General features: G+C 71.5%; 41 protein-coding genes and 1 pseudogene. 29 read left to right on the plus strand and 13 right to left on the minus strand.

The annotated features are described in order from the left end of the window. The 7 genes from QM638_RS08475 to QM638_RS08505 form a co-directional block, all read left to right on the plus strand. Positions 1-801 (plus strand): ABC transporter permease (locus QM638_RS08475; protein WP_415141521.1); only part of this gene is annotated, 801 nt, incomplete at its 5' end. After that, positions 777-1,571: an ABC transporter ATP-binding protein gene (locus QM638_RS08480; protein ID WP_415141522.1), complete on the plus strand. Its 795-nt coding sequence runs from the start codon at positions 777-779 to the stop codon at positions 1,569-1,571. The genes QM638_RS08475 and QM638_RS08480, both read left to right, overlap by 25 nt. A gap of 48 nt (positions 1,572-1,619) precedes the next feature. Then, complete coding sequence (locus QM638_RS08485; protein ID WP_415141523.1) at positions 1,620-2,990, plus strand: LLM class flavin-dependent oxidoreductase; 1,371 nt, start codon at positions 1,620-1,622, stop codon at positions 2,988-2,990. Between the two features lie 58 nt (positions 2,991-3,048). After that, positions 3,049-4,074: an aldo/keto reductase gene (locus QM638_RS08490; protein ID WP_415141561.1), complete on the plus strand. Its 1,026-nt coding sequence runs from the start codon at positions 3,049-3,051 to the stop codon at positions 4,072-4,074. A 323-nt stretch (positions 4,075-4,397) separates the two neighbouring features. Then, positions 4,398-5,669 (plus strand): DUF3500 domain-containing protein, encoded by a 1,272-nt coding sequence (locus QM638_RS08495; RefSeq protein WP_415141524.1) that lies wholly within the window; start codon positions 4,398-4,400, stop codon positions 5,667-5,669. Positions 5,670-5,730: 61 nt separating this feature from the next. Continuing rightward, on the plus strand, positions 5,731-6,186 hold the full coding sequence (locus tag QM638_RS08500) for a universal stress protein (protein ID WP_415141525.1): 456 nt from the start codon (positions 5,731-5,733) through the stop codon (positions 6,184-6,186). A gap of 222 nt (positions 6,187-6,408) precedes the next feature. Continuing rightward, positions 6,409-9,402, plus strand: a complete 2,994-nt coding sequence (locus tag QM638_RS08505; protein ID WP_415141526.1) for a glycosyl hydrolase — start codon at positions 6,409-6,411, stop codon at positions 9,400-9,402. Positions 9,403-9,460: 58 nt separating this feature from the next. On the opposite strand, the gene QM638_RS08510 is transcribed toward QM638_RS08505, so the two are convergent. Both QM638_RS08510 and QM638_RS08515 read right to left on the minus strand, forming a co-directional pair. Continuing rightward, the gene (locus QM638_RS08510) at positions 9,461-10,144 is read right to left on the minus strand and encodes a TetR/AcrR family transcriptional regulator (RefSeq protein ID WP_415141527.1); all 684 of its coding nucleotides are present in this window, start codon (positions 10,142-10,144) and stop codon (positions 9,461-9,463) included. 12 nt (positions 10,145-10,156) lie between these two features. Continuing rightward, entirely contained in the window at positions 10,157-11,350 is a 1,194-nt protein-coding gene (locus tag QM638_RS08515) for a helix-turn-helix domain-containing protein (protein ID WP_415141528.1), read from the minus strand. Positions 11,351-11,432: 82 nt separating this feature from the next. Here QM638_RS08515 and QM638_RS08520 point away from each other — a divergent pair, with 82 nt between their 5' ends. Further along, positions 11,433-12,371 carry a proline dehydrogenase family protein gene (locus QM638_RS08520; protein WP_415141529.1) on the plus strand — a complete coding sequence of 313 codons (939 nt, stop codon included), beginning with the start codon at positions 11,433-11,435 and terminating at the stop codon, positions 12,369-12,371. Positions 12,372-12,397: 26 nt separating this feature from the next. After that, a complete protein-coding gene (gene pruA / locus QM638_RS08525) occupies positions 12,398-14,041 on the plus strand; it encodes an L-glutamate gamma-semialdehyde dehydrogenase (protein ID WP_415141530.1) in 1,644 nt (547 codons plus the stop codon). 28 nt (positions 14,042-14,069) lie between these two features. Here pruA and QM638_RS08530 read toward each other — a convergent pair whose 3' ends face one another. Beyond that, positions 14,070-14,657, minus strand: a complete 588-nt coding sequence (locus QM638_RS08530) for a uracil-DNA glycosylase family protein (protein ID WP_415141531.1) — start codon at positions 14,655-14,657, stop codon at positions 14,070-14,072. A 65-nt stretch (positions 14,658-14,722) separates the two neighbouring features. On the opposite strand from QM638_RS08530, the gene manA reads away from it, so the two are divergent. Further along, on the plus strand, positions 14,723-15,883 hold the full coding sequence (gene manA / locus QM638_RS08535) for a mannose-6-phosphate isomerase, class I (RefSeq protein ID WP_415141532.1): 1,161 nt from the start codon (positions 14,723-14,725) through the stop codon (positions 15,881-15,883). On the opposite strand, the gene QM638_RS08540 is transcribed toward manA, so the two are convergent. Together QM638_RS08540 and QM638_RS08545 are read right to left on the minus strand one after the other, a co-directional pair. Then, positions 15,873-17,051 (minus strand): endonuclease/exonuclease/phosphatase family protein, encoded by a 1,179-nt coding sequence (locus tag QM638_RS08540; RefSeq protein WP_415141533.1) that lies wholly within the window; start codon positions 17,049-17,051, stop codon positions 15,873-15,875. The two genes, manA and QM638_RS08540, sit on opposite strands and share 11 nt — an antisense overlap. A 137-nt stretch (positions 17,052-17,188) precedes the next feature. After that, the gene (locus tag QM638_RS08545) at positions 17,189-19,690 is read right to left on the minus strand and encodes a copper resistance protein CopC (RefSeq protein WP_415141534.1); all 2,502 of its coding nucleotides are present in this window, start codon (positions 19,688-19,690) and stop codon (positions 17,189-17,191) included. Here QM638_RS08545 and QM638_RS08550 point away from each other — a divergent pair. Then, positions 19,598-20,263 carry a YcnI family protein gene (locus QM638_RS08550; RefSeq protein WP_415141535.1) on the plus strand — a complete coding sequence of 222 codons (666 nt, stop codon included), beginning with the start codon at positions 19,598-19,600 and terminating at the stop codon, positions 20,261-20,263. The two genes, QM638_RS08545 and QM638_RS08550, sit on opposite strands and share 93 nt — an antisense overlap. On the opposite strand, the gene QM638_RS08555 is transcribed toward QM638_RS08550, so the two are convergent. Beyond that, positions 20,264-20,785 carry a sigma-70 family RNA polymerase sigma factor gene (locus QM638_RS08555; RefSeq protein ID WP_415141536.1) on the minus strand — a complete coding sequence of 174 codons (522 nt, stop codon included), beginning with the start codon at positions 20,783-20,785 and terminating at the stop codon, positions 20,264-20,266. Between the two features lie 76 nt (positions 20,786-20,861). Next, the gene (locus QM638_RS08560) at positions 20,862-21,521 is read right to left on the minus strand and encodes a TetR/AcrR family transcriptional regulator (RefSeq protein ID WP_415141537.1); all 660 of its coding nucleotides are present in this window, start codon (positions 21,519-21,521) and stop codon (positions 20,862-20,864) included. Positions 21,522-21,641: 120 nt separating this feature from the next. Here QM638_RS08560 and QM638_RS08565 point away from each other — a divergent pair, with 120 nt between their 5' ends. After that, complete coding sequence (locus tag QM638_RS08565; protein ID WP_415141538.1) at positions 21,642-22,676, plus strand: agmatine deiminase family protein; 1,035 nt, start codon at positions 21,642-21,644, stop codon at positions 22,674-22,676. Next, the gene (locus QM638_RS08570; protein WP_415141539.1) at positions 22,673-24,397 is read left to right on the plus strand and encodes an amidase; all 1,725 of its coding nucleotides are present in this window, start codon (positions 22,673-22,675) and stop codon (positions 24,395-24,397) included. Before QM638_RS08565 ends, QM638_RS08570 begins: the two co-directional genes overlap by 4 nt. A 57-nt stretch (positions 24,398-24,454) precedes the next feature. Here the strand turns inward: QM638_RS08570 and QM638_RS08575 are convergent, their stop codons facing one another. After that, positions 24,455-24,979 carry a Dps family protein gene (locus QM638_RS08575; protein ID WP_415141540.1) on the minus strand — a complete coding sequence of 175 codons (525 nt, stop codon included), beginning with the start codon at positions 24,977-24,979 and terminating at the stop codon, positions 24,455-24,457. A gap of 226 nt (positions 24,980-25,205) precedes the next feature. On the opposite strand from QM638_RS08575, the gene QM638_RS08580 reads away from it, so the two are divergent. Continuing rightward, positions 25,206-26,105 carry a phosphatase PAP2 family protein gene (locus QM638_RS08580; protein ID WP_415141541.1) on the plus strand — a complete coding sequence of 300 codons (900 nt, stop codon included), beginning with the start codon at positions 25,206-25,208 and terminating at the stop codon, positions 26,103-26,105. Here the strand turns inward: QM638_RS08580 and QM638_RS08585 are convergent. Continuing rightward, complete coding sequence (locus tag QM638_RS08585; protein WP_415141542.1) at positions 26,059-27,402, minus strand: FAD-dependent oxidoreductase; 1,344 nt, start codon at positions 27,400-27,402, stop codon at positions 26,059-26,061. The two genes, QM638_RS08580 and QM638_RS08585, sit on opposite strands and share 47 nt — an antisense overlap. A gap of 180 nt (positions 27,403-27,582) precedes the next feature. Between QM638_RS08585 and QM638_RS08590 the strand changes: the two genes are divergently transcribed. After that, on the plus strand, positions 27,583-28,494 hold the full coding sequence (locus QM638_RS08590; protein WP_415141543.1) for a LysR substrate-binding domain-containing protein: 912 nt from the start codon (positions 27,583-27,585) through the stop codon (positions 28,492-28,494). 45 nt (positions 28,495-28,539) lie between these two features. On the opposite strand, the gene QM638_RS08595 is transcribed toward QM638_RS08590, so the two are convergent. Both QM638_RS08595 and QM638_RS08600 read right to left on the minus strand, forming a co-directional pair. After that, positions 28,540-28,767: a hypothetical protein gene (locus QM638_RS08595; protein WP_415141544.1), complete on the minus strand. Its 228-nt coding sequence runs from the start codon at positions 28,765-28,767 to the stop codon at positions 28,540-28,542. Between the two features lie 121 nt (positions 28,768-28,888). Next, entirely contained in the window at positions 28,889-29,755 is an 867-nt protein-coding gene (locus QM638_RS08600) for a sigma factor (RefSeq protein WP_415141545.1), read from the minus strand. A 186-nt stretch (positions 29,756-29,941) separates the two neighbouring features. Here QM638_RS08600 and QM638_RS08605 point away from each other — a divergent pair, with 186 nt between their 5' ends. From QM638_RS08605 to QM638_RS08630, 6 genes are all read left to right on the plus strand, one after another. Further along, on the plus strand, positions 29,942-32,053 hold the full coding sequence (locus QM638_RS08605) for a glycosyltransferase family 39 protein (RefSeq protein WP_415141546.1): 2,112 nt from the start codon (positions 29,942-29,944) through the stop codon (positions 32,051-32,053). Continuing rightward, complete coding sequence (locus tag QM638_RS08610; protein ID WP_415141547.1) at positions 32,050-33,303, plus strand: glycosyltransferase; 1,254 nt, start codon at positions 32,050-32,052, stop codon at positions 33,301-33,303. The genes QM638_RS08605 and QM638_RS08610 overlap by 4 nt, the downstream gene beginning before the upstream one ends. Before the next feature lie 207 nt (positions 33,304-33,510). Beyond that, positions 33,511-35,085: a Re/Si-specific NAD(P)(+) transhydrogenase subunit alpha gene (locus tag QM638_RS08615; RefSeq protein ID WP_415141548.1), complete on the plus strand. Its 1,575-nt coding sequence runs from the start codon at positions 33,511-33,513 to the stop codon at positions 35,083-35,085. 2 nt (positions 35,086-35,087) lie between these two features. Further along, entirely contained in the window at positions 35,088-36,509 is a 1,422-nt protein-coding gene (gene pntB / locus QM638_RS08620) for a Re/Si-specific NAD(P)(+) transhydrogenase subunit beta (protein WP_415141549.1), read from the plus strand. A 156-nt stretch (positions 36,510-36,665) separates the two neighbouring features. Further along, complete coding sequence (locus QM638_RS08625; RefSeq protein ID WP_415141550.1) at positions 36,666-37,283, plus strand: nitroreductase family protein; 618 nt, start codon at positions 36,666-36,668, stop codon at positions 37,281-37,283. A 93-nt stretch (positions 37,284-37,376) separates the two neighbouring features. Continuing rightward, positions 37,377-37,865, plus strand: coding sequence for a hypothetical protein (locus tag QM638_RS08630; protein WP_415141551.1), 489 nt, complete (start codon positions 37,377-37,379; stop codon positions 37,863-37,865). An 18-nt stretch (positions 37,866-37,883) separates the two neighbouring features. On the opposite strand, the gene ppgK is transcribed toward QM638_RS08630, so the two are convergent. Then, positions 37,884-38,651: a polyphosphate--glucose phosphotransferase gene (ppgK, locus tag QM638_RS08635; RefSeq protein ID WP_415141552.1), complete on the minus strand. Its 768-nt coding sequence runs from the start codon at positions 38,649-38,651 to the stop codon at positions 37,884-37,886. A gap of 113 nt (positions 38,652-38,764) precedes the next feature. On the opposite strand from ppgK, the gene QM638_RS08640 reads away from it, so the two are divergent. From QM638_RS08640 to QM638_RS08665, 6 genes are all read left to right on the plus strand, one after another. Beyond that, positions 38,765-39,544, plus strand: a complete 780-nt coding sequence (locus QM638_RS08640) for a maleylpyruvate isomerase N-terminal domain-containing protein (protein ID WP_415141553.1) — start codon at positions 38,765-38,767, stop codon at positions 39,542-39,544. Between the two features lie 214 nt (positions 39,545-39,758). Continuing rightward, positions 39,759-41,039, plus strand: a complete 1,281-nt coding sequence (locus tag QM638_RS08645) for a M15 family metallopeptidase (protein WP_415141554.1) — start codon at positions 39,759-39,761, stop codon at positions 41,037-41,039. A gap of 69 nt (positions 41,040-41,108) precedes the next feature. Further along, on the plus strand, positions 41,109-43,064 hold the full coding sequence (locus QM638_RS08650; protein ID WP_415141555.1) for a M13 family metallopeptidase: 1,956 nt from the start codon (positions 41,109-41,111) through the stop codon (positions 43,062-43,064). A gap of 5 nt (positions 43,065-43,069) precedes the next feature. Then, the gene (locus QM638_RS08655; protein WP_415141556.1) at positions 43,070-43,858 is read left to right on the plus strand and encodes a 2-phosphosulfolactate phosphatase; all 789 of its coding nucleotides are present in this window, start codon (positions 43,070-43,072) and stop codon (positions 43,856-43,858) included. 413 nt (positions 43,859-44,271) lie between these two features. Continuing rightward, positions 44,272-44,961, plus strand: a complete 690-nt coding sequence (locus QM638_RS08660; RefSeq protein WP_415141557.1) for an O-methyltransferase — start codon at positions 44,272-44,274, stop codon at positions 44,959-44,961. A gap of 140 nt (positions 44,962-45,101) precedes the next feature. Further along, complete coding sequence (locus QM638_RS08665; RefSeq protein WP_415141558.1) at positions 45,102-47,234, plus strand: RecQ family ATP-dependent DNA helicase; 2,133 nt, start codon at positions 45,102-45,104, stop codon at positions 47,232-47,234. Between the two features lie 164 nt (positions 47,235-47,398). Here the strand turns inward: QM638_RS08665 and QM638_RS08670 are convergent, their stop codons facing one another. After that, entirely contained in the window at positions 47,399-48,952 is a 1,554-nt protein-coding gene (locus QM638_RS08670) for a DHA2 family efflux MFS transporter permease subunit (RefSeq protein WP_415141559.1), read from the minus strand. Positions 48,953-49,145: 193 nt separating this feature from the next. Between QM638_RS08670 and QM638_RS08675 the strand changes: the two genes are divergently transcribed. Next, positions 49,146-49,556: a globin domain-containing protein gene (locus tag QM638_RS08675; RefSeq protein WP_415141560.1), complete on the plus strand. Its 411-nt coding sequence runs from the start codon at positions 49,146-49,148 to the stop codon at positions 49,554-49,556. 85 nt (positions 49,557-49,641) lie between these two features. Continuing rightward, positions 49,642-50,764: pseudogene (locus QM638_RS08680) on the plus strand (hypothetical protein); the annotation flags it as partial.

A 50,764-nucleotide genomic window follows, 5' to 3' on the forward strand; every position in this document is an offset into this window, starting at 1 on the left:
ACCACCGCGGACCGACGGCCGCTGCGGCGGCGCCTCGGCCCCGGCCGGCGCTTCCGGGGCGCGTTCTGGGTCGGCCCGCTGGTGCTGCTCGCGCTGTGGGCGATCGGATCCGCCACCGGGGTCCTCAGTCCGCAGATCCTCACCTCGCCCTGGGACGTCGTCGCGGCCGGCAAGACGCAATGGACCGATCACGATCTGTGGCGTGACATCCGCACCTCGCTGACCCGAGCGGCCATCGGTCTGGCGCTGGGCGTGGCGACGGGCACCGTGCTCGCCGTCATCTCCGGACTCTCCCGGATCGGCGAGTCGCTGATCGACGGTCCGATCCAGATCAAGCGGTCGATCCCGACCCTGGCGCTGATCCCGCTCTTCATCGCCTGGTTCGGCATCAACGAGGAGATGAAGCTGATCACCATCGCGCTGATCAGCATGATCCCGATCTACATCAACACCCACAACGGCCTGCGCTCGATCGACGGCAAGTACGCCGAGCTCGCCGAGACCATCGGCATCGGCCGCCCCCAGTTCGTCACCAGCGTGGTCCTGCCGGGCGCACTGCCAGGGTTCCTGTTGGGTCTCCGGTTCGCCGTCACCTCCGCGCTCCTCGGGCTGGTGGTGGTCGAGCAGTACAACGCCACCGCCGGCATCGGCCACATGATCACGCTCGCGGAGAACTACGGCCAGACCGACGTGATCGTGCTGGGCCTGGTCATCTACGGGGTCTTCGGCTTCCTCGCCGACGCACTCGTCCGCCTCATCGAAAGGAAGGCTCTGACATGGCGACGCACTCTGGAGGGCTGAGGGCGACCCCGCCCGCGGACCGAGGCGGCAGCGCGGTTCGTGTCCGCAACCTGCACCGCAGCTTCAATCAGGCCGGCGGCGTGCTCAACGGTCTCGACCTGGACATCGCTCCGGGCGAGTTCGTCGCCCTGCTCGGTCGCTCGGGGAGCGGCAAGAGCACCCTGCTCCGTGCCCTCGCCGGCCTCGATCGGGGCGTGGCGGGCTACGGTCAGATCGACGTACCGGCGTCGGTGTCGGTGGTCTTCCAGGACTCCCGGCTACTGCCGTGGAAGCGAGTGCTGCCCAACGTCACCTTCGGCCTGAGCGGGAGGGGGGCCACCGACCGCGGCAGGCGTGCCCTGGCGGAGGTCGGTCTGGAGGGCAGGGAACGGGCCTGGCCCTACCAGCTCTCCGGTGGCCAGCAACAGCGGGCCGCACTGGCCCGGTCACTGGTCCGCGAGCCGGCCCTGCTGCTGGCCGACGAGCCGTTCGGCGCCCTCGACGCGCTCACCCGGATCCGGATGCACGATCTGCTGCGCAGGCTCTGCGAGCTGCACGAGCCGTCGGTGCTGCTGGTCACCCACGACGTGGACGAGGCGATCGTCCTGGCCGACCGGGTGATCCTGCTCGACGGCGGACTGGTCCGCACCGACGTGCCCGTCGAGCTGGAGAGCAGGGCCCGGTCCGATCCGAGGTTCGCCGAACTGCGCGACCTGCTGCTCGAGGAGCTCGGGGTGCGCGACGGCGGTCCGGCCGACGGTTGGGTGCCCGAGGCCAGACATGCCTCCTGAGCCCGCCGCCCCACCCATCTGCACGTTCTCGTCCAGGAGGTCCCTGCCATGACCAGACCGACCCGCCAGCTGCACTTCAACCTGTTCCTGCACGACACCGGCCATCACGAGGCGTCCTGGCGACTCCCGGAGTCGGACCCGGACGCCAACCTCTCCCTGACGGCGCACCAGCATCTGGCGCGGATCGCCGAGGACGCCAAGTTCGACTCGGTCTTCCTGGCCGACTCACCGGCCCTGTTGCACAACCCCGGCAGACGTCCGTCGGGGAAGCTCGAGCCGACCGTGCTGCTGGCCGCGCTCGCGGCCACCACGAGTCGCATCGGGCTGATCGCCACCGCCTCCACGTCGTACAACGACCCCTACAACCTGGCGCGCCGGTTCGCCTCCCTCGACCACCTCTCCGGGGGCAGGGCGGGGTGGAACATCGTGACCACCGCCGGCGAGGCCGCCGCGCGCAACTTCGGCCTGGCCGACCAGCCCAGCCACCGCGAGCGCTATCAGCGGGCGACGGAGTTCCTCGAGGTCGCCACCAAGCTGTGGGACTCCTGGAGCGACGAGGCGATCGTGGCGGACAAGGCCCTCGGCATCCACGCCCGGGCGGAGGCGGTGCGTGCCATCGACCACCGAGGCGAGCGGTTCCAGGTCGCCGGGCCGATGAACGTGCCGCGCTCGCCGCAGGCCTATCCGCTGCTGGTCCAGGCCGGATCCTCCGAGGACGGCAAGGAGTTCGCGGCGCGCTGGGCGGAGGCCATCTTCACCGCCCAGCCGACCCTGCGGGAGAGCCAGGACTTCTACGCCGAGATCAAGCGACGTACCGCCGCCGTCGGCCGCAACCCCGACCACGTGGTGGTGCTGCCCGGGATCGTGCCGGTCGTCGGCGACACCGAGGCCGAGGCGCGTGAGCTCGAGGCCGAGCTGGAGCGGTTGATCGCGCCCGAGTACGCCGTGGCGCAACTCGCCCGCACCCTTCGGCTGGAACCCGGCCGGCTCGCGCTCGATGAGCCGCTCCCGTATCACCTGTTGCCCGGCGAGGACGGTGTCGAGGGGGCCAAGAGCCGCTACACCCTCATCGTCGACTGGGCTCGCCGCGAGAACCTGACCGTGCGGGCTCTGATCGGCAGGCTCGGTGGCGGACGGGGCCATCGCACCTTCGCGGGGACGCCGTTGCAGATCGCCGACACCATCACCGAGTACTTCGAGGCCGGGGCCGCCGACGGCTTCAACATCATGCCCGCGGTGCTCCCGTCCGGGATCGAGGCGTTCGCGTCGAAGGTCGTCCCCCTCCTGCAGGAGCGCGGGCTCTTCCGCTCCGACTACACCGGCCGCACGCTGCGCGAGCACTATGGACTACCGAGACCGGCGAACCAGTTCGCCCACCGGGACGCGGTCGTCGAGCGACTCGCGGACGTGCCGGCATGAGGACCGTGACGTCGCCGAGCCCGGAGACCACCATCGAGGAAGGACAGATCGGATGAGCATCCCCTACCGCCCCTTCGGCCGCACCGGTGTGAAGGTGAGCTCGCTCGCCCTGGGCACGATGATGTTCGGCCAACGCGGGAATCCGGATCACGACGACTCCGTCCGGATCATCCGGCACGCCGTCGACGCCGGGATCAACCTGGTCGACACCGCCGACGTCTACAGCCAGGGGGAGTCGGAGGTGATCGTCGGCAAGGCCCTCAAGGGCCGTCGCGACGACGTCTTCCTGGCGACCAAGTTCCATGGCCGGATGGGTGAGGGCGTCAACCGGTTCGGCAACTCGCGGAGATGGATCTTCCAGGAGGTCGAGCACAGTCTGACGCGGTTGCAGACCGACTGGATCGACCTCTACCAGGTGCACCGGCCCGAGGACGACACCGACGTCGACGAGACCCTCGGCGCCCTCTCCGACCTGGTCCATCAGGGCAAGATCCGCTACCTCGGCACCTCCACCTTCGAGCCGTCGGGCATCGTCGAGGCGCAGTGGGTCGCGGAGCGACGTGGACGCGAGCGACCGGTGGCCGAGCAGCCGCCGTACTCCCTGCTCGCCCGCGGCATCGAACGCGAGGTACTGCCGACGGCGCAGCGCTACGACCTGGCCGTGATCCCGTGGAGCCCGCTGGCCGGCGGATGGCTGACCGGGAGGTTCCGTGCCGGTGGTCCGCAGCCGTCCTCGAGCCGGTCCGGCAGCCAGCCGAGTCGCTTCGACATCGCGGCTCCGGAGAACGCCGCCAAGCTGGAGGCGGTGGAGGCCCTCTCCGAGCTGGCCGATCAGGCCGGTCTGTCGCTGATCCACCTGGCGCTGGCATTCGTGCTGGGGCATCCGGCGGTGACCGCCCCGATCATCGGGCCGCGGACGCTGGAGCAGCTCGAGTCCCAGCTCGGTGCCGCGGACCTGCGGCTGAGTCCCGACGTCCTCGATGCGATCGACAAGATCGTGCCGCCCGGGATCAATCTGTCCGAGCGGGACGCGGGCTATCAGCCGCCGTCGCTGGTCGATCCGTCGCGGCGCCGGCGGGGGTGAGCCCACCCGGTCGCCATCAAGCTCTCGCCATCAAGCGGTCGAATCGGGCGGTCGAGCCGGAGGATCCGCGACCCGGCCGCGGTGCCGCCGCCTTCTCAGCCTTCCCGGCCCTTCTCAGCAGGATGACAGGGCGGTGACAGTGCGCGGCGATCGGGGCCATGTCTGGTGAGGTCATGGACACCCACAGTGACGGATCCGACCTCGGGACCGCAGCGAGTTCGCGGCGATCGCCGAATCCATCGACCGAGGAGCCACGACGCGATGCCTCGGGGCATCGCGTCCACCACCCGGGCTCGCCGGCGCAGCTGCGCCGCCGGGCCTTCATGACCCGGCTGTTCGCGACCACCGGGGCGGTGGCGTTCGGCGGGATGCTCGCCGCGTGCGGCTCGGACGCCAGCGACACCGACACGACCGCGGCGGGCGAGGGGGCACCTCCCGACGGCGCCCCGTCCGGCGCCCCGTCTGGCGGAGCGTCCGGCGGTGCCGCTCCTGGCGGCACCAGTGAGGGCATCACCGACAAGTTCGTCGGGCTGACCACCGACGGGACCGTGATCGAGGACCTCTACTCGATCCAGAAGACCGGCGTGAGCACCGACGGCGTGATCGCCGCGACCAAGGAGTGGCTGGCGAGTCTCAGCGCCCAGCAACGCGCGTCGGTCAGGTTCTCCATCAACCCCTCGGACTACACCAAGGACGAGTTCCGGTTGTGGAGCAACGTCGACGGCTATCAGCGTCAGGGGATGAGCCTGGCCGACATGACCTCCGCGCAGAAGACCAAGGCGATGGCCATCCTGAAGGCCGGTCTCAGTGCGAAGGGTCTCGAGAACGCCGAGACCATCATCAAGCTCAACCAGTACGCCGGCGAGCTGATCGACAACACCGACCAGTTCAACGAGGGCCTCTACTGGTTCACCATCATGGGCAAGCCCTCGGCGACCGAGCCCTGGGGCTGGCAGATCGACGGTCACCATCTGGTGATCAACTACTTCGTGCTCGGCGACCAGGTCGTCATGACGCCGACCTTCATGGGCTCCGAGCCGGTCAAGGCGAACTTCGGCATCGACAGCGACTACGAGGGCCTGACCCTGTTCGACGACGAGTTCGCCGCGGCCATCGACATGATCACCGCGCTCGACGACGACCAGCAGTCGGTCGCCATCATCAGCTCGGACAAGACCGGCGACGACATCAAGGCGGTCGCGTTCTCCGACAACGCCGAGGTCGCCTATCAGGGCATCGTGGCCTCCGACCTCACCGACAAGCAGCTGGCCAAGCTGTGGACGCTGACCGAGCTCTTCGTCGGCAACGTCGACGACGGTCATGCCAAGGTCACCATGAAGCAGGTCAAGAAGTACGCCGACGAGACGCACTTCTGCTGGATCGGCGAGACCAGCAGCGACGCCACCTTCTACTTCCGCATCCAGAGTCCGGTGATCTACATCGAGTTCGACTGCGAGACCCCCGGGCCGGTCGGGCAGGGATACGGCGCGGACAACACCGTCTCCCGGCAACACGTCCACTCCATCACCCGGACCCCGAACGGCAACGACTACGGCAAGGCGCTGCTCGCGCTCCACCTCGCCCTCGATCACTGAGCCCCGCCGGTGCCGACCGCTGCGGGTGACAACCGACCGCACGACTGGGAGTCTCTTCTGCGTGGGATCTGAGAGGTCGGTGTTCGAGCTCGGACGAGACGGACCGCGCACCATCGTGGTGGGCGTGGACGGCTCGACCTCCTCGATGCGCGCCGGTGCCTACGCGGCGGGGCTCGCCCGGCGTCAGAGCAGCGAGCTGGTGGTCGTCTTCGCCCGGCACATCGGGCTCGACGCCGCGGTGGCCCCGGAGGCGGCCATCCCGTCCGCGATGGAGGCCCAGGACGCGGTCGAGGCCGAGCTCAGGGCCAGCCTGTGGCAGGCGCCGTGGGCCGTCGAGGCGCGCCTGGAGGTGCGCCGGGGTCACCCGAAGGAGGTGCTCGCGGCGGTCGCCACGGAGACCACGGCCGGCCTGATCGTGCTCGGCTCCTCGCGTGCGGCGGCGTATCTGCGTCCCGGTGGCCCGCTCCCGGTGCAGTTGATGCGGATGCGTCGCTGGCCGGTCTCGGTGGTGCCCTAGCCCGGGCCACCTCAACGGACGGGTCCAGGCTCGACCGGCGATCGGTAGCCGAGCCAGGCCTCGAGCCTCGGTCCCGGCCCGGCGCCTCGGCGTGCCGCTGGCGGAGCCGAAGCTTCTCTTTGAAAACCTTGCATACTCGGTTTCTGTTGCTCTAGTGTGTGACGCGGCTCACTTCTTGAAACGTTTTAATATCGGTGAGCCTTCGACGACTGGAGGATCGCCATGAGCAATGAACTGAGCCGCCGTCACGCCCTGCAGCTGGGAGCGGGTGTCGCGGTCTCCGCGGTGGTCGGGGCGTACGTCGCCGGCACACCCGGTGTCGCGCAGGCCGCGGGAGGCACCTCGACCGGCGCCGCCCGCGCGGCGACGGGTGCGATGCCGCGTGCGGCTCGCACCCAGGGCGCGCGGTTCAGGTACTGGTGGCCGGGTGCCTACGTGGAGCCCGCCGAGATCCGCAAGGAGGTCGCCGCCATCGCGGCCGAGGGCTTCGGCGGGTTCGAGATCGGCGATGTCCGCGACAGCGTGTACGCCGACCTGCCGCCCGACACCTACGGCTGGGGTACGAAGCGGTGGCGGGCGGCCATGCTCGCCGCGGTCCAGGAGGCCAACAGGCGTGGGGTGAAGGCGGATCTCACGGTGGGGCCGCACTGGCCCTCGACGGTGCCGGGCGTCGTACCCGACGACGACCGGGCGGCCAAGGAGCTGACCTACGCCGTCACGACCCTCACCGACTCGTTCTCCGGATCGCTGCCGGCGCCGACCTCGGAGCCATCCGGGTACCTCTCCTGGCTGGATGCGACCGCGACTCCGGTGCTGGTCGCGGTGCACGCGGCGAAGGTCATCGGTGAGGCCGACGCGAGCCCGCTGGTGCTGGAGCAGGACTCCCTGGTGGAGCTGACCGGCTCGGTGAGCGACGGCGCCCTGGAGTGGACGCCGCCGTCGACGGGCACCTGGGCGCTGGTCGTCTCCTGGTCGCGCGGCACCTGCCAGATCCAGAACTCCTTCTACTTCGACGGCAAGGAGCGCAGCGCCTACACCGACCCGCAGGCGTTCGTCGTGGACCACTTCAGCAAGGCCGGCGCCCGGGCCGTCACGCGGTGGTGGGAGCAGGATCTGCTCACCACCGAGCTGCGCCGCGAGCTGCGTCGCAACGGTGGCTCCTTCTTCGAGGACTCCCTCGAGCTCAAGACCACCCGGCACTGGACGCCGGCGATGCTCGCGGAGTTCCGGGCCCGGCGTGGCTACGACCTGCGACCGTTCCTGGTGGTGGTGCACGATCAGGACGAGCCCGTCTTCACCTTCGACGACTCCACCATCGCCGACCGGGTGCGGTGGGACTACGAGCTGACGCTGAGCGAGCTGTTCATGGACCACCGGGTCGCCACCCTGCGCAGCTGGGCGCGCTCGCTCGGCATGGACTTCCGCAACCAGGCCTACGGGACCTCGATCGACGGTGGGCTCGCCGCCTCCATGTCGGACGTGCCGGAGGGGGAGAGCCTCGCCTTCGGCAGCGTTCCGGACGCCTACCGGCTCATCGCGGCCGGCCGCGACCTCGGCGGCCGCACCATCATGAGCAACGAGCTCGGGGCGTTCATGAACAAGGCCTACGCCGTCACGTACGCCGACCTGGTCGCGACCGCCAACTTCGACTGTGCGGTCGGGGTGAACCAGCAGGTCGTCCACGGACTTCCCTACGCCACCGCGCCGGACGCGCAGTGGCCGGGCTTCCACGCCTTCTCCCCGCTCGGCGGCGAGACGTCGACCTTCAACTTCGCCGAGGCCTGGGGCCCGCGACAGCCGCAGTGGGAGCTCTCCGCTGCCCCGTCGGCGGCGATGGCGACCACCAACCATCTGCTCCAGACCGGGGTCAACCGGGTCGACCTCGCCGTCTACCACCAGGGCTTCGATGCCAGCGACACCGAGGTCGGCGGCGACCCGCTGACCGCCGCCGGGTTCAGCTACCAGCCACTGACGATGGGGCTCCTCACGCTGCCGACGGTCGGCGTTCGCAACCGGCGGCTGGCGCCGTCGCGACAGGCGTTCAAGGCGCTGGTGGTCCCCGCGGGCGACACCATGCTGCGCGAGGTCGCCGACCGGCTCGTCGAGTTCGCCCGCAGGGGGCTGGTGATCGTGCTGGTCGGCGACCTGCCCACCAGCGTGCCGGGATACGCGAGGCACGCCGCGCAGGACGCCGCGCTGGCCGCGACGCTCGGTCGGCTGGTCAGGCTCGACTCGGTCCACCGGGTCGCCTCCATGGACGCCGTGCCGAGCGCGCTGACCGCGGCAGGGGTGCGACCGGCGGTCTCCGGAGCCGGCGACGCCCTGCTCTCGGTGCGGCGGACGAACGACGCCGAGCAGATCTACTACCTGCACAACCAGAGCACGACCGCGGTGAGCACCACCGTGGCGCTGGAGGGCAGCGGCCGGCCCTACCTCGCCGACCCGTGGTCGGGCACGCTGACCCCGATCGCCGTGCACCGCGCGAGCACGGGCGCGGTCTCGGTCGCCGTCGAGATCGCCGCCGGCGACTCCCGGTTCGTGATCCTCACCGACCGGGACGTGTGTGGGATCGGCCGCCGCGCGGCGGTGGCGAGCAGTGCCAGCGGTGGCACCGTCGTCTACGACGGCAGTGGCCGGCTCGCCGTACGGGCGGCGAAGGCCGGCGACTACAGCGCGGTCACCTCCGCCGGCACGGTCCGTGCGCGGGTCGCGTCGGTCCCGGCGGCGCAGACCGTGACCGGGTGGTCGCTGAAGGCGGTCAGCTGGGAGCCGACCTACCCCGGAGCGACCGGGGCCAAGGCGACCGCCACCACCAAGCGGGTGATCGACGTCGGGGCGGTCGACCTGGTGCCGTGGTCTCAGATCGACGGACTCGAGGACGTCGGCGGCACCGGCCGCTACACCGCCACGATCACCCTCGCGGACTGGGCCGGCGACTGCGGCGCGATCCTCGACCTCGGCGAGATCGCGGGCGGCACCGCGACCGTCACCGTCAACGGCAGGGCCATCGACGGGCTGGACGCGCTGGCTCCGTCGATCGAGATCGGCCAGGCGCTTCGCCGCGGCGGCAACACCATCACCGTCACTCTCGGCAGCACGCTGCTCAACCGGCTCCGGGTCAGCCGGTCGGTGCTCTTCGGCTCCCAGGACCGACAGCGTGTCGGGTTGATCGGGCCGGTGACGGTGACGCCGTGGCGACAGGTGCGACTGGGCTGAGCCGCACGGGCGGGGAGTCAGGGGAGCCTCCGCGAGTCACCGATGACTCCCCGCCCGCTCAGCCCGATGGGAGCGCGCGGTCCGCGGCCGCGGCCACCTGCTCGAGTCGAGCCCGGACGTCCGGTGGCCGCAGCGCGTCGGGCACGGTGCTGCGCGCCACGAACTCGAGGTGATCGAGGATCACCGCGGCCAGGTCGAATCCGCGTCGGCAGATGATCCACTGCAGGTGCAGTCCGTCGCTCAGCGCGATGCACTGTCGCGCCAGCCGCTCCGGATCCGCCGACTCCACCAGCTGCCCACGCTCCTGGCAGGCCGCGAAGCCGGCCGCCACCGCGGCGACCGCCCGGGCCTGGTCGGTCTCGCCGACGGGGTCCTCGGCGTGGACCAGCCGCGCGGTCTCCACCGCGTTGAGCACGGAGAACTCGATGAGCTCGGCGTCGGCGACCAACCGCCTGGTGGAGAGCAGCATCCGGCCGAGGATGTCGAACATGTCGGGCTCGGCGGGCAGCCCGGCCCACCACGACTCCACCGTGGCGAGCCGCCGGCGGCTCACCGCGATCAACAGGCCGGGCTTGCTGCGGAAGTAGTGCAGGATCCCGGCCTCGGTCAGCCCGGCGTCGCGCGCGATGCTCGCCAGCGAGGTCGAGCCGTAGCCGTCGGTGGCGAAACGCTGGTAGGCCGCATCGAGGATCTGCTCGATGCGCTGTTTGCCGACCGCGTACCGTCCTCGCTTCCCCGTCACCGGGACAGTGTGTCAGCCACCGGCTGGGGCCGGATCCCTCGCGGTCGCCGGACCGGGGGGCCGGCAGAGGCCGACGTACGGCGCCAGGCGCAGCGCGAGATGGAGTCGCAGCCGGTCCTCGCCGCGGCCCAGGTCGCATCCGGTGAGGCGCTCGACCTGCCGCAGCCGGTGATAGACGGTCTGTCGATGGGTGGCGAGCCGGGCCGCGGCGAGGGACGCGCTCCCGGCCGCGTCCAGGAACTCCGCCACGGTGCGCACCAGCTCGGACCCGGAGGCGAGGAAGGTGGCCATCTCCGGGGTTGTCACCGCCTGCCTGAGGTCGTCGTCCCGGGCGACGCCGAGCAGTCGGAGGACGCCGAGGTCGTCCCAGCGCCTCACCGAGCCGGGACCGTGGGCCTCGGCCGCCCGCAACGCCACCGCCGCACCCGACCGGGCGGTGAAGAGGTCGTCCAATCCGGCCACGAGCGGCCCGACGCCGATCAGGGTGGCCCGGTCCAACTCCCGCAGCCGCCGGCCGAGGCCGAGCCCGGAGAGCAGCCCGGTGGCGGAGAGGTCGGTGCCGAGCGCCTTCCTGCTCACCACCGCGGTGGCGGTATCGGCGTCCTCGCGTGCCCACAGCACTCCGGCCCGGGTCGGCATGCTCGCCACCTGCTCCACCAGCCCGGGTCGCCGCACCAACACGCAGGTCACCTCCTCGCCGACGCCGATCCCGGCCGCCGTGGCCAGCTCGCCGGCGGAGCGCCGGGCGATGGCGGAACCCCCCTCGGTCACCTCGCGAAACAGGGTGTCCCGCCGGGTCTGGCGACCCTCGACCAGATTGAGCAGCGCCGCGGCGGCCGTCGCGATCTCCATCGCCGCCGGCCAGCTCCGTGCCTCGGTTCGCTCCTCGGGATCGAGCAGCCAGAAGTAGCCGAGCAACCGGGACCGGTGACGCACCGGCACGCACAGCCGACTCACGATGCCCAACTCGGCGTCGCCGCGGACCCGCACCGGGGAGGTGGCCTCGCGGATGCCGTGATCCAGGAACCAGTCCCGGATCTCGGGGCTCGAGCCGCGCTCCAGGATGGAGCGCTGACGGACCAGGTCGAGTGGGTCGTCGCGGTGCTGGCCGGAGAACGCGATCAGCCGGAAGTCGGTGTCCTCCAACGTGCAGGGCGCGCCCAGCAGCGAAGCCATGTCGTCGACCAGGTCATCGAGCGCCGTCATGCGACAATCGTCGCACCCTCCGGCCCGACGATGTGACATCTGTGCATCCCCGCTCCGGGCTGTCGCGTTCTACCGTGGAGCCATGTTCAGCGAGGCACTCGGCGGGACGCTCGACCGCGCATCGCGCAGCCGACGCGTCCGGCGGCTGGTGGAGACGATGCCGATCACCCAGGGCGTCGTACGCCGGTTCGTGGCCGGCGAGACGACCGGCGACGCCGTCTCCGCGGCCACCGGCCTGGTGGGCGCCGGCCGCCTGGTCACGCTCGACTCGCTCGGTGAGCACGTCACCGATCCCGCCGGTGCCCGGGCGACTCGGGACTCCTACCTCGACCTGTTGACCGCGCTGGCCGAGGGCGGCTGCGCGGCGGGGGCGGACGTCTCGCTCAAGCTGACCGCCCTCGGGCAGGCGCTGCCCGACTCGGGCGCCGAGATCGCGCTGACCCATGCGGCCGAGATCTGTGCCGCGGCGTCGGCGGTGGGCTGCTCGGTCACCCTCGACATGGAGGACCACACCACCGCCGACACCACCCTGGAGGTGGGTCAGCTGCTGCGCAAGGAGTACGGGTGGGTCGGCAATGTGCTGCAGTCCAACCTGCGGCGCACGCCGGGCGACATCACCGCGCTGGCCACCGAGGGCACCCGCATCCGGCTGGTCAAGGGTGCCTACCGCGAGCCCGCCTCGGTCGCCTACCAGCGCAAGTCCGAGGTCGACGAGGCCTACCGCCGGGACCTGGACGCGCTGATCCGGTCCGGCTGCTACCCGATGATCGCCACCCACGACCCCGCGATGATCTCCCGTGCCCGGCAGCAGGCCGGTCAGCAGGGCCGGTCGGCCGACTCCTGGGAGTTGCAGATGCTCTACGGGATCCGCACCGACCTGGCCGAGCGGGCCGTTGCCGACGGGTACCGGATGCGGATCTACCTCCCCTACGGCACCGACTGGTACGGCTACTTCATGCGCCGGCTCGCCGAGCGCCCCGCCAACGTCGCCTTCTTCCTGCGTGCGCTCACCCGCCGCTGACCACCCACACCGAACTGGAGGATGTCATGGATGCAGTCACCAGCCCGCCGGCTCCGAGCAACGAGCCCAACCTGACCTACGCACCGGGTACGGCGGAGCGGGACGCCCTGACCGCGGCGATAGCCGCCCAGGAGAAGGAGCGACCGGCGCTCGACGCCTATGTCGGTGGGGAGTGGGTGCCCGGCTCGGGCGCGGAGATCCGGGTGGTGCAGCCGCACGAACACGCCTCGGTGCTCGGCGTGATGCGCAACTCCACCCAGGCCGAGGCGACCCGGGCGGTCGAGTCGGCGACCCGGGCTGCGGCCGACTGGCGGGCGTTGCCGTTCGACGAGAGGGCCGCGGTCTTCCTGCGGGCTGCGGACCTGCTGGCCGGGCCGTGGCGCCAGCGGCTCAACGCCGCCACCGTGCTCGGTCAGGGCAAGACCGCCTTCCAGGCCGAGATCGACTCGGCCTGTGAGCTGATCGACTTCTGGCGGTTCAACGTGCACTACGCCCGTCAGATCCTCGGCGAGCAGCCGATCGCGAACAGCCCGGGTACCTGGAACCGACTCGACCACCGCCCGCTGGAGGGCTTCGTCTACGCGATCACGCCGTTCAACTTCACCGCCATCGCCGGCAACCTGCCCACCGCGCCGGCGCTGATGGGCAACACCGTGATCTGGAAGCCGTCGCCGACCCAGCAGCTGGCCGCGTCGCTGACCATGGAGCTCCTGATCGAGGCGGGGCTGCCCGCCGGAGTGATCAACATGCTGCCCGGCACCGGGATCGAGGTCTCCGAGGTGGTCCTCGGACACCCTGACCTGGCCGGCATCCACTTCACCGGGTCGACCCCCACCTTCCACCATCTGTGGGGTCAGGTCGGGTCGAACATCGCCGGCTACCGGTCCTATCCGCGGATCGTCGGGGAGACCGGCGGCAAGGACTTCGTCATCGCCCACCCGAGCGCCGACGTGGACGTGCTGCGCACCGCGCTGATCCGCGGCTCCTTCGAGTACTCCGGGCAGAAGTGCTCAGCCGCGTCCCGGGCCTACGTCCCGGCCTCTCTGTGGTCGCGGCTGGGCGAGGATCTCGTCGAACAGACCAACGCGCTGAAGCTGGGCGACCCGCGAGACTTCACCACCTTCACCGGTGCGGTGATCGACGACCGTGCCTTCGCCAAGCACGCCGCGGCGCTGCAGCGGGCCGCGGTCACCCCGGGCCTCGAGGTGGTCGCCGGTGGTGGCGCCGACGACAGCGTCGGCTACTTCGTCCAGCCGACCATCGTGCGGTCCGAGGACCCGCGCGACGAGATGTTCTCCACCGAATACTTCGGGCCCATCCTGGCGTTGCACGTCTACGACGACAGCCGGCCGGGCGCGTTCGAGGAGATCGTGCGGGTCGCCGAGGGCACCGCGTCGTACGCGCTGACCGGGTCGGTCATCGCGCGTGACCGTGCCGCGATCTCGTGGGCCAGCGACACGCTGCGCTACGCCGCCGGCAACTTCTACGTCAACGACAAGCCGACCGGTGCGGTGGTCGGACAGCAGCCGTTCGGCGGGGCGCGTGGATCGGGCACCAACGACAAGGCCGGCGCGGCACAGAACCTGATGCGCTGGACCAGCACCCGGGCGATCAAGGAGACCCTGGTGCCGCCGACCGACCACCTCTACCCCTCGATGGCGGCCGAGTAGCGGAGGCCGCCTCGGGGGCGGCGTTCCGCTACCCGCTGCCGAGCGTCTCGGTGACCCGGCGGCGGAGCACGGGCAGCAGGTCGGTCTCGAACCAGGGGTTCCTCGCCAGCCAGCGGAAGTTCAGCGGCGAGGGGTGCACCAGCGGCATCCGGTCGGGGAGGAAGTCGCGGAAGCGCTGCACGGTGGTGGTGAGGTTGTCGCGGGTCTCGAGGTAGTGGCGCTGGGCGTAGCTGCCGATCAACAGGGTGAACTCGACGTGCGGCAGCTGCGCCAGGATCCGCGGATGCCAGCGCTCGGCGAAGCCGCGACGCGGCGGCAGGTCGCCGTGGACGCCCTTGCCCGGGAAGTAGAAGTCCATCGGGAGCAGGGCGAACAGGTCCGGGTCGCGGAAGGTCGGCTCGTCCACGCCGAGCCACTCCCTCAGTCGTACGCCGCTGGCATCTCCCCACGCGATCCCCGACTCCTGCGCCTTGCGGCCCGGCGCCTGACCGATCACGGCGATCCGGGCCGCCGGCTCGGCGACGTACAACGGCTCATAGCCGGCCGCTCGCGCGGTGGCGTTCTCCGGATCCGTCCGGATCTCCTCGCGGATCGCGCTCAGCTCCGCTGCACCCATGAGCGTGAGGCTAGACGATGCCGGCCGGACGCCGGCGGAACGATGGGATCGGCGAGGATGGAGTCGTGCCGGACAAGCTCCTTCGGATCGACAACACGCCGCGCCCCTACCCCTGGGGGGTGACCGACGGGATCGCCGACCTGCTCGGCAGGCCCCGCACCGGTGCGGTCGAGGCGGAGCTCTGGCTGGGCAGCCACCCCGGCTCGCCCAGCCGGGTCCTCGGACCGGCGCCGTGGCCCGATCTCGCCGCCTGGGAGGAGTACGCCGACCGGCCGCTGCCGTTCCTGCTCAAGGTCCTCGCCGCGGACCGGCCGCTGTCGCTGCAGGCGCACCCGACGGCCGCCCAGGCGGCGGCGGGGTTCGCGCGGGAGGACGCGGCCGGGATACCGGTCGACGACCCGGGTCGCAACTACCCGGACCCGCGCGCCAAGCCCGAGCTCATCGTGGCGGCACGGGACGGCTTCGAGGCGCTGTGCGGCTTCCGCGAGGTGGCCGAGAGCCTGGCGACGCTCGACGCGCTGGCACCGCAGGCGGCGGGTCGCGGCGGTCTGGGCAGATGGCGGGAGCTGTTGGCCGCCGACGGGCTGCGGGCGTGCCTGGCCTGGTTGCTCTCCGGTTCGGGGGAGATCACCGAGATGCTCGACGAACTGCCGGCCGGTCGATCGGCCCTGCTCGACCGACTGCGCGCGGCCTACCCGGGCGACCCCGGCGTGGCGGTGGCGCTGCTGCTCAACCACGTCGTCCTCGCCGCCGGCGAGGCGCTCTACCTGCCGGCCGGCAACATCCACACCTATCTGCGCGGGGTCGGTGTCGAGCTGATGGGCCCGAGCGACAACGTGCTGCGCGGCGGGCTGACCGCCAAGCACGTCGACCGGGCCGAGCTGCTCGCGATCCTCGATCTGCGGTCCGGGCCGCCTCAACCCCTCACGCCGTACCGTCTGGGCCCGAACGCCCGCAGCTACCGGCCCCGGCGGCACCCGGCCGGCCGTGACGTCGACTTCGAGCTGGTCGAGGTGTCCGGACCCATCGAGCTGACCACCACCTCGGCGGCGGTGCTGCTGGTGCTCGACGGCGGGTTCACCGCCGACGCCGGCGGCGAGCGCCTGGAGATCGGCCGGGGTCAGGCCGCCCTGGTCGCCGGACCCGACGCGGTCGGACTGACCGGCCGGGGACGCCTCTATCTCGCCGCGACCGGCGTGCGTCCGCGCCCGCCGGTCAGCAGCTGAAGGCCTTCGGCTCCACGCCCTCGTCGTTCGGGATCACGAACCGCGCCGCCAGGAAGTCGTGGTCGGAGACGTGGTTGCCGTGGGTGTAGCGGCAGGTGCCGCTCACGCTCACCCCGTCGGAGGACGGGTAGAAGATGTAGTCGACGCTGTGGTTGTAGTAGCTGTAGCCGGCGGCGCGCATGTTGCTGGTGGCGGTCCAGCCCTGGTTCTGGTTGGTGTGCACGTTGAAGTCGCCGCCGGTGAAGACCGGGCCCTGGTCCTCCAGGCCCTTGACCAGGTTCACCAGGATGTCCATGCCGCGGCCGTACTTGGCCTGCCGCAGACCCTTGTTGGGTCCGTACTTGGCCGGGTTCGTCATGTTGTGCACCGAGATCACCGAGACGACTCCGCCGGAGTCGTTGTTCTTCAGGGTGACCCAGGTGGCGAACCGGTCCCAGTTCTCGGTGTGACCCTGATAGCCGACCCGGTCGTTGCTGACCAGTTGCACCCGGCCGCCGTCGACGACCGTCCAGTCGGCGGACTTGTAGAGCACCGCGGTGTCCATCAGCTGGCTGATCCCGCCGCGACCGCCCGACGGCGGTCGATACACCGAGTACCCCGCCGCCGGCGCGGTGATCTGGGAGTCGCTGAGCGCCCACACCTCGTTGAGCATCACGAAGTCCGGGGAGGAGGAGAGCAGCTGGTGGATGCCGGTGTCGTATCCGCCGATGCCGGATCGACGCGGGATGTTCGCCTCCGCGATCGCCACCGACCCGAGTGCGCCGTCGTTGGCGGTCGCCTCGGCCTGGGTGCGCAGCTTCTCCAGCTGCGACTTCGTCATCCGCTTGAACGTCCCGCCCGAGACCACCTTCTGCGGCTTCTTCGACCCGCTGTCGGTGGGGGCGTCGAGCCGAGACCCGCGCAGCGTGGCGAGCCGGCTCGAGGAGCGCGTCGTCTCGCTGGGCCGGAACGAGATGCCCGCACCGGAGGTCACGACCTGCTGCTGCGTCGTCGGCGCGCTTGCCCGGGGCACCGAGGCGCCCGATCCTCCGATGGCGGTCAGCGCGGCGAGCGCGAGCCCGATCGAGGCGATCGAGGCGACCTTCGCCCCGCGGCGCGAGGTCGTCGCGCGTCGTCGCGCCGGCACCGCTCGCCGGCGTCCGGGCGAGCGAGAACGACGGCGAAGCACGCATGCATTATTGACGCATCGGCGTCGGATCGCCAACCGTCCCCGGGACGGCAACGCGCGCTGGGCCCCGGCGGTGGCGCGGACGAGGGGCGCGGGTGACGGCTCCGGGCGAGCTGTCTGGCGGGCTGTCGGGTGAGCTATTCGATCGGCAGGCCGACCTCGGCGATGCCCTCGTCGACCGCGGTGGTGCGCAGGCTCACCCGCAGCGTCCACTCCCCGGCCACCGGCACGGCCACCGTGCCGCCATAGGACCCGGTCCCGGCGCGGGTGAGCTTGACCGCGAGAGGTCCGAGCCCGCCGCGGTAGAGCGCCAGGCTCAGCTGCTTGGGCGTGGTCGGCGCACCACCGTCGGTGACCTGGACGCTCAGGTCGACGGTGCGGTCGGCGGTGGGCTCGGCGGTGATCGCGACCCGGTCGCCCATCACGGTCAGCTCCCGATGCACCGTGGGCCGGTAGGCGCTGGCCGCGGGCTGGGTGGCGACCAGCGCGCTGGTCACCCCGATCACCGCGGCCAGCCCGACTGCCTCGACCGCCACGGTGCGACGCAGCCGGGCCGGGTCGGGTCGGCGCCACACCGCCGCGCGGGAGGATGCGGCGACGGTGAGCACCGCCACCACCAGGATCACCTTGACCAGCAGCTCCCGGCCGTAGTCGGTGTGCTGCAGCGCTCCCCACGAGCGGACCTGATCCCAGGCCTGGTAGATCCCGGTGACGACGAGCGTCGTGACCGCCGCGAGTCCGAGCGCGGAGTATCTGCGGGCCGCCGGCAGCACGCCGTCCGATCGATCGCGCAGCAGCGCGAACAGTGCCACCAGCCCGCCCAGCCACACCGACATCGCGGTCACGTGCGCCCAGGTCGAGGCCAGGGTCAGCCACCGCGGATGCCCGGCGTTGGCGTGCCCGGCGAAGGCGAAGGTCAGCGGTACGGCGACCAACAGTCCGGCCGTGGCCGTGATGCTGCCGCGTGATGGTGGGTCGGGCCGCAGGCGCACCAGCAGCACCAGGGCGAGCAGGCCGAGCGCCAGCCGCACCAGCGTGGCCACGCCGTACGTCGTCCCGATCACCTCCCGCCACAGGTCGGTGTCGACGGTGTGGGAGATCCCGACGGCGGCGTCGTCGGGTCCCTTGAGACCGAAGGCCGCGGCCGCGCCCACGCTCAGCAGCGCCGCGCCGGCCAGCAGCAGCCGGTGGACCGAGGTCGGTCGCCGACCGGGGCGGCACCAGGCCAGGAAGACCAGACCGCCGAGCAGCAGCGCCGCGCCGGCGTAGCCGAGCCCACGGGCGACGCCGAGCGCGATCCCGACGAGTCGGTCGCCGCTCTCGGGGCTCGCCGCGGGCACGACCCCGGCCTTGCCCACCGAGAACGTGTAGGCACCGGAGACCGGGTGCGAGTCGGCGGAGATCACTCGGTAGGAGACCAGATAGGTGCCGGTGGCGGTGGCCTCGACCGGGACCGCGACGGTGTCGGTCGCGTCGCCCTGGTGGGCGGCCTCGCCCTGCTGCACCTCGCTGCCGTCCGGCCCGATCACCTGCAACGAGGTGGAGAGCAGGCCGACCGGCTCGTCGAAGCGGAGCAGGACCTGGCTCGGTGCGGCATGCAGCACGGCGTCCGGCGCCGGGCTGCTGCTCTCCAGCACCGCGTGAGCGCCGGCCGGGCCGCCGATCAGGATCAGCACCGCGGCCAGCAGCGTGCCGGCCACGACGCGCACGGGCAGGTGCCTCCGGGTCCGGATCGCCCCTCGCGCTCCGGACGCGATGCGGCGGGTCGCGTGCGCGAGACCGTGCGCCATCCCGTGCGCCATCCCGTGCGCCGTCCGGTGCACCACCCGCAGCCGCGGTCGCGATCGCGCCGCGCCCCGCCGGCGTGGCCCGAGCCGGAAGGCGCCGGGATCGGGTGGCTGGGTGAGCGCCAGCAGGCACAGCAGCACGAACCCGACCACCAGGCCGATGTGTGCCAGCTCGTGGTGCAGCGAGATCTCGCCGTCCGCGATGTCGTGCGTGGAGGCGAGCACCATCAGCAGGGTCGCGCTGCCCAGCACCGGCAGATAGCCGGGCGAGAGCCGCGGTCGCAGGGCGGCGTAGAGCAGGGCGACGCAGAGCCCGACGGTCAGCGCGGTCGCCTCGCTGGCCGCGTGGTCCTCGTGGTGACCGGCGTGGACGAAGAGGCAGACGGTCGTCACGAGCTCGCCGAGGCCGGCCAGGGCCACCGCGCCGCGCAACACCGGCTCCGCGCGGGGTCTGCGGACGAGACGGTGCTCGACCGGGCGCCGTACCACCTGCGCCGCCAGGTCGGGAGTCGGTGGCGCGGCCTCGAGGGCCGTGTCCAGCAGGGCGCTCAGGCCGGGCAGGGAGGCCGCGAAGGCGGCGCACTCGCGGCATTCGGCCAGATGGCGCGTCATCGTGCGCCGGTCCAGTGGCGGGGACTCCCCGTCATGCGCCGCCGACAGGGCCTCGCGGATCTGCTCGCACCTCACTCCTGCCAGGTCGGTCGGAAACGTGAGGTGGTTCCCGGGAACCAGTCGTGTCTCCTCGCAGACCTGGAGGGTGTGAATCCGAAGAAGCGTCTTCCCCTGCGCGCCGGCCTGGGAGCCGCGGCCGCCGGCGCCGTCCTGCTGATCGCGGGTCCGGCCTCCGCACACGTCACCGTCAACCCGTCCGAGGCGCCGGGCGGCGGATACGCGAAGCTGACCTTCCGGGTGCCGACGGAGTCGGACACCGCCTCGACCACGAAGCTGAAGGTGGTCTTCCCGACCGACCCGGGCTTCGCCTCGGTGAGCCTCAAGCCGCATCCGGGCTGGCGGGCGGTGGTGACCAGATCCGGTGAGGACGTCTCGGCGGTCACCTGGACGGCGCGGAGCACGGCGGCGGCGATCAAGCCGGGGCAGTTCGACGAGTTCGACATCTCGCTCGGCCCGCTGCCGGATTCCGGCGAGGTGGTGTTCAAGGCGTTGCAGAGCTACTCGGACGGATCGGTGGTGCGGTGGATCGAGACGCCTGCGGCCGGTCAGTCCGACGACGTCGAGCTCGAGCACCCGGCGCCGACGCTGACCCTCGTCGCAGTGGACGACGATGACTCCACGGCATCGGATGGCTCGGCTGACTCGGACGGCTCCGGGGACTCGAAGGCGCCGCTGATCCTGTCCATCGTCGGCATCGCGCTTGGCGCCGCCGCGCTGGTCAACAGCCAGCGTCTGGGCCGGCGCCGCGGCTGATCAGGCCGAGCGGTCGGTCGCGGCCGGCCCGAGCAGCTCGATGAGCTGCTCGCGGGCCCGGGCGACCCGGGAGCGGATGGTGCCGACCGGACAGTCGCAGGCTTCGGCGGCGTCGGCGTAGGACCAGCCCAGCACGGCGGTGAGCACGAACGCCGTACGCCGATCCGGATCGAGGGCCCCGAGCAGCTGCTCGAGCACCACCTGACCCTGGTGGTCGGGTTCGGGCTCGGGCGGTGGCGGCTCCAGCCGTCGCCGGCGTTGCCGGGCGGCGATGTCGTCGGCCACGGTACGGCGCACGATGGTGACCAGCCAGGCCCGCGCCGGTGCCTGCGCGCGGAACCGGGGCAGCGCCCGCAACGCGCGCAGGTAGACCTCCTGGGCCAGGTCGTCGGCGCGGTCGGCGTCGCCGAGGTGGGCGCACAGTCGCCACACGTCGCGTTGTGTCGCCCGGACGAAGGCGGTCAGGTCGGCGTCGGATCCGGTCTCACGCGCCGCCACCGCCAGCCGGGTCCACTCGTCCACGGGGGGCGAGCCTAGTGACCCCGGCCCGCTCGCCATCCGGCGGGCGCCCGCGGCACCGGTCCGGGTGACGCGCAGCTCACGAGTCGGCGTCGCGCACGGCGTACGCCGACGCGGCGCTACGGAGGTCGGTCAGCGCTCCCGGTGTCATCTGCAACATGCCTTCGACGGCACTGCCGATCAGCGACCCGCGCGGACCCCCGTCCGGGTGGGCGACCAGGGCCTGAGCGTTCAGGCCGTCGATCATCCCGATCAGCTGCCACGCCGCCAGGGCCGGACTGGGGGTGTGGAACTCGCCGCTGGCGACGCCCTCCTCGATCACCGCCGCGACCAGCCGCTGCCAGAGCTCCATCTGGTCGCGGACCGCCGCGGAGAGCTGCTGGTTGTGGTGACCCAGGGCCCAGCCCTCCACCCAGATCAGGGTGATCTCGTTCCGTTCGCCGTCCAGCAGCAGCGAGCAGAGGGCGGTCAGGCGGCGTGTGGCCGAGGTCTGTGCGAGCACGCGGGCGGACACCTCGGCGAGCTCCTGGCCGGTCAGCCAGGAGAATGTCTCGGCGACCAGGGCGTCCATCGTCTCGGTGTAGTGCGCGACGAGCGCCGGCGTCACGCCGGCCTCGGCCGCCACCGACCTCAGGGTGAGCGCGGAGAGCCCCGACTCGAGTGCCAGCCGACGCGCCGCGGTGTGGATCTCGGCGGTCCGCTCGCTGGGTGACTTCCTCGACGTCCGGGCGCTGGTCACGATTGACATCCTTGTCGGCCGCGTGCGACCCTGCAACTCTATTGATCATATGATCAACAGAACCGCGCCCGGAACGCCCGACCGCCCGGCCGCCGGACTCACCACGAAGGAGCGAACGCCATGGGCTGGCGGATGCCGAGCGAGACCGATCCTCATGAACGCAGCTGGATGGCCTTCCCCTGCCAGGGGCCGACCCTGGGTGACACCGAGGAGCAGCGCGAGCAGACCTACCGAGCCTGGGCCGCGGTGGCCAATGCGATCACCGACTTCGAGCCGGTGGCGATGCTGGTCGATCCGTCGGAGAGCGCCCGCGCCCGTCGACTGCTGAGCAGCGGCGTCGAGATCTTCGAGACGCCGGTCGACGAGTCCTGGCTGCGTGACCACGGTCCGACGTTCGTGGTCGACGACTCCCGGCCCGGCGAGCTCGGTGCCGTCGACTGGACCTTCAACGGCTGGGGTGCACACGGCTGGTCACGCTGGGAGAAGGCCGACCAGCACGCCAGGTTCATCGCCGACCTGGTGGGCGCGACGCTGATCAGCTCGATGATGGTCAACGAGGGTGGGGGGATCCACGTCGACGGCGCCGGCACCGTCCTGGTCACCGAGACCGTGCAGCTCGACCCGCGGCGCAACCCGTACGCCGACAAGGCCCGCGTGGAGGCCGAGCTGGCCCGCACCCTCGGCGTGATCACGGTGGTCTGGCTCCCTCGTGGCCTCACCCGGGACTACCAGGACCTCGGCACCAGCGGTCACGTCGACATCGTCGCGACCCTGACCGCCCCCGGCGAGCTGCTGCTGCACAGCCAGACCGATCCGGAGCATCCCGACCATGCCGTCACCGGTGAGCTGCGCGAGCTGCTCGCCGAGGCGCGGGACGCGGCCGGACGACCCTTCCGGATCACCGAGCTGCCGGCGCCGGCGACGCTGCGCGACGAGGACGGTTTCGTGGACTACAGCTACGTCAACCACCTCGTCGTGAACGGCGGCGTGATCGCGTGCGGCTTCGGCGAGCCCGAGGCGGACGCGCGGGCGCGCGAGATCCTCGAGGCGGCGTACCCGGGGCGCCGGGTGATCACCCTCGACGCCCGGCCGATCTTCGCGGCCGGTGGTGGCATCCACTGCATCACGCAGCAACAGCCGAGGGTGCGGCGGTGACACGCCTCGAGGTCACCGAGGCCGGCCTCGACCAGCTCGCCGAGGCACTCGCGGCCGGCCGGGTGAGCGCCGTCGAGCTGCTCGAGGCCTACCTGCGCCGCATCCGCGCCTACGACGTACCGGGCAGCGAGACGGCGCTCAACGCCTACGTCGTGATGAACCCGGACGCGCGCGCCGATGCCGAGGCCTCCGACGCCCGGCGGGCCCGCGGGCAGGCACGCGGTCCGCTGGACGGGATCCCGTACTCGGCGAAGGACAGCTATCTGGCCCGCGGGCTCACCGCCGCCGCGGGCTCACCCGCGTTCACCACCCTGGTCGCCCAGCGGGACGCCTTCACCATCGAACGGCTCCGGGCGGCCGGCGCGGTCCTCATCGGGCTGACCAACATGCCACCGATGGCCAACGGCGGCATGCAGCGCGGCGCCTACGGTCGCGCGGAGAGCCCCTACCGTGCCGACTGGCTGACCTCGGCGTTCGCCTCCGGCTCCTCCAACGGCTCGGGAACGGCGACCGCCGCGTCGCTGTGCGCCTTCGGGCTCGGTGAGGAGACGTGGTCGAGCGGGCGCGCGCCGGCGTCGTACAACGCACTGTGCGCCTACACCCCCAGCAGGGGGGTCATCTCGATGCGGGGGAACTGGCCGCTGGTGCCCACCATGGACGTGGTGGTGCCGCACACCCGCACCATGGCGGACCTGCTCGCGGTGCTCGACGTCATCGTCGCCGAGGATCCCATCGTCCGTGGAGACTTCTGGCGCTGCCAGCCCTGGCTGGAGATCCCGCCGGTGCGCGACCTGCGTCCGGCGAGCTATCCGGACCTGCGCCCGGGCACCCCGGAGCAGGCCAGGTCGACACTGCGCGGCAGGCGTCTCGGCGTGCCGCGGATGTACCTCAACGCCGATCCCGACGCCGGGACCGGCCGGCCGGGCGGGATCGGTGGTCCGACCGGCCGACGGATCGAGACCCGGGCCTCGATCGTCGAGCTGTGGCGGGCGGCCCGGCACGACCTCGAGGAGGCCGGCGCGACGGTCGTGGAGGTGGACTTCCCGATCGTCTCCAACTACGAGGCCGACCGTCGGGGAGCGCCCGCGATCGACACCCGTGGCCTGGTGAGCCCGGAGTATCTGCGGGCCGAGTTGAACGACCTCGCGGCCTGGTCCTGGGAGGACTTCCTGGCTGCCAACGCCGACCCGGCGCTGAGCACGTTGACCCAGGTCGACGGCGCCCGGATCTTCCCGGCCCCGCCCGGAGCGCTCCCGGATCGCTACGACGGGTTCGAGGACGACATCGCTCGGTTCCCGCGGATCGTCGCCGAGCATCCCCGGGTGAGCTTCACCGAGATCCCGGCACTCGCCGAGGGCATCGCCGGCCTGGAGGAGACCCGACGCCGGGACTTCGACGACTGGCTGGCGGGTCACCGGCTGGACGCGGTGGTCTTCCCCGCCGTGGCCGACATCGGCCGCGCCGACATGGACGTCGACGAGGCGGCGGCCGACGCCGGCTGGCGGAACGGCACCTGGGTGGCCAACGGGAATCTCGCGATCCGCCACTTCGGCATCCCGACGGTGACGGTGCCGATGGGCACGATGGCCGACACCGGGATGCCGGTCGGGCTCACCTTCGCCGGCACGCCGTACAGCGATGTCTCGCTGCTCCGACTGGCGGCGGCCTTCGAGCGCACCGGCGACCGGCGGACGGTGCCGCCGCGCACGCCCGCGTTGTAGCGGGACCCGGCTCGTTGTAGCAGGACCCGGCCCGGCCGTCCGGCCGTGGGCCGGGACTCAGACGTTGAGCTGCGCCGGCCGGCTCTGGTTGGCGACCCTGTTCTCGGCGTCGACCATCCAGGCGAGCTGCTCGAGCCGGGTGATGATCTCGTGCAGCAGGTCGGCCGTCGTCGGGTCCTCGGCGTCGACCGCGTCGTGGATGTCACGGGCGGTCTTGGCGACGGTGTAGAGCGCGGCGACGATCAGGTCGACGGTGGTGGCGGTGTCGACCTCGGTGGCCGGGAACGGCGCGAGCGAGGTGTCCTCGGCCACGGTCGCCGAGCGGGCGTCGGGGGTGATGTAGAGCGCGCGCATCCGCTCGGCGAGCTCGTCGGTGAAGTCCCGGGCCGAGTCGACGATCTCGTCGAGCTGCAGGTGCAGGTCGCGGAAGTTCTTGCCGACGACGTTCCAGTGCGCCTGCTTGCCCTGGAGGTGGAGATCGGTCAGGTCGACGAGCAGCTGCTGGGTGTTGGCGGCGAACTGCTGGCTGGGGATGAACGCGGGGTGGGAGGTGTGGACGGCGGAGGAGGTGGAAGTGGTCATGACCCCACTCTGGCACCTTTTTTTGAATCATTCCAGACAAGCCAGCCTTACCTAAGAAACGGCGATCCGGTATCAGGGAGCGCGCCCGTGGCTCATAGAGTGGAGGAGTCTTCTCCGCATCGGGAATAGGGATCTCGATAGGCTGGTTGTGGAGGTTATGTCCGTTTTGAGCTCTGACTCGAAGGTGGCGTCACAGGGTCCGGCACGCAGGCTCCGTGCCGGCCTGGTGGAACTCGCGCTGGTCGCGGGCCTGTATCTGCTCTACACCGGGTCCCGGCTGCTCGCCAACAGCGACGTGTCCGCGGCGCTCGGCCGGGCGCGGGAGCTGCTGCACCTCGAGAGCGGCGCGGGCCTGGCCTGGGAGCACGCCACGAACGTGTGGTTCGCGGCGCACGACACCATCGGCGTGATCGCCAGCTTCTGGTACAGCTCGGCGCACTACGTGGTGACCGCGGCGGTCCTGGTCTGGCTCTACACCCGTGGCCGGGAGGTCTACCTGCCGGCGCGTCGTGCGCTGGCCGCCGCCACCGTGGTCGGACTCGGCTTCTACCTGCTGCTGCCCACGGCGCCGCCGCGGATGCTCGGCGGGTTCGTCGACGTACTCAGCCAGCACGCCAGCGTCGGCTGGTGGGGCGCGGACGCTTCCGCGCCCAAGGGACTGGGCGGCCTGACCAACGAGCTGGCGGCCTTCCCGTCGCTGCACGCCGGGTGGTCGCTCTGGGTCGCCATCGCGGTGATGACCGCGACCCGCAACCGACTCGCCCGTGCGCTGGGCTGGGCCTACGCCGCGGCCACCGCCGTGGTAGTCGTCGGCACCGCCAACCACTGGACGCTCGACGTGCTCGTCGGATGGCTGGTGGCCCTGGTGGGCTGGGCGGTCGCGATCGAGATCGGCCGGCTGCGCCACCGCCGTCACCCCGCCGAGTCCGCCGTTATACCGGCCGAGTCTGCCGTTGTTTCCGTCGAGTCTGCCGCTGTGACCGTCCAGTTGCCCGATTCGGCTGTCAGAACGACCGACTCGGCCGCGACAACGACCGACTCGGCGGTTCCAGCGACCGACTCGGCCGCTGCGGGTGGGATCAGGAGCGGGAGACCCGCACCATCTCCTCGCGCGGGACGACCTTGATCCGGTCGCGCCCGGCCGCCTCGCCCAGCGCGATCTCGTGGGCGTCCAGCTTCTCCCAGCCCTCGACGGTGGTGAACTGCACGCCGCGGGCGGTGAGGTGGTCCAGGATCGCGTTGTCCTCGCTGTGGGCCGGTGCCCTCAGCTGGTCCAGGTCGGCGAGGAGGTTGTCGATGGTCTCCTTGGCGTCGGACTTGGTGTGGCCGATGAGCCCGACCGGGCCCCGCTTGATCCAGCCGGTCACGTAGGTGCCGCGCACGTTCTCGCCGTCCAGGTCCAGCACCCGGCCGCCCTCGTTGGGGATCACGCCGCTGCCCTCGTCGAAAGGCACGTCGGGCAGCGCGGTCGACAGGTATCCGACGGCGCGGTAGACCGCCTGCACCGGGGTGTCGGTGAACTCTCCGGTGCCGCGGGCGCGCCCGTCGCCGATCAGCTCCTGGGTCTCGGTGCGGATGGCGGTGACGCGTCCGTCCTCGCCGAGCAGCTCGGTCGGCGCCTGACACATGTGGATGTGGATCCGGTGCGGCGCGCCGGTCGGCTCGGTCTCCAGGTACTTCAGCAGGGTGTCAACCACCAGCCGGGTGCCCTTGTTGGAGGAGATCGCCTTCTGGCCGGCGTCGTCGATCTCGAAGCCCTCGGGGTGCACGATCACGTCCACACTCGGGCTGTGCGAGAGCTCGCGCAGCTCCATCGGGGAGAACTTGATCTGGGCGGGACCGCGGCGGGCGAAGACGTGCACGTCCTTGGCCTTGTTCAGCTTCAGGCCCTGGTAGACGTTGTCGGCGATCTCGGTGACGAGCTGCTCGTCGGCCGGCTTGGCGAGCATCCGGGCGACGTCGAGGGCGACGTTCCCGGCGCCGACGACAGCGACCGACTCGGCCTCGAGGGGCCACTCGGCCGGTACGTCGGGATGACCGGCGTACCAGGAGACGAAGTCGGCCGCGCCGTGGCTGCCGGTCAGCTCGATGCCGGGGATGTCGAGGTCGCGATCGGCCATCGCACCGGTGGCGAAGACCACCGCGTCGTAGTACTCGTGCAGGTCGGAGAGCTTCAGGTCGGTGCCGAAGTCGACGTTGCCGAGGAAGCGGATCTCCTCGCGGGTGAGCACTCGCTTGAGTGCCTTGATGATCTCCTTGATCCGCGGGTGGTCCGGCGCGACGCCGTACCGCACCAGACCGTACGGCGCCGGGAGGCGGTCGATCACGTCGACCCGGGCGCCGGGATGCTCTTTGGTCAGGATGTCGGCGGCGTAGATGCCGGCCGGGCCGGCGCCGATCACGGCAACGCGGATGGAGCGCATGGGGAGGAGACCTTCCTGAGGCTTACAAGTAAGGCAAGCCTAACTCGCTGGTTCAACGGATGGATCGAGGGATCGAGGTTCGAGACCCCCAACAATTCTCCACGTCAAGACAATTCCCGAGTAGGGGAAGCTCGCTGTGCTCTCACAGGCTGTCCCTGTGGCCGGCCCTAGACTGGCCCGGTGAGTGTGAGCCTTCCCGAGCTGGCCTCGCTGCGGCTGCTCGCCGATGTCGCCCGGCTGGGCAGCATCGGCGCCGCCGGGCGCGCCGCCGGGATCTCCCAGCAGTCCGCCTCCGAGCGGCTGCGGTCGATGGAGGCGCAGACCGGCCTGGTCCTGGTCCAGCGTTCCGCCCGCGGGGCGATGCTGACCGCCGAGGGACGGCTGCTGGTGGAGTGGAGCGCGGATCTGCTGCGCCGCGGCGACGAGATCGAGACCGCGCTGACCACCCTCCGTCGCGCGCATCGCACCCAGCTGCACGTCCATGCCTCGATGACCACCGCCGAGTACCTGCTGCCGGGCTGGCTGGTCGAGCTGCGCCGCGCCTCGCCGACGGTCACGGTGAGCATGCAGGCGACCAACTCCGAGGCGGTGCTGGCGGCCGTACGTGAGGGCCGCGCCGACCTCGGCTTCATCGAGGGCCCGGCCGACGTCTCCGGGCTGCGCACCCGGGTGGTGGGCCATGACGAGCTGGTCCTGGTCGCCGCGCCCGACGATCCGTGGGTACGGCGCCGGATGCTGACCCCGCGGCAGCTCGCCGGTCGCGCGCTCACCAGTCGCGAGCCCGGCTCCGGCACCCGGCTGGTGGTCGAGCGGGCGCTGCAGCGCGCCCTGGCGGACACCGCCCCCGCCGAGCCCGAGGCGGAGCTGACCACCAACACGGCGGTCCGGGCCGCGGTCCGGGCGGGGAGTGCGCCCGCGTTCCTGAGCCTGCGCGCGGTGGAGCGAGACGTCGAGGTCGGCGTACTCGTCCGGTTGGAGGTCCGCGGGCTCGACCTGCGCCGCGCCTTCACCGCGGTCTGGGCGGGTGGCGCCGCACTGCCGCCGGGGCCGGCGCGGGACCTGCTCGCCATCGCGAGCCGCCGGACCGGGTGAGGCCGGCGCCGTCGGTCGGCCCGTCCCGGCTCTCGGCTCGCGGTCTCAGCCCTCCGGCAGGTCCGCGAAGGTCTGCTTGACGTCGCGATACCACCCCAACGACCTCTTCGGGTGGCGCCAGCGAGCCTTCATCTCCTTGCGTGCCTCGAAGTGGCTGGCATCGCCCGCCTGCTCCGCGTCCTTGAGGTGCTGGTCCTGGGCCTTGATCACGTCATCGGCGGTGTCGCCGTGGTGCGGCAGGTCACAGGGGCCGCCGAGGTCTCGGCAGGTCATCGTCTTCATCGTTCCGGTTCCCTTCTGAGCGGTCGAGGTGCCACTGCATGGTGCCGACGATCGCGAGGCCGACGATGTGACCGGATGCGGCGTGCCTCTCGGGACATCTCGGGATCTCGGATCAGCCCCGGGCCTCGGCGCCGTGGCGACGTACGACGCTGTCCAGGAGCTCGCGCTCGGCGCGGAAGGTGATCTGCTGGACCAGGCCGTCCACGACGGCGAAGTCGAAGGCGACCCGCACCCGGCCGCGGTGGAACCAGGCTGCCCCCGGCCGGCCCTCGACGTAGGCCGGCAGCGCCGCCCGTGCGCTGCCGTTGAAGAACGCCGCCACCTCTCCACGCCCGTCGATACGCGCCGGCGTCCCGGCCTGGACGGCGGCCTCGTCGGCCCGTACCACGGCGTCCGGCGCGAGCAGCTCCAGCAGCCGGGTGAACTCGCCCTCGCGGGCGGCGGCCATGAAGGCGTCCACGACCTCCCAGTCGGCCAGCGCATCCTCGGCCTTCGGCTGGGCGACCTTGGCCCGGGCCCGGGAGGCGAGCTTGCGGGCGGCGGTGGGCGTGGTGTCCAGGACGCCGGCGATGGTGGCGAACTCGAAGCCGAAGCTGTCGTGCAGCACGAACGCGACCCGTTCGGACGGGGAGAGACGGTGGAGCACCACGTTCAACGCGACCCCGACGGTGTCGGCGAGGGCGACGTCGTCGGCCGGGTCGCTCGGCGGCGGGCCGGAGCCCACCGCCACCCCGGTCTCGCCGAGGTCGCCGAGGTCCTCGGCCGGGACCGGCGTCCGCGCCTTGAGTCGGTCCAGGCAGAGCCGTGTCGTGACGGTGGTCAGCCAGGCCGCCAGGTTGTCGATGTCCGCGTCGGTGCGGTCCAGCCGCAGCCAGGCCTGCTGCACCACGTCCTCGGCCTCGGCGTGATCGCCGAGCAGGCCGCCGGCCAGCCGTTGCAGCCGCGGTCGTTCGGCCTCGAAACCCGATGTCCGGTCCATGACTCCACCCTTCCATCCGCACCCGCCGTCGTGTCGGTGCCATCGGCGCCGTCGACCCTGTCGACGACCGCCGACGACCGGATGTGACCGATCCCTCGGGCCGGCCTGACCGGTGGGAGCCGGCTCCCAGCCGCCACACAGGATCACCGAACGTCGGCCACAGGGCATCGACCCACGGTGGTGGTCATGACGGCACTCATCTCACCGCCCGCGACCCAGACCCCACCGGTCGCGACGACTGCCCGTAGACGACGCCTGCGACCCGAGCGGGTGTCCCTGATCGTCCTGTTGGCCGCCACCGCGGTCGCCTACCTGTGGACGCTCTCGGAGTCCGGCTATGCCAACCAGTTCTATGCGGCCGCCGCCCAGGCCGGCTCACAGAGTTGGAAGGCGTGGTTCTTCGGGGCGCTCGACGCCGGCAACGCCATCACGGTGGACAAGCCGCCGGCCGCGCTGTGGATCATGGGGCTCTCGGTGCGGATCTTCGGGCTGAGCTCGTGGAGCATCCTGGTGCCCGAGGCGCTGATGGGCGTCGCGACCGTCTGGCTGACCTACAAGCTGGTCAAGCGGGTCGCGCCGTGGCAGGCCGGCATCGCCGCCGGCGCGTTCACCGCGCTGACCCCGGCGGCGGCGCTGATGTTCCGCTTCGACAACCCGGACGCACTGCTGCTCCTGCTGATGGTCGCCGGTGGCTACTGCACCCTGCGTGCCACCGAGTCGGCCAAGCCCAAGTGGCTGATCCTGGCCGGCGTCCTGATCGGGTTCGGCTTCCTGACCAAGATGCTGCAGGCGTTCCTCGTCCTGCCCGCGTTCGCCCTGATCTACCTGATCGCCGCGCCCACCACCGTGCGCAAGAAGCTGCTCCACCTGGTCGCCGCCGGCGGCGCCGTCGTCGCCAGCGCCGGCTGGTGGATCGCGATCGTCGAGCTGGTGCCGGACTCGTGGCGGCCCTACGTCGACGGCTCGACCAACGACTCGATCCTCGAGCTGGTCTTCGGCTACAACGGCCTCGGCCGGCTCACCGGCGACGAGACCGGTGGCCTGGGCAATGCCGGGTTCTCCAGTGGCGTCGGCTTCCTCCGCCTGTTCCAGGGCGTCTCCGGCGGCATGGTCGCCTGGCTGCTCCCGGCGGCACTGATCGTCTTCGTGGCCGGCCTGATCGCGCTGCGCAAGGCGCCGCGCACCGACCTGACTCGGGCCGCGCTGATCATGACCGGCGGCGCGATGATCGTCACCGGCCTGGTCTTCTCCTTCATGGAGGGCATCTACCACGACTACTACACCGTCGCGTTGGCCCCGTGGATCGCCGCGACCGCCGTACTCGGCACGGTGGTGCTGTGGCGTCGCCGTGAGGACCTGCTCGCCCGGCTGGTGCTGGCCGCGGCGATGGCCGCCAGCACGGTGTGGGCGGTCGTCCTGCTCGGCCAGTCCGGCGAGCAGCCGTACGACGCGCTGCGCTGGCCGGTGCTGCTGATCGGTCTGGTCGCCACCGGTGGGTTCGTCTTCGCCGACCAGTTCACCAAGCGGAAGGCGGCGGCGCTGCTGACCGCGGCCGCGATCGGCGTCGGCATCGGGCCGCTCTCCTACACGGTGCAGACCATCACCACCGCACACACCGGCTCGATCGTCACCGCCGGTCCCTACTCCAGCGGCATCGGTGGTGGTGGTGGCGGCGGTGGCGGTGGCCAGGGTGGTCCTGGCGGCGGCACGCCCCCGTCCACGAGCAACGGCAACTCCGGTTCGTCGAGCAGCAACGGCTCGTCGAGCAGCAACGGATCCACCCAGGGTCTCCCGGGCGGTTCGACGGGATCGAGCTCCGGGTCGTCCAGCTCGAGCTCCGGCAGCAGCTCCAGCTCCACCCAGGGCGGCATGCCGAGTATGGGTGACGGCGGCGGAGCGGGCGGCGGCAGCAGCGTGCTGGGCGGCTCCACGGTCAGCGACGAGCTCACCTCCGCGTTGGAGGAGAACGCCGGCGACTACACCTGGGTCGCCGCGGTGACCGGCTCCCAGAACGCGGCCAGCTACGAGCTCGCCACCGGCGAGTCGGTGATGTCGATCGGCGGCTTCAACGGCACCTCGAACTCGATCTCCCTGGCGCAGTTCAAGGAGTACGTCGAGAGCGGCAAGATCCACTACTACATCGACAGTGGCAGCGGCGGCGGTGCCGGCGGGAGCTCCTCCGACTCCGACGCCTCGCAGATCCAGTCGTGGGTGGAGGAGAACTTCACCTCCACCACGATCGGCGGCACCACCGTCTACGACCTGACCTCGTCCTCCGACAGCGGGTCGACGTCATGAGCGCCGCACCGATGAGCGGACCGGTGAGCCGGCCGATGAGGGGGGAGTATCCGGTCGACGTACTCGCCTTCGATCCCGCCGTCGACCTGGCCGTGGACTTCGTGGTCCCGGTGTACAACGAGGAGCGCGAGCTCGACGCCTCGATCCGGCGACTCGACGAGTACCTGAGCACCGAGCTGCCCTACCGGTACCAGATCACCATCGCCGACAACGCCAGCACCGACGGCACCCCGTTGATCGCCGCCCGGCTGGCCGACCAGCTGGCCAACGTCCGGACGCTGCGGCTGGAGGAGAAGGGTCGCGGCCGGGCGCTCAAGGCGGCCTGGTCGAACTCGACGGCGGCGGTGGTCGGCTACATGGACGTCGACCTGTCCACCGACCTGCGCGCGGTGGCGCCGCTGATCGCGCCACTGCTCTCGGGCCACTCCGACCTGGCCATCGGGACGCGACTGGCGCGCAGCAGCCGGATCGTCCGCGGACCGAAGCGGGATGTCATCTCGCGCTGCTACAACCTGTTGTTGCGCGGGGTGCTCTCGGCCAGCTTCAGCGACGCCCAGTGTGGCTTCAAGGCGGTACGTCGCGACGTGGCCGAGCGGCTGTTGCCGCTGGTCGAGGACAACAACTGGTTCTTCGACACCGAGCTGCTGGTGCTCGCCGAGGAGGCGGGCCTGCGGATCCACGAGGTGCCGGTCGACTGGGTCGACGACCCGGACTCACGGGTCGACATCTCGGCCACGGTCCGCGAGGACCTGCGCGGGATCGGCCGGCTGGCGCGGGGACTCGGCTCCGGGCGGATCAGCGTCGCCGGGGTGGCCGAGCTCTCCGGCGTACGGCGGCAGGCCACCCCGGACCCGTCGCTGCCCACCCAGCTGGCCAGGTTCGCGGCGGTCGGCGTGATGAGCACGCTCGCCTACCTGCTGCTCTACCTCCTGCTGCGGGCGCCGTTCGGAGCGCAGAGCGCCAACCTGATCGCGCTCCTGCTGACGGCCGTCGCCAACACCGCCGTCAACCGGCGGGTGACGTTCGGCATCACCAGCCGGGTCGGCATGGTCCGCCATCATCTGGCCGGGTTGAGCGCGTTCGGCCTCGGGCTGCTGCTGACCAGTGGCTCACTGGCGCTGCTGCACGCCAGTGAGCCCCATCCGGCGGCGTTCACCGAGCTCGTCGTGCTGGTGCTGGCCAACGCGGTGGCGACCCTGCTCAGGTTCGTCGTGCTGCGCCACACGATGGGCCGTCGAGCGCACGTCTGACCCGAGGTCCCGCCACCCGCGCCGGAGCGGGTGGCGGATCGCCGGGGTGAGGGACGCGATCTATCTCACGGACCGAAATCGGCCGACAGGCCTACCCAAGAGACGCAGGTCACTGGCAAGGTGCGAACTGCTCCCCGCTCGCGCGGGGAGCAGTTCGGCGTCCGGCCCGGAGGCCGAGATCCTGTCGCCTACCGTGGGAGCCTCACGATGCTGATCGGTGTCACACGCGAGTCGAAGCCTGGCGAGACGCGGGTGGCGGCGACCCCGGCCACCGTCGCCCAGCTGATCGGACTGGGGTACGAGGTGGTGGTGGAGGCCGGCGCGGGTGAGCGGTCGAGCTTCGCCGACGAGGCCTACGCGGAGGCCGGCGCCGCGATCGGTACGGCGGCCGATGCGTGGGGCGGGGACGTGGTGTTCCGGGTCAACGCGCCCACGACCGGTGAGATCGGCCAGCTGAGACAGGGGGCGATCCTGGTCTCGCTGTTGGCGCCGGGGCTGAGCCCCGATCTGGTCGACGCCCTCGCGGCGCGGCCGATCACCGCCCTGGCGATGGACGCGGTGCCGCGGATCAGTCGGGCACAGTCGTTGGACGTGCTGTCGTCGATGGCGAACATCGCCGGGTATCGCGCGGTGGTGGAGTCGGCGCACGAGTTCGGCCGGTTCTTCACCGGCCAGGTGACCGCGGCCGGGAAGGTGCCGCCGGCCAAGGTGTTGGTGGCCGGCGCCGGGGTGGCGGGCCTGGCGGCGATCGGTGCCGCCTCGTCGTTGGGGGCGATCGTGCGGGCCACCGATCCGCGGCCGGAGGTGGCCGACCAGGTGGCCTCGCTGGGCGGGGAGTACCTGCCGGTCGTCGTACCGGCCGAGGAGCAGCAGGTCTCCTCCGACGGCTACGCCAAGGCGACCAGTGAGGCCTACGACGCCGCCGCGGCCCGGCTCTACGCCGACCAGGCGGCCGACGTGGACATCATCATCACCACCGCCCTGATCCCGGGCCGGCCGGCGCCGCGGTTGATCACCGCGGCGGACGTGGCGGCGATGAGGCCGGGTTCGGTGATCGTGGACATGGCCGCGGCGCAGGGCGGCAACGTGGAGGGCTCGGTGCCCGATGAGCGGATCGTGACCGAGAACGGGGTGACGATCCTGGGCTACACCGACCTGGCTGCCCGGCTGCCCACCCAGGCCTCCCAGCTGTACGGCACCAACCTGGTCAATCTGATGAAGCTGCTCACCCCAGGCAAGGACGGCCAGGTGGTGCTCGACCTGGACGACGTGGTCCAGCGCGGGATCACGGTGGTCCGCGACGGGCAGAAGCTGTGGCCGCCGCCGGCCGTGCAGGTGAGCGCCGCACCCGCGCCGACCGCCGGTTCCGCCGGCTCCGATGGTTCGGGTGGTCGGGGGAGCGCCGGCGAGCGCATCGAGACCACGAGGACCATGTCGCCGGTCGCCAAGCTCGGCCTGATGGCGCTGGGTCTGCTGGTCTTCTTCTTCGTCCTCGCCACCGCGCCGGATCCGATCCCGCAGCACTTCACCGTGCTGACCCTGGCGATCGTGATCGGCTTCTACGTGATCGGGAAGGTCGCCCATGCGCTGCACACCCCGCTGATGAGCGTGACCAACGCGATCTCGGGGGTGATCGTGGTCGGAGCGCTGATCCAGGTCGGCATCGACAACACCGCGATCCAGGTGCTGGCCGGGATCGCCCTCCTGCTTGCCTCGATCAACATCTTCGGTGGCTTCGCGGTGACGCGCCGCATGCTCGCCATGTTCAGCAAGGGGAACTGACGATGTCGGCCAGCTCGATCGCAGGAGCGGCGTACCTGATCGCCGCGTTGCTGTTCATCTTCAGCCTCGCCGGGCTGTCTCGGCACGAGACCGCCAAGCCCGGCTGGGCCTACGGTGTGACGGGCATGGTCATCGCCCTGGCCGCCACGATCGGCCTGTCGGTCCACGAGTCCACCACCCGCGGCAGCGCGGTGGCGATCCTGGTGGTCGCGACCGCGATCGGAGCCACCATCGGCCTGTGGCGCGCGCGGATCGTGCAGATGACCGGGATGCCCGAGCTGATCGCGCTGCTGCACTCCTTCGTCGGACTCGCCGCGGTGCTGGTCGGCTGGGCCTCCTACGTCGAGGTCGAGCGCAACGGGTTGGAGTTCTTCGCCGGCTCGCTGCTCCGGATCCATCACGCCGAGGTCTTCATCGGCATCTTCATCGGTGCGGTGACCTTCACCGGGTCGATCGTGGCCAACCTCAAGCTGTCGGCCCGGATCAGGTCCGCCCCGCTGGTGCTGCCCGGCAAGAACCTGATCAACCTCGGCATCCTGGTCGCCTTCGTCGTACTGACGATCGTCTTCGTCTCCCGCCCGGCGCTGTGGCTGATGGTGGTGGTCACGATCCTCGCGCTGGCGCTCGGTCTGCACCTGGTGGCCTCGATCGGCGGGGGCGACATGCCGGTGGTGGTCTCGATGCTGAACTCCTACTCCGGCTGGGCGGCCGCGGCCTCGGGGTTCCTGCTCGACAACGACCTGCTCATCGTCACCGGTGCCCTGGTCGGGTCCAGTGGTGCCTACCTGTCCTACATCATGTGCCAGGCGATGAACCGTTCCTTCCTCTCTGTGATCGCCGGCGGGTTCGGCATCGAGGCCTCCAGCGGTGGCGACGACGAGGTCGGGGAGCATCGCGAGACCGACGCCGAGGCCGCGGCCGACCTGTTGGCCCGCGCCACCTCGGTGGTCATCACCCCCGGCTACGGGATGGCGGTGGCCCAGGCCCAGTACCCGGTCGCCACGCTGACCCGCAAACTGCGCGAGCGGGGTGTGGAGGTCCGCTTCGGGGTGCACCCGGTCGCGGGTCGGCTGCCCGGCCACATGAACGTGCTGCTGGCCGAGGCCAAGGTGCCCTACGACATCGTGTTGGAGATGGACGAGATCAACGACGACCTCGCCACCACCGACGTCGTGCTCGTCATCGGCGCCAACGACACGGTCAACCCCGCCGCCGCCGAGGACCCCGGCTCACCCATCGCCGGCATGCCGGTGCTGCGGGTCTGGGAGGCCGCCGACGTGATCGTGTTCAAGCGCTCCATGGCCACCGGCTACGCCGGCGTACAGAACCCGCTGTTCTTCCGGGAGAACACCCAGATGCTCTTCGGCGACGCCAAGGACAAGGTCGAGGAGATCGTCTCCTGCCTCGACCGGGTCCCGGTCTGAGGCGGCCGCGCGCGTTCGTCAAGGTATGCAGGCGAGTGGGCACTTCCCCGTTGGAGTTCCACAAGGGAAGTGCCCACTCGCCTGCATACCTTGCTGGGCGGCCGATACCCGCCACCCCGCAGGAGTTAGCCAACCGGTTTAGTGGACAATAGGGTCATGAGCGATCCACTGCGCGCGCCGATGCCGGGCGCCGAGAGCCTCACCGACCATCTGCGCGACCGCTGGAGCGTGAGCGTCTTCGAGCCGACCCACACCCTCGACGACACCGAGATCGAGCTGCTGCTGCGGGCCGCCCAGTGGGCGCCGAGCGCCGGCAACGGGCAGCCGTGGGGCTATCTGGTGGCGCCGCGCGGCTCCGCCACCCACGACGTACTCCTGGCTCACCTCTCCCGCGGCAACTCCGGCTGGGTGCCGCGCGCCTCGGCGGTCTTCATCACGGTGGCCCAGACGGCGCCCGACCCGGACGGCAACGGGCCGAAGTGGCCGACGTACTCCTACTACGACCTCGGCCAGTCGGCCGCGCACCTGACCATCCAGGCGGCGGCGATGGGTCTGGCGGCGCACCAGTTCGCCGGCTTCGACCACGCCGCGGTCGGCGAGGCGCTGGGCGTCCCGGAGTGGTGGCAGGTGATGACCGGGATCGCGGTCGGCGTGCACGGCGACCCTGCGAGCGTCGATCCCGTCGACGCCGAGCGGGAGCAGCGCGAGCGGATCCGCAAACCGCTCACCGAGATCGCGTACGCCGGCGGCTGGGGCCAGCCCTGGCGGCGGTGAGGCCGCCCTCCTCGGCTCGATGGTTCGGGTGCCGGCGACCTGGGTAGCGTCCCGGCGCCGGCGACCCGGCCGGCACGAGCGGAAGGAGTTCTGATGGAGTCGCCCAACCAACCCGGTGAGAACGACGTCCTCGCTGCCTGGGCTCCGGCCGGCATGGGGCGGATCGTCGTCGTCCTCGGCCAGGGCGTGGTGATCCACAAGGCGATCGTCTCCGGCAAGGCCGGTGCGGCCGGTGTCGCCCGCGGCGTCGGTGGCGCGCTCGGCGGTGCGATCGGCGGTGCGATCGCCGGGGTCGTCACGGGCACCGCCACGGCCGACGAGCTCAATCGCAGCCCGTTCATCCAGAAGGTGCTGCGCAACGGCGTCGACGGCCTGCTCGCCTCGCCACGCAAGACCCTGGTGCGCTGGGACGAGATCGGCTCGGCGGAGTACCGCAAGCTGATGCTCGGACGGGCGCGGATGTTCCTCCGCACCAAGGACGCCGAGTTCACCTTGAAGTTCCTGCAGAACACGCACGTCGCGGGCGACCCGAGGGCCGTCTTCGCGCACTGCCTGGGCTCGCGGTTCACCGACAACGGCTGACCCGGCCGCGGTGTCGGGCTACCGCCCGCCGCGCTCGACCGCGTAGAGCGCCGCCCCGACCGCGCCGGCGTTGTTCCGCAGGGTCGCCGGCACGATCTCGGTGTCCAGGTCGAGCAGCGGCAGGAACTCCTCGCTGTGCTTCGACACCCCGCCGCCGACCACGAACAGGTCGGGGGAGAAGAGCCGCTCCAGGGTGCGGTAGTAGGTCTGCAGTCGCTTGGCCCAGTGCGTCCAGGAGAGCTCCTCGCGCTCCCGGGCGCTGTTGGCCGCGCGGCTCTCGGCGTCGTGGCCGTCGATCTCCAGATGGCCGAGCTCGGAGTTGGGCACCAACGTGCCGTCGTAGAGCAGTGCCGAGCCGATGCCGGTGCCCAGCGTGGTGACGATGACGAGGCCGTCGTGGCCCCGGGCGGCGCCGTAGCGGGACTCGGCCAGGCCGGCGGCATCGGCGTCGTTGACCACGTGCACCTCGCGCCCGGTCGCCTCGGTGAACAGCGCATCGGCGTCGGTGCCGATCCAGGACTTGTCGATGTTCGCGGCACTGCGGACCACACCGTGATGGACCACGCCGGGGACCGTCACGCCCACCGGGCCGCTGGCCTCGGGGAAGTGGCCGAGGAGCTCGACGAAGACCTCCGCGATCGCCTCCGGCACCGACTTGTCCGGTGTCTTGATCCGCACCCGCTCGGCGGCGAAGACACCCTGGGCGAGGTCGATCGGTGCCCCCTTGATCCCGGTGCCGCCGAAGTCGATCCCGAAGGGCAGCGTCGCTTCCTGAGTCGCACTCATGGCCCCATCTTCGCTCACGCCGGCCGGGTGGTCACCCGCGGTCATCGGCGGTCCACCGGGCCACAGCCTGGAATTCGGGCGACGCCGTCGGCGCCGGCTGGGACGATGGGACGGTGCCCACCCGATTGAGCCTCGCGCAACACCTCGCCGCCCTCGGCACCGCGATGACCGCGTTCGTCCGGTACGCCGACCGGGCCGGCCTGGACGCCGACGTGCCGACCTGCCCGGGCTGGACCGTGCGCGACCTGATCGCCCATCAGGGGATGGTGCACCGCTGGGCGACGGCCCTCGTCTCGGGTGAGCGGCCGCGCGTCGCCCAGGAGCGGAGCGCCGCCTGGCAGGCCGAGGGCCTGGTCGCGATGGATCCGCTCGGCTGGCTGCGCACCGGTGCGGTCCGGCTGTCCCACCAGCTCACCCAGGCGGCGCCCGACCTGGAGGTGCTCACCTTCCTGGCCGACGCGCCGGCGCCGCGGGAGTTCTGGGCGCGCCGGCAGGCGCACGAGACCACCATCCATGCCGTGGACGCCCAGGCCGCCGCGCTCGGACGGGTGCCCGAGCCGGCCGAGGCCGACTGGATCGGCGCCGAGGTCGCCGTCGACGGGATCGACGAGCTGCTGGGTGGCTTCCTGCCCCGGCCCACCTCGACGCTGCGCTCCGCGGAGGAGTCGCTGCTCGTCGTACGACTCCCGGACGTGGGGGAGTCGTGGGAGGTCGAGGTCGGCCCACATCCGCCGCGCACCCTCCGCCTCGGCGACGGCGATCGGGGTCGCAGCGCCGACTGGGAGCTGACCGGGGACGCGGGCGAGGTCTATCTCCGGGTGTGGAACCGGGGCGCGCCACCGGCCATGCCGACCGGCGACTGGCGCGAGCTGACGGCGGTGGCCTGGGGCTGAGCCCGACGGTCCAACGCGGCTCCAACGCGGCTCAGCCCGGCCAGCCTGGTTCACCCCGGTCCCACCGGCCGAGCAGATGGTGACCCGCTCGGTCACGATCACCACCGATCTACGCTGTGCCGTCCACCCGGTGCCGTCTACCCTGTGCCGGGGAGGTCGGATGCGACATGGGGCTCAGACTCCCCGGCCGATGCGGTGCCGGGGGGTGGCGAGGATGCTCGCCGTGCTGGCGCTGGCCGCCACGCTGGTGGCCTGCGGCTCGGGGTCTCCTCGGGCGGGCGATCCCAGCGGGGATGCGGGCACGATGTCCGGCACGGCGTCCGGGACCGCAAGCGGCACCGCCTCCGACCCGGCGAGCGGATCGGGCACCGCGACCTCGCCGGGTGCCTCGACGAGTGGCACCTCCAGCTCGGCCAGTGCGAGCGTGCCGGTCGCCGACCCCTCCCATGCGGTGTCGATGCCGGGGGACCGGGTCGGGCCGGTGGTCTCCTCGGACCTGCTGGTCTGGTCGCAACAGAGCCTGGATGCGGACACCATCGCCGCGATCAGGCACGCCGCCGGGGTCACGGCCGTCGAGCCGATCTCGCTGGCACTGGTCCCGATCGAGGACCGGATGATGAAGGTCGCCGCGGTCGACCCGTCGACGTACCGCAACTTCACCCCGGCCAGCAGCGCCGACGCCAACGTGGTCTGGCAGCGGGTCGCCGGCGGGGAGATCGCCATCACCAACGACCGCAAGAAGCAGCTCCGGCCGAACAAGGCGGGCTACGTCCAGCTCGGCTCGGCCAAGGACGCCCCGAAGCTGCACGTCGGCGCCTATGCCGACCAGGTCCTCGGGGTGATCGACGCGGTGGTCAACACCAGGTGGGGCGAGGCGATGGGGATGGCGCAGGACAACGCGCTGGTCATCTCCACCGGCGGCTCGTCGCCGGACAAGACGGTCAAGGCGGTCGACAAGATCGTCGGCCGCAAGGTCTCGGTGCAGCGGGTGGACGTGGTCGCTCGCACCGGCATCGACCCCAAGGCCACCCAGACCGCCTATGTCGTCGGCACCGTCGCCGACGCGGTCGGCCACTACACCTACACCGCTGTCGGCGGTGGCCGGATCTCTCCCGACCCGGCCTGGGTCTCGGCACACATCCGCACCGAGACGATGCCGATCATCGGCGCCATGACCTGCAACAAGGTGATGTTCCCGCAGCTCAAGGCGGCCCTGCAGGAGATCGTCCAGGACGGTCTGGCCGACAAGATCCATCCCAGCCAGTACGGCGGCTGCTACGTCCCGCGCTTCATCGCCGGCACCACCTCGCTGTCGAACCACGCCTTCGGACTCGCCTTCGACATCAACGTGCCCGAGAACCAGCGCGGGACCGCCGGTGAGATCGATCCGCGGGTGGTCGCGATCTTCAACAAATGGGGATTCACCTGGGGCGGCACCTGGCACTACACCGACCCGATGCACTTCGAGGTCAACCGGATCGTGCATCCGGGCTGAGCCGGATGGGCCGAGCCGGATGCGCCGAGGACGGGGAGGCCGCCTCCGGCGTCGCGCTAGGGTCTGGCCGTGAGCATTCTCGACGACGCCCGCCCCGGCATGGACCCGGGGATCCGCCCCCAGGACGACCTCTTCGGCCACGTCAACGGCATCTGGTTGCGCGACCCGCAGATCCCCGCCGACAGGTCCAGCTGGGGGCCGTTCGTGATGCTCGCCGATCGGGCCGAGGAACAGGTCCGCGCGATCATCACCGAGCTGGCCGAGTCGGCGGCCGCCGCGGAGCCCGGCTCGGAGGCGCGCAAGATCGGTGACCTCTACGCCTCGTTCATGGACACGGCCGCGATCGAAGCCGCCGGAACCGAGCCGATCCAGCCGCTGCTCGCCGCGGTCGGCGGGCTGCGCGACACCCGCGACCTGGCGGCGCTGCTCGGCGAGATCGAGCGCTTCGGCGGGCACGGCATCTTCGGCTCCTACATCGACAACGACGACAAGGCGGCCGACCGCTACATCGTCAACCTGGCCCAGGGCGGGCTCGGACTGCCGGACGAGTCCTACTACCGGGAGGAGAAGTTCGCCGAGGTCCGGGAGAAGTACGTCGACTACCTGACCCGGCTCTTCTCCCTCGCCGGCCGCGAGGACCCGGTGGCCGAGGCGGCGACGGTCCTCCGCGTCGACACCCTGTTGGCCCAGGGACACTGGGAGCGGGCCGAGACCCGGGACAAGCAGAAGACCTACAACCTGATGACGCTCGCCGAGCTGCGCGAGCTGTGCCCGGCGTTCGACTTCGACGCCTACGTCACCAACCTCTCCGGGGCCCGGCACACCTGCGAGGAGCTGCTCGGCGAGGTCACCGTCCGGCAGCCGTCGTACCTCTCCCATCTGGACGCCGTGCTCGGCCAGGTCGGCGTGGCCGACTGGCAGAGCTGGCTGGCCTTCCACGTGCTGCGTTGGGCGGCGCCGTACCTGGTCGACGACTTCGTCGAGGTGAACTTCGACTTCTACGGCCGCACCCTCAACGGCACCCCCGAGCTGCGTGAGCGATGGAAGCGTGGCGTCGCGCTGGTCGAGGGAGCGCTCGGCGAGGCGGTCGGCAAGGAGTACGCCGCCCGGCACTTCGGCCCGGAGTCGAAGGCGATGATGGACGAGCTGGTCGCCAACCTGCTGGCCGCCTATCGTGCCTCCATCGCGAAGCTCGACTGGATGAGCGAGGAGACCAAGCAGCGGGCGTACGACAAGCTGGCGAAGTTCACCCCGAAGATCGGCTATCCCGACACGTGGCGGGACTACTCCGCGCTCGCGATCGATGCCGGCGACCTGCTCGGGAACGTCTGCGCGGCGTCGGTCTTCGAGACCAACCGCCAGCTGGACAAGATCGGCTCGCCGGTCGATCGCGACGAGTGGTTCATGCTGCCGCAGACCGTGAACGCCTACTACAACCCCGGCACCAACGAGATCTGCTTCCCCGCCGGGATCCTGCAGCGACCGTTCTTCGCCCCGGACGCCGAGCTGGCCGAGAACTACGGCGGCATCGGCGCCGTCATCGGGCACGAGATCGGGCACGGCTTCGACGACCAGGGCGCACAGTTCGACGGCGACGGCAACATGGCCGACTGGTGGACGCCGGCGGACAAGTCGGCCTTCGAGATCAAGACCAAGACGCTCATCGAGCAGTACAACGGGTTCTCGCCGCGGGACCTGCCCGGCGAGCACGTCAACGGCGCGCTCACCGTCGGGGAGAACATCGGCGACCTGGGTGGGCTGACCATCGCCCACACCGCCTACCTGCTGGCGAATCCCGACGCCACCGCGGCGGACCGGGAGAAGCTGTTCCTCAACTGGGCCTACGTGTGGCGCACCGTGCGCCGCAAGGAGCAGGCGCAGCAGTACCTGACGATCGATCCGCACTCCCCGCCGGAGTTCCGCGCGAACATCGTCCGGAACCTCGACGAGTTCCACGAGGTCTTCGGCACCCAGGTCGGCGACGGGCTCTGGCTCGAGCCCGCCGAGCGCGTCCGGATCTGGTGAGGGCGGTGGCGTCCGCCGTTCCCGAGCACACCCAGGCAGACCATCGGATCCGGATGGAGTGGGGTCCGACGGGCGCGGAGGCGGTCGGGTCGGGGACGGCGTACGCGGTCGTCATCGACATCCTCTCCTTCACCACCACGCTCACCGTCGCGGTCGAGCGCGGCATGCGGGTCTGGCCCCATCGGTGGCGAGACGAGAGTGCGGCGGCGTACGCCGAGAGCATGGCCGCCGTGCTCGCCGTCGGACGGCTCGAGGGGGAGAAGGACGCCACCGAGAGGGTCCGGCCGGCGGTCAGCCTGAGCCCGGCGGCGATGAACCAGGTCGACGGCGTCGAGCGGGTGGTGCTGCCCTCGCCGAACGGCTCCACGATCAGTGCCCTGCTGGCCGGCACCGGGGCTCGGGTGCTGGGTGCGTCGCTGCGCAACGCCACCGCGGTGGCCCGCTGGATCGCGGCCCGGGCCACGCCGGCCGAGAGCGTCGGCATCATCGCCGCCGGCGAGCGCTGGCCGGACGGATCGCTGAGACCGGCGGTGGAGGACCTGTGGGGCGCGGGCGCGGTGGTGCACGCCCTGCTGGACGCGGGCGTGCCGCCGGACGACCTCAGCCCAGAGGCCTGGGTGGCGGCGGACTCCTACGAGCTGGTCGCACCCCGGCTGGCCGAGCGGCTGCGCCGCTGCGCCAGCGGCCAGGAGCTGATCGGCAGGGGGTACGCCGAGGACGTCGAGATCGCGGCCGAGCACGACGCCAGCGGCGTCGTACCGCTGCTGTGCGACGGGGCGTTCGTCGCCGGGTGAGGGGTCCGGCGAGGAGGGTCTCGGGCAGCGAGCGCCGGCGTGCCGGTTGTCGGTCGAGCAGCGAGCGCCAGCGCCGTGTCGGTCGAGCAGCGAGCGTCGGCGTGCCGGTTGTCGGTCGAGTAGCGAGCGCCAGCGAGCGTATCGAGACCGCCGGCGGGAGGGTCGCGACGGCGCGTGACACCGGGCGGGGCCGTTGCAGGTTTCTGCAACGCACAAACCTGATCATCACCTCGAGGCGGGACGTCGAGTTAGACATCTGTCCGGACGTCCCAGATCGAAGGCAGGCACGACGCGACGACGCAGACTCGGGGTCGCCGCCGTCTGAGCCGTCCCGGCGGGCACCTCAAGGACTCGGCGGTGGCCAGACAGTGGGGCATGGCCACCGCCGACCCGCTCGCTCGAGGCGGCATAGGGTGAGTGGCGTGTACGACGGTGAGGCGATCTGGTCGGCGGTGGACACCTACTTCATCGACCGCCTGGTCACCGAGGACGAGGCCCTCGTCCACGCTCGGGAGAGCTCGATCCGAACGGTGATGCCCCAAGCCGACGTCTCGCCGAGCCAAGGCGCGTTCCTCGGCGTCATCGCCCGGATCGCCGGAGCCCGTCGGGTCCTGGAGTTCGGCACCCTCGCCGGCTACTCGACCATCTGGCTGGCGCGCGCGATCGGCCCCGCGGGCAGGGTCGTCACCTTCGAGGTCGACGAGCGGACCGCCGCCGTCGCGAGAGACAACTTCATCCGCGCCGGAGTCGCCGACCGGATCGAGCTGGTCGTCGGCCCGGCGGTCGACTCCGTTCGGGCACTGGTCGATGCCCCGGTGGACCCGTTCGATCTGGTCTTCATCGACGCCGACAAGCCCAACAATCCCGCCTATCTCGAGGCCGCGCTCGCCCTGAGCAGACCTGGCACCGTGATCATCGGCGACAACGTGGTGCGCAACGGCGCCGTCGCCGACCCCGGCAGCAGCGATCCTCGGGTCCATGGCACCTGGGCCCTGATCGAACTGCTCGGCCAGGACGACCGGATCGACGCCACCGCGCTCCAGACCGTGGGCCTCAAGGGCTGGGACGGGTTCGCCATCGGCGTCGTCAAGCGGCCCGACTGATCGGCCCTGCTCCCGAGGTGACGGGTGGCGAGCACCCGGAACAGCGCCGCCTCGCCCACTGTCTCGTCGCGGCCGCCGGCACTGGCCGCATCCCGACGCCCGGGCGGACGGTGTCGGTCGGCGCTGGTAGACACGGGGGCATGACTGAGTCGCCGACCGACGTACGCGCCGAGGCACGCACGGCGGCCCGCGCCCGGGCCGAGGAGCACCTGCGGGCGCTGGTCGGCGAGCCCGAGGCGAGCCTGCGCGAGGACCAGTGGAGCGCGATCGAGGCACTGGCGATCGACCGCCGCCGGGCGCTGGTGGTGCAGAGGACCGGCTGGGGGAAGTCGGCGGTCTACTTCGTCGCCACCCTGCTGCTCCGTGAGCGGGGTGCCGGGCCGACGGTCATCGTCTCGCCGTTGCTCGCGCTGATGCGCAACCAGATTGCGGCGGCCGAGCGCGCCGGGATCCGGGCGGCGACCATCAACTCCACCAACCCCGAGGACTGGCAGCAGGTCGAGTCGGCGATCCACGCCGGCGAGGTCGACGTGCTGCTGGTCAGCCCGGAGCGGCTCAACAACCCCACCTTCCGCGACGCCGTGCTGCCGCGGCTGGCGGCGGAGTGCGGCCTGCTGGTGATCGACGAGGCGCACTGCATCTCGGACTGGGGACACGACTTCCGTCCCGACTATCGCCGGATCAGGACCCTGTTGGACGACCTGCCCGCCGGCATCCCGGTGTTGGCCACCACCGCCACCGCGAACGCCCGGGTGACCGGCGACGTGGCCGAGCAGCTCGGTGGCGCCACCGGTGGCGCCACCCTGGTGCTGCGCGGGTCGCTCGACCGGGAGTCCCTCCGGCTCGGAGTCGTCCGTCTGCGCACTCCCGAGATGCGGCTGGCCTGGCTCTCGGATCACCTCGCCGAGCAGTCGGGATCCGGCATCGTCTACTGCCTGACCGTGGCCGCCACCGAGGAGATCGCCGACTATCTGCGCGGCCGGGGGCACGACGTGGCGGCGTACTCCGGCCGTACCGAGCCCGCCGAGCGCCACGAGCTCGAGGAGCGGCTCGCCGAGGGCCGGGTCAAGGCGCTGATCGCCACCTCGGCACTCGGCATGGGCTTCGACGCGTCGTTGGGATTCGTGGTCAACGTCGGTGCGCCCTCCTCGCCGGTCTCCTACTACCAGCAGGTCGGCCGCGCCGGCCGGGGGCTGGCGGCCTCGGGGTCCGGTGCCCCGGTGGTGCTCCTGCCCGGCCCCGAGGACCGTGACATCTGGGCCTACTTCGCCTCCCTCGCCTTCCCGCGGGAGGACCAGGTCCGGATGACGCTGGCGGCGCTGACGGAGGCCGGGCGGGCGCTGTCCACCCAGGCGCTGGAGACGTACGTCGACCTGAGCCGGTCCCGGCTCGAGCAGATGCTCAAGGTGCTCGACGTCGACGGTGCCGTCCGCCGGGTCGGCGGTGGGTGGGAGGCCACCGGTCAGGAGTGGGCCTACGACGCCGAGCGCTACGCCCGGGTGGCGCAGGCGCGCGCTCGCGAGCAGCAGGCGATGCTGGACTACATCGCCACCGACACCTGCCGGATGCGGTTCCTGCGCGAGCAGCTCGATGACCCCGAGGCGGCCGACTGCGGGCGGTGCGACAACTGCACCGGCGTCCCGATCTCGGCGGAGGTCTCCCGGACCGCGGTCGCGGAGGCGAGTGCGCGACTGTCCCGGCCCGGCGTGGTGATCGAGCCGAAGAAGCTGTGGCCCAGCGGCCTGGACCGGCTCGGCATCGAGCTGAAGGGCAGGATCCGCGACGGCGCCGAGCCGGGCCGCGCGGTCGCCCGGCTGACCGACCTCGGCTACGGTCAGCAGTTGCGCGAGCTGTTCGCCGAGGGAACCCCGGACGGCCCGGTCCCGGTGCCGTTGGTCAAGGCGGTGATCGAGGTGCTCGGCGACTGGCGGCCCTCGGTCGACGCGATCGTGTACGTCGAGTCGGCCACCCGCCCCACGCTGAGCCGTGATCTGGCGGCCGGGCTCTCCCGCTACCTGCGGTCACCCGTCATCGGCAGCTACGCGATCCTCGACGAGGAGATCCGTCCCGGTCAGGGAGCCGCCAACTCCGCGCAGCGGGTGGCGGCCGTCGGGCGTCGGTTCGAGCTGCGGGCCGAGATCCCCCCGCAGGGATCGGTGCTGCTGGTCGATGACCGGGTCGGCACCGGCTGGACGATGACGTTGGCGGCTCGGGCTCTGCGACGGGCCGGGGCGGGCGCCGTACTCCCGTTGGCGCTCGCCACGACGGCCTGACCCCGGCTGTCCGGCCGGGGGAGAGCGCCGGTTGTGGCCACGGATCGGGTGGCGGGTGTGATCACTCCCTGCGTGAAACTGGCACTTCCTGCGGGTTGCAACCCGCAGGAAGTGCCAGTTTCACCGGTGAACCGGTGAAACTGCCCCCGGCACCGCCCGCGGCCTCAGTGCATCACCGAGGGTGCCGCGCCGCCGTGCTCGGCCTTGGAGCGTGGCAGGAAGAAGGCCGGGACCAGGCAGCAGGCGACCATGATCGTGGCGATCAGGAACGTGTTGCCGAACACGCCGGCCAGGTCCGGCAGCGCCGTGCCGGCCAGCTGCCGGAGCTGGGCGAGCACGCTCGGGTCGGGGTGGTCGGGATCGAGCGACTGCAACCCGGCGACGTACGCCCCGGCGGTGGTCGGATGGTCCTTGATCCCGTTGGTGAGCAGCACCGTGAAGATCGCCGTCCCGACGGAGGCGGCCACCTGCTGGACGATGTTCACCAGTGTCGATCCGCGCGCGATGGTGTGCTCGCGCAGCGTCGCCTGCGCCGCGGCGAAGGTCGGCATCATCGTGCAGCCCATGCCGAGACCCATGATGAACAGCGAGAGCAGCAGGAACCAGTACGGCGTGGACTCGTCGAGGGTGGAGAACAGGAACATCCCGACCACGATGATCGTGACGCCGGTCATCACGACCTTGCCCGGCCCGATCCGGTCGGCCAGCGCGCCGGCCAGCGGCATGGTCACCATCGCGCCCAGGCCCTGCGGTGCCAGCAGCAGGCCGGCGTGCAGCGAGTCCTCGCCGCGGACGAACTGGTAGTACTGCGGGAAGAGCAGGCCGGCGCCGAAGAACGCGACGCAGAACACCGACAGGGTGATCACCGCGACGGTGAGCTCCTTGTTGGCGAAGAGTCGCAGGTCGACCAACGGGTGCCGGTTGCGCGGGTTGAGCGCCCACGGCACGAACGCGACCACCAGCGCCGCTCCGATGATGACCGGTACGACGACCTTGGTGGCCGCGAAGGTCCCGGTCTCGGGGATCATCGAGATGCCGTAGAGGAGCACGGCGAGCCCCGGGCTGAGCAGCAGCATGCCGAGGAAGTCGAAGGACTCCGACGGCTCGACGTGGTCTCGGGGCAGGATGAGCCAGGCGTAGACCAGCGCGACGACCCCGATCGGGATGTTGATCAGGAAGATCCAATGCCACGAGGCGACGTCGATCAGCCAGCCTCCCAGGATCGGGCCGCAGATCGGGCCGAGCAGCATCGGGATGCCCAGCACCGCCATCACCCGGCCGACCCGTTCGGGGCCGGCGGCACGGGTCAGGATCGTCATGCCCAGCGGCATCAGCATGCCGCCGCCGAGCCCCTGGATGACGCGGAAGGTCACCAGCATCGGCAAGCTGGTGGCCAGCGCACAGAGCGCCGAGCCGAGGGCGAAGAAGAGGATCGCCAGCAGATAGAGGCGCTTGGTGCCGAACCGGTCGGCGGCCCAGCCGGTCAGCGGGATCACGGTGGCCAGCGCCAGGGTGTAGCCCGTCATCGTCCACGCCGACTCGGCGGCGTTGACGTCGAACTGCTGCTGGAAGTCCTGTTGGGCGACCGAGACGACGGTGATGTCGAGGATGGACATGATCGCACCCACGACCACCACACCGGCCACGAGCAGCACGCTCCGGTCGAGATAGCCGGTGGGAGGCGTGGCGGGTGGGTCGGCAGTCACGTTGCTGGTCACTGTGCAGATCCTAGGTGTGCCCACCGACAGGACGCGATCGGGATTCGGCTCGCCACAGCAGATGCCGCCGCGGGTGCCGCCGGGACGGTCCCCGAGAGGTCGGCCGAGCCTCCGTGAGATCGTGAGACGGAGTTTACGGCTTGTCGTCCGGCGGGTGAGGGCGCTCGAAACCGCGGTCGCGTTGAGTCCCATCATGGACAAGGAACTGTTGACCGCGAGCCTTCTGCTCGCCGATGACGACGAGGGACTCACTCCACGCTTCTACGAGATCCTCTTCGAGCGCTACCCCGCCGTGCGCCCGATGTTCTCCGCCGACGTCCGGCCGCAGGCGGCCATGCTGCGCACCGCGGTGGTCGCCGTACTCGATCATCTCGACGATCCGGCCTGGCTGACCCAGACGCTCGGCACGCTCGGCGCCAAGCACGCCGGGTACGGCGCCACCCCGGCGATGTACGACGCGGTGGCCGAGTGCATGGTCGCGGCGATGGCCGAGCGAGCCGGTGCGCAGTGGACGCCGGCGATGTCCGCGGCCTGGTCGGAGGCTCTGGGAGCGGTCTCCGGGCTGATGCTGGCCGGCTACCCGGCGCAGGAGCGGTCCGCCTGACCCTCGCCGGACCTGCCGGCGCGGCGGCCCGGAGGAGGGGCCCGCGAACGGCGCGCCTGTCGGTGAGCACGGATAGGTTCGACGGGTGAGCTTCGTACCCGTCGCCGGTCCGGCGCGCTTTCGCGCCGCGGTGCCGCCACGGGACGGCAGCATCGAGTTCAGCGACGCGCGCCGGCACCTCAGCCTGCCGATGAAGGCGGCGCTGCCCATCCTGACCAAGGCACACGTCCGCGACGACGTCCACGACACGGTGGCGCTGTTCGCCGCGGCCGCGCACCTCGCGCTCCGGCTGGTCGCGGCCGGCCGGCTCGAGCCGGCGCCGGAGGCGCGACACTGGCGGCTCCGGCTGGAGTCCGAGGACCACGACCGGATCCGACTGCTCGCCGAGGCCAGAGGGTACGGCGACCGCTCTGGCGCCGAGGTCGAGCGGATGGTCCGGGACCTGGTCGACGCGGTCGCCGACGCCGTGCCGACCAGTCCGCCCTCACCGGCTCCGCGGACGACCCCACGCGGACCGCGTCGGTCGCACCGACTCTCGCCGACACTGCCCGACCCGGCGACGGCCGAGGCCGCCGCACGCGACCGGACGACCCGGTTCCGGGAGCGGCTCGCCCAGCGGCTGGCCCCACACCTACCCGCCCAGCACGCACCTGCGCCGCACGCACCGACCGACTCCACCGCGGACCGGGTCTCGGGCCAGGTGCCGTCGCCGGCTCCATCGGTCGGATCGCCGTCGGCGCTGCCCACGCTTGTGTCGATCTCGCTGCGGGTCGAGGCCGACGAGGAGGACCTGCTCGCCGGCAGCGTCCGGTTGGTGCCGCAGGTCCACGACGAGACCGATCCGCTGCACGTGGTGGACGCCTCGCAGCTGTGGGCGGAGAGCGTCGACCACGGCTTCGGCCCGCGCGCCCGCACCCATGCCTCCGCGGCGTTGCGCCGGGCCGCGGAGGCCTGGCCGGTGCTCGACCGGCTCCTCGACCAGCCGGTGCCCGACCGGATCGAGCTGGCCGCGGACGAGATCGGCGGCCTGCTCGAGGACGGCGTCGCGGCCCTGGCCGAGCGCGGGGTCGATGTGCTGTGGCCGCGTGTGCTCGGCCCGCTGCTGACCGATCGGGCGGTCACCGCCGCCGCGGTGCTCGACCGATCGGTCAGCAGCGGGCCGAGCACACGCGGCCACAGCACATCGACCCCGCGCTCGGCCAGGGCCG

Origin of the sequence: Nocardioides sp., assembly GCF_047606145.1 — a bacterium.
In the GTDB taxonomy this organism is placed as follows: Bacteria; Actinomycetota; Actinomycetes; order Propionibacteriales; family Nocardioidaceae; genus Nocardioides.

Bases quoted from the DNA above. Each gene is read 5' to 3' on its own strand.
- QM638_RS08480 (WP_415141522.1), top strand. From the start codon at position 777: ATGGCGACGCACTCTGGAGGGCTGAGGGCGACCCCGCCCGCGGACCGA.
- QM638_RS08485 (WP_415141523.1), top strand. From the start codon at position 1,620: ATGACCAGACCGACCCGCCAGCTGCACTTCAACCTGTTCCTGCACGAC.
- QM638_RS08495 (WP_415141524.1), top strand. From the start codon at position 4,398: ATGACCCGGCTGTTCGCGACCACCGGGGCGGTGGCGTTCGGCGGGATG.
- QM638_RS08505 (WP_415141526.1), top strand. From the start codon at position 6,409: ATGAGCAATGAACTGAGCCGCCGTCACGCCCTGCAGCTGGGAGCGGGT.
- QM638_RS08515 (WP_415141528.1), bottom strand. From the start codon at position 11,350: ATGACGGCGCTCGATGACCTGGTCGACGACATGGCTTCGCTGCTGGGC.
- QM638_RS08520 (WP_415141529.1), top strand. From the start codon at position 11,433: ATGTTCAGCGAGGCACTCGGCGGGACGCTCGACCGCGCATCGCGCAGC.
- pruA (WP_415141530.1), top strand. From the start codon at position 12,398: ATGGATGCAGTCACCAGCCCGCCGGCTCCGAGCAACGAGCCCAACCTG.
- QM638_RS08530 (WP_415141531.1), bottom strand. From the start codon at position 14,657: ATGGGTGCAGCGGAGCTGAGCGCGATCCGCGAGGAGATCCGGACGGAT.
- QM638_RS08565 (WP_415141538.1), top strand. From the start codon at position 21,642: ATGGGCTGGCGGATGCCGAGCGAGACCGATCCTCATGAACGCAGCTGG.
- QM638_RS08575 (WP_415141540.1), bottom strand. From the start codon at position 24,979: ATGACCACTTCCACCTCCTCCGCCGTCCACACCTCCCACCCCGCGTTC.
- QM638_RS08585 (WP_415141542.1), bottom strand. From the start codon at position 27,402: ATGCGCTCCATCCGCGTTGCCGTGATCGGCGCCGGCCCGGCCGGCATC.
- QM638_RS08595 (WP_415141544.1), bottom strand. From the start codon at position 28,767: ATGACCTGCCGAGACCTCGGCGGCCCCTGTGACCTGCCGCACCACGGC.
- QM638_RS08600 (WP_415141545.1), bottom strand. From the start codon at position 29,755: ATGGACCGGACATCGGGTTTCGAGGCCGAACGACCGCGGCTGCAACGG.
- QM638_RS08605 (WP_415141546.1), top strand. From the start codon at position 29,942: ATGACGGCACTCATCTCACCGCCCGCGACCCAGACCCCACCGGTCGCG.
- QM638_RS08610 (WP_415141547.1), top strand. From the start codon at position 32,050: ATGAGCGCCGCACCGATGAGCGGACCGGTGAGCCGGCCGATGAGGGGG.
- QM638_RS08615 (WP_415141548.1), top strand. From the start codon at position 33,511: ATGCTGATCGGTGTCACACGCGAGTCGAAGCCTGGCGAGACGCGGGTG.
- pntB (WP_415141549.1), top strand. From the start codon at position 35,088: ATGTCGGCCAGCTCGATCGCAGGAGCGGCGTACCTGATCGCCGCGTTG.
- QM638_RS08625 (WP_415141550.1), top strand. From the start codon at position 36,666: ATGAGCGATCCACTGCGCGCGCCGATGCCGGGCGCCGAGAGCCTCACC.
- QM638_RS08630 (WP_415141551.1), top strand. From the start codon at position 37,377: ATGGAGTCGCCCAACCAACCCGGTGAGAACGACGTCCTCGCTGCCTGG.
- ppgK (WP_415141552.1), bottom strand. From the start codon at position 38,651: ATGAGTGCGACTCAGGAAGCGACGCTGCCCTTCGGGATCGACTTCGGC.
- QM638_RS08645 (WP_415141554.1), top strand. From the start codon at position 39,759: ATGCTCGCCGTGCTGGCGCTGGCCGCCACGCTGGTGGCCTGCGGCTCG.
- QM638_RS08665 (WP_415141558.1), top strand. From the start codon at position 45,102: ATGACTGAGTCGCCGACCGACGTACGCGCCGAGGCACGCACGGCGGCC.
- QM638_RS08675 (WP_415141560.1), top strand. From the start codon at position 49,146: ATGGACAAGGAACTGTTGACCGCGAGCCTTCTGCTCGCCGATGACGAC.